Source organism: Nibrella viscosa, assembly GCF_039541875.1.
GTDB classification, from domain to species: Bacteria; Bacteroidota; Bacteroidia; order Cytophagales; family Spirosomataceae; genus Nibrella; species Nibrella viscosa.
This window is the reverse complement of sequence record NZ_BAABHB010000002.1, coordinates 894,315-951,985: the sequence shown is the minus strand read 5'-3', so window position 1 is coordinate 951,985 and position 57,671 is coordinate 894,315. Positions and strand designations below refer to the sequence as shown.

Below are 57,671 nucleotides of genomic sequence, written 5' to 3'. Positions count from 1 at the left end.
GGGACATTGCTGGTAGACAACCGGCAGGTTACCGGCTATTCGAACCTGGAGGAAAAACTCGTCCGGCTCGACGAAGAAGTGCCGTTTTTGCTGGAAGATGCCTTAAAACAGAAGAATGCCTTATATAGTAAGAGTCTGATTCCGTTTCTGCCGTATATTGAGGTAGATGAGCGACTGGTTACCGGGCAAAACCCGTTGTCGAGCCGGAAAGTAGGCCGGAAAGTACTGGAAGAAATCTTCGAAAAATGAGGGGTTCAGGGTTGGGCAGAAAACAAAGGCGACTGCATGGCATTCTGAATCAGCTCGATACGGGGAGGAGCCGCCCAGAAATCGACCATGCCCTGCTGCACCAGCCACTCGGCTAACCGACGGGTAGCGGGCGTAGCTTCAGAGGTCAGCGACCGCAAATTAACCTGAAAGCACACGCCGGCCTCGCGCAGGATCAGCACCCGCTCGGGCATTTGCTGCAAGAAAATATATTGCTCTGTGTGACTTAGCACCACTGAATAGCCCTGCTGTTTCAAGCTGTTCATAACAAGCGCAAAATTTTCCGGGCGGTACACCAGCGAGGTCTCTATCAGGACAAATTTTTTAGACGGATCGTCACTGGTGAAGCTGAGCAGGTTCTGGCCTGATGCCAACGTATTAAATAATCCGGCATCCCAATAATACTCCGCAGCCGGTTCCAGATTCATCTGAATTTTTTCCTGCCGCAAAAGTTGTTCCAGATGTTTTGTCTTTCGGACTATACTCTCCGGATTAGGAAAATAATACCCCTGCATCACAAACGGCGTTGCCACTACACTGTGCCAACCCATCTTGTGTAATCCCCGTAAAAAGCGCAGACTTTGTTCAATTTCACCAGGATCATTGTCTAAGTCGGGTAAAAAGTGGCAAAGCAGCGGTATCTGGCCGGCAGGCTTATGCTTTACTTTGGTAAGTTGGTGTCGTTTAAAGTATGCAAAAAGCATTCGTTATTCGTATACCTCCTTTGATTTGGCACAACCAGCCACTGAGGTATAGTACAATGTAGACACCAATTATGCCAGAAGTCGGACCATAGGATAAAAAATTTCAGAAAAAGCGTATATAGGTTAAAGCAGAAAACCGGCTTCGGGCAGCGTCAAGAAAAAAGCCGGTTGCAGGACCGGCTTTTCAGAAGCTTTTTTCTCGTCAAACAGCCATAATATCTTTTTCCTTGGCGTCAAAGATTTCGTCGATGCGGGCAATAAAATTGTCGGTTAGTTTCTGAACGCGTTCTTCTCCTTTCTTTACGTCGTCCTCCGAAACGCCTTCTTTGGTTAACTTCCGGATGCCGTCGTTGGTATCTTTGCGAATGTTGCGCACATTCACCTTGGCCGTTTCAATTTCCTGCTTCACCTTCTTCACCAGGTCGCGCCGGCGCTCTTCGGTCAGGGGCGGAATGTTGAGCCGGATAATTTCGCCGTCGTTGGTGGGCGATAATCCGAGGTTACTGTTGCGGATGGCCTTTTCAATCTCGCCGATGATCTTCTTCTCAAAAGGCTTGATGGCAATGGTCCGGGCGTCGGGGGTGGTGACCGATGCTACATTATTCAGGGGCGAGGGCACACCATAATACTCAACCTGAATACCGTCGAGCATATTGGTTGACGCCTTGCCGGCCCGGATTTTTGCCAGTTCGATGTTCAGATGCTTCAGCGCCTTTTCCATCGTATCTTTAGCATCATCGAGATATAGTTCAATCTCTTCCATTCGTTAGATCAAGAATTTAGCGGATACGTTATTAAGTAAACTTCTATAGCGAATCGGAGGGGGTGTTGACCGTAATAAGCGTACCTACGTCTTCGCCCTGCACCAGCCGCAGCAGATTCCCCGACTTGTTCATATCGAAAACGATGATCGGCAAGTTATTTTCCTGACAGAGCGTAAAAGCCGTCAGATCCATAACGCTCAGTTTTTTCTCGTAAACGTCGTTGAAGGTAATGGTGGTATAGCGGGTAGCGGTTTTGTCCTTCAGCGGATCGGCGGTATATACGCCATCCACGCGGGTTCCTTTCAGCACCACATCGGCTTCAATTTCAATGGCCCGCAGACTAGCCGTGGTATCTGTCGTAAAATAGGGGTTACCCGTACCGGCCCCGAAAATCACCACCCGGCCTTTTTCGAGGTGACGCACCGCCCGCCGGCGTACGTAGGGCTCGCACACCTGCTCCATCTTGATGGCCGACATCACGCGGGTAAACATACCGTGCTGCTCCAGCGAACTCTGAATAGCCATGGCGTTAATCACGGTAGCCAGCATTCCCATGTAATCGCCCTGCACCCGGTCCATACCCGACCGCTCGCCGGTTATCCCCCGGAAGATATTACCCCCGCCGATCACAATGGCGATCTCAACACCCAGGTCGTGAATCTCCTTTATTTCTTTGCTATACTGCTCCAGAATGGCCGGATCAATGCCATTTCCATTTTTACCGGCCAGGGCCTCACCGCTTAACTTGAGCAGTATGCGCTTGTACTTTAGTTGTTGAGCCATGTTTACGATTTTGCCCGCAAAGATAAGAAAAAAGGAGTAAAGGAATAGAGAACGGGAAGATGGTAAAGTCTATGCCCATTCTCCTTTCCTCTCTTATTCAAACTCGATTAATACCTGATTCTTCTCAACCCGGTCGCCTTTAACCACGCGAATGGTGCGGACAGTAGCGTCGCCGGGGGCCTTAATGGCGTTTTCCATCTTCATCGCTTCCAGGATCAGCACAATGTCGCCCTTCTGCACGGCGGTACCCGGTTCTACGCTAACGCCGACGATCAGGCCGGGCATAGGGGCTTTGATGTCGTTCACTTTGGCCCCGGCGGCATTGCTCATACCCATCTGTTCGAGCAGCAGGTCGAAGCGGTCTTTCAACTGCACCTGGTACAGCGCCTGGTTGATCTTGAGGGTTATTGATTTAGCCGCAGCATCCATATCGATCAGCTCGGCCGTGTACGACTGATTGTTGCGGAGAATATGAAATGTCCGGTCAGAGAGCCGGACCAGATCCCAGTCGAAGGGAGCATCGTTCAGGGTTGGCCCCTGTGGGGCGAAGTCAATCGTGACGGTGTCGCGGTCGTTAACGCTGGCTTGGAACATGATAAGGCATTGTCAGATGAAGGGTCATTTTTTTCGGTTGACCAAATATACGCCAAACAAACAAACAGCCATACCAATGTAATGCGGCAACCCAATCCGCTCATGGTCCAGCATTCCCCACATCAGCGCGACCATCGGCATGAGGTACGTCACCGACGAGGCAAAAATCCCCGACGACAACTGCACCACCCGGTTGAAAATGATGGAGGTTACGCCCGACGACATGACGCCCAGAAACAGCAGCGCCAACAGCGAAGCCGACGCCCCGGAAGCCGCTACCCGGCTGAAAAAATCGGTGGTGAGTAGGATACCCAACGCCGGCGGCCCCACGAACGCAAAGATCCAGGTGGTAGACATCAGCGCCGGCAGGTGGCTGAGGTACCGGGCAATGGTGTTGATGTTGATGCCGTACATCACGGTAGCGAGCACTACCAGCAGCGCGTAGCCGTTGACCGTGAGCGCTCCAGACGCCGAATAAAAGATCAGGAAGGCCGTACCGGTAAAGCCCAGCACTATACCCATCACCTGTAGCCACCGGACCCGCTGCCTGAAAAACAAGGCACCGATGATAAGGGTAAAAAGCGGACTGAGCGAATTTAAGGCCCCCGCCAGCGAGCTGTTGATGTGCGCACCCGCTTCGGCAAACAGGTAGGCCGGCCCCAGAAAACCCAGGGTACCACTTATGAGGAAAGCCCACCAGCGATTGCGGAGAGTTTGACGCACCTCTGCCCGCCGGATTTGCCGCAGCATCATCGGCAGAAAAAACAGAAACGCAAAAAAGATGCGACCGGCCGCTACCTGCCCGACCGGGAAAACAGCCAGGCTGCGCTTGATAAGAATAAAGGAACTTCCCCAGACCAGCGCCATCAGCACAAGCAATCCCCAGGCTAGTAACGGGCGCGGTCGCTGAACCACAATTGGCTCGGCCGTAGCAGTATTCATGTAGTTTGTGGTTTCTGTTTTAGACCAGAGCGCCTTCGTACTGCTCCGTAATCCGGTTCAGAATCTCGTTCAGATCGGCATAGGTGTCGGCCTGCACCAGTTCGGCCCGGTAAGGTTTAAAGTTTTCCAGCCCTTTGAAGTAATTGGCGTAGTGCCGGCGCATTTCAAAGATACCCACCTTCTCCCCTTTCCAGCGGATTGAGAAATCGAGGTGATTCCGGCACACCTCCACCCGATCGGAGATAGTCGGGGCCGGCAGGTGTTCGCCGGTTTTGAGGTAATGCTTAATTTCGTTGAATATCCAGGGATAGCCGATAGACGCCCGGCCGATCATGATGCCATCCACCCCGTAGCGGTTCCGGTACGCCAGCGCTTTTTCGGGGCTGTCAATGTCGCCGTTGCCGAAGATGGGGATCTTAATGCGGGGGTTCTCCCGGACTTTGGCAATGAGGGTCCAATCGGCTTCGCCCTTGTACATCTGGGCGCGGGTACGGCCGTGGATAGTCAGGGCCTGAATACCGATGTCCTGGAGCCGCTCGGCTACATCCTCGATGTTTTTGGTGTTGTCGTCCCAGCCCAGCCGGGTTTTCACGGTAACGGGCAGGTGCGTGGCTTTTACCACGGCCTCGGTCATCTGCACCATTTTGGGAATATCCTGGAGCAAAGCCGCCCCGGCACCCCGGCAGGCCACGTTTTTGACAGGGCAACCGTAGTTAATGTCAATCAGGTCGGGATTGACCCGGCCGGCGATTTCGGTGCAGGAGCGCATGGTCTCGATATCGCTCCCAAAAAGCTGAATGCCGATGGGTCGCTCATACTCAAAAATATCCAGTTTCTGCACGCTCTTGGCCGCATCGCGGATAAGCCCCTCCGACGAAATAAATTCCGTGTACATCAGGTCGGCCCCATTGGCCTTGCACACCGCCCGAAACGGCGGGTCGCTCACGTCCTCCATCGGAGCCAGCAGCAGCGGAAACTCCCCTAATTCTATAGTTCCAATCTTTACCATATCCTGTTATAAGCCCGGTACTCAGCTAACAACAACCGGAAGCCGTAAGTTTTATCATTATAAAAAGAAACAAACGGGGCTAATGCGCAAAAGCTCGCATTTAACCTGTAAATTTACGAGAATTATGCAACCTGTTCCTACTGATTTACGCACTACACCAGAACCTCATCCCCTGCGCACGTTGCTGCTGCTGACGGGTTTCGTTATTCTGGGCATGTCGCTGGGCAGCCTGATAGCGGCTCTGGTGGTGGTGGCGTTTTCGGCGTCCGGCGGGGAGAGTTCACTAACCAATCTGGCGGCCCTGCTGCAGAATCCGGCGGCTTATCCCAACGGCTGGTATATACTGATGACGGTACAGGGCATCAGCCATGCCTGTACGTTTCTGCTACCCTGCCTGGCCTACTGGTATCTGATTGATCGCCGGCGGTGGGCCGATTTCAACATCCGCCCGCTGGCTACGGTCTCGGCGCTCGGCCTGGTGGTGCTGCTGGTGATTGCTTTTATGCCGTTCAACGGCCTGATTATCGAATGGAACCAGCAACTGAAACTACCGCAAACCCTGGCCCCGGTAGAACAGTGGATGCGCCGGAAAGAAGATGAGCTGGCCAACCTGACTAAATACCTGACTTCGTTCCGGACCACCGGTCAGTTGATAATGGCGGTACTGGTTATAGCCGTGCTCCCCGCCATCGGTGAAGAACTGCTGTTCCGGGGCATTCTGCAGCGCAAGTTTGTGGCCTGGACCCGCAACGTACACGCCGGCATCTGGCTGGCGGCTTTTATCTTCAGTGCCATTCATGTGCAATTCTATGGCTTTATCCCCAGGGTGCTGCTGGGAGCCATGTTTGGTTATCTGTATGCCTGGTCGGGCAATTTGTGGGTACCCATTCTGGCACACTTCATCAATAATGGGTTCACGGTGCTGATGGTCTTCATGTATCAGCAGAAGTTAACATCCATCGATATTGAAAATACAAAAACGGTACCTATGCTGGGCGCGTTGGTATCGCTGGCATTTTCTGCCATAATATTGGTATATTTCCGAAGGGTAAATCAGCGGCCCGCCAATACACATCCGTATGTTTGAAAACTGGGAGAAGGTACTCACGACCCCGATGCCGTACCGGGCCGAACTGGCCAAAGCCATTTTAGCCGAAAACGAAATTGACGCCGTAGTGCTCAATAAGCAAAGCAGCAGTTATCCTCCTTTTGGCAATTGTGAAGTGTATGTACCGATAAAACACGCTATAATTGCCAAAATCATCTTAGAGCATGAAACAACGTTTGGCTGAAATGTCGAACCTCCAGCAGCGGGTAATTGCAGCCATTGTGGGGGTTTTCTTAATTCTGATAGCCATCTGGTATAGTGACTGGACCTGTGCGCTGCTGTTTCTGGTAATCAGCGCCTTAACCCAAATTGAATTTTACCGGCTGCTGGGTCTCGACGGTAATCAACCCCTCACTTACTATGGTACCCTGGTTGGCAGCCTGATCGTGGTGCTGACCTTTCTGGTCGAAAAAGGGTTTATCAACGAGCAGGCCTACTACCTGATCTGCCCGGCGGCCAACATGATCTTTCTGATTAAGTTATACAAGAAGAGAGACGCCAAACCCTTTACCAATATCGGCTTTACGTTTCTGGGTATAATCTATGTGGCGGTTCCTTTTGCCTTAATGAATGTGATTGCCCTGCGGGGGGGCAATTACCATCCCTGGCTTATTTTCGGCTGTTTACTGCTGCTATGGGCCAGCGACATTGGCGCCTACTTTGCGGGAACGAAGTTTGGCCGCCGGAAGTTATTTGCGCGGGTATCGCCCAAAAAATCCTGGGAAGGCAGCGTTGGCGGGGCCATCGCAGCTGGTATTATTGCCCTGTTGCTGGGCATTTTCTCGCCGGAACTAACGGCCTGGCAATGGTACTGTATCGGAGCCATCATTGTGGTAACCGGTACCTACGGTGACCTGGTCGAGTCGCTTTTCAAGCGGAGTATTGCCATTAAAGACTCCGGAAGCAGTATTCCGGGGCATGGTGGTTTCCTGGATCGGTTCGACGGGCTGCTGCTGGCGGCACCGTTTATTGTAACATTTCTTAAAATATTTACTTAACTAAAATAGGAGCCAATGCCCGGCGTTTTGATGAGATGAGACACTTGCTGAAAAAAGGGATATTGTTTGGATGCCTGTTTTGCCTGACGGGCCTGTTTTCTGCCGCATGGGCGCAGGGGCAGGAGCGGCAGATTACCTTTACAGGCTTTATCACCGACGGTAGAACCAACGAGCCTTTGCCCGGTGCCGCCATTTATATTCACAAAGCCGGCCGGGGTGTGTTATCTGCCTCAAACGGCTATTTTGTGCTGCCTGTGTATCCCGGCGATAGTATCGTCTTCAGTTACGTGGGTTTTAAGCCCCAATATCACATTATTCCGCGCCGGCTGTCGGATGTAACATACTCGGCCGTGGTTGCACTACAGGAAGACGTAAAAACGCTGGCAGAAGTAAAGGTGTACCCCTTTCCCACGGAGGAGCTGTTTAAGCAGGCTTTTGTCAACTTAAAACTGCCGGATGAAAAGCAGCGGGAAGCCCTGGCCAGAAATACCGACCCCGAATACCTGATGCGGCTGGCGGCCGTGACGCCAATGGGTGCCGTAGCCAACCACCAGTATTTTATGAATCAGCAGTATTTTGGTCGGGAAGCTATTACCAACCGGGGGCAAGCTACTACCCTGCCCTTCCTGAACCCCTTTGCCTGGGCTAATTTTATCAAATCGGTCAAGAACGGCGACCTCAGCAAAAAAGACTGGCGCAAAGAGCTGAACCAGGCCCCCAGAGAGAACATGACCCGCGATGATATGCTGAAGAACTAACCAGCCGAAACGCCACTCATTTACCGAGTCCTATTTGGGTCCAAGTGTCATCCTAAACCGGTTTTTATACCTGCTTCGTTAGGTACGTTGCTGTCTGAACGTAGTTTCGCTCTGCCTCTTAACAGGAAGGGTGAGACATTCGGTCAAACCCGTACACCCCACCCTGATCGGCATTACATTTGTTACTTGACCGGTTTTTTGAAAACTTTGTCATCGATGGGTTCATTAACTTTCACCTTATCGGTGGTAAATGTAAGCGTTCCCATCTGCCCACCGGCCATTTCCATCGATCTGGCAAACTTAATGCCATCGAAATCTTTGTAGTCTGAGATTGTAATTTCAGCAGGCTGTCCGTCTATACCACCTCGTTTCATTTTGCTGACGAGGTAGGTATCGGCATTGAGGTATTCCTCCATCACATTTCCTTCTTTAGTCGTTATTTTCAGGTGATAGGCGTCTTTGCCGTCCAGCTTTTCCTTACCAAGCAATTCAACCTGGTTGCCTTTTTCCTTATAACCCACCAGTGGACCAAATGGGTCTAGTTGGTCGGTCTGTTGTTTCAGCACCTCGGCGGGCATATCCTCAGGATCACCTGAGCCGCCCATCATAGCCGGACGAATCATCCAGCCTGTTGACCCATCTACCACCTGCACCATAATATTGCCCATCACGGACGACTCAGACCGGAGTGCTTTGCCAACTACCAGCGTCGATTTGCTGGGAATGTCCATGCCTTGAACAGAAATTGTGCGTTCCAGCACCAGCGTCTTTACGCTACTTAGTTTATCCTGCCCGCCTAAGGCCGCAATATGTTTGTTGACCAGTTCGTCTACCGTTTGGGCAAAAGCACCGAAAGTTAGAATAGTGGCCAGCGTCGTGACCAGACATTTGTTTGTTTTCATCTGTGTAGTTATCGGAATTACTTTTGGGCTAAATCTACTAAATCTATTCCGGTTATCAGCGGGGTTGCCTAAGCCGCCACCGAACCCACATAACTGGGTTTGGCTGTCGTCATTGCCTTTTCCTTAAGAAGCCCATGTGTTCAGTTGCAGGTCAATACCGTCGAACACCGCATACGTTCGGGCCGATACCCATTCGCCGAGATTAATATACCGGCTGGTATCGGAAACGGCCAGGTCCAGGGGCAGGTGGCGGTGGCCAAAAATGTAGTAGTCGTGGTGCCGGTGCTGCTCTACCTCCCGGCAGTACTGAAACAGCCACTCCAGGTCTTCGTTTACAAACCGGTTTTCTGCCCTTGTCTGATTGCGGATGCGGCTCCGGCGCGACCAGCTATGCGCCAGACCGATGCCCACGTCGGGGTGCAGCCAGCGAAACAGTCGCCGGGCCAGATCGTTCTCAAACACATGCTTCAGGCGCTTATAGACAAAATCGCCCGGCCCTAAGCCGTCGCCGTGGCCGATGTACAGGCGTTTGCCGGCTATTTCGTAGACACGGGGCTGCCGGTAAACGGGAATGCCCATCTCCTGGGTGAAGTAATCCTGCATCCACATATCATGGTTGCCGGTAAAAAGGATGATTCGCTTGCCGGCATCGGTCAGTGCGGCCAGTTTGCCCTGGAACCGGATAAAGCCTTTCGGAATACTGCGCTTGTACTCAAACCAGAAGTCGAATATATCGCCGACCAGGAAAATCACTTCGGCATCCCCTTCGATGGCATCCAGCCAGTTAACAATAACGCGCTCACGGTCACGGCTTTGGGGAAGTGACGGGGTGCCCAGGTGAAAGTCGGAGGCAAAATAAACCTTCTGCCCTGCCGGCAGGGGAATCTGTTCAACTACGGACATCTACAAACAATTTCTGCTGCAAAGGTAGGCAATAGCCTTCGTTTATCCGATGTGGAGTAAACGGCCGCGCCAAACGAACAGTAAACCGGGCGAAATCAAACAACGCAGGGGCAAAAATAGTATTACCGTTGTTACAATACCTGAATCAACGATATATGAAAAATCAACTGTTTTTGCTGATGCTATCCGGGGCTATGATGTCCTGTGGGGAATATGGACACTACACTGATACCGCCAATGACGCAGCCGGTACAGGGGGTAATTACATAGCCAAAGATGTATCCGGCCTTTACATACTTAGCCCGGATCATGAGTACGAACGCCCTTGTAACTACATGTCCGCTGCGTTTATAAAGGACATGTTCAACATACCCCTTACAACCGAGCTAACAACCATTGATGTCCCGAACGGGTGCGAATTTCAATGGGGAAACAGCCGGGTAGGGGTAGCCTTTGCCAAGCCGAATCCGTACGAATCTATGTACCATGCAGAGTATATTTTTAACATGCTGTTTCAGCCGGGCGACCCACAGGTGCTGGGGCAGCTAAGCCGAAAGTATACTCTGGGAGAGGATTATAAAGCACGCTCTATATTTGGGCCAAAGCCGTCGGGACTAGCTGCCGAGTGGCCAACATCCAGACAGGTCAGGTTAGGCATTACCCAGGAGTCTACGCTGCCGAACGATACTGCCACCACAACGGCCGGCCCCACTACCTCACCGGCAGCCACGCAGTTTGTCTTACCTGTTGAAACGACACAAAAGTATATTGGCCTGATAGGTGTAGGCGATAAAGCTGTTTGGGAGCCTGGTACGCAAATCCTGCGCGTGCTGTATTTAAATCATATTATCAGCCTAAAGGTACAAACGCCTGCTACTGAAAAGGTGAGACAGCAGCAAGCGGTGAATCTGGCTAATTTTATAATGGATGAGCTTATTACTAAGCGGTGAAACTACCAAAAAAGCCCCCTGAGAACTCAGGGGGCTTTTTGGAATTATTCGCTGGTCAGATGCGGTAGCGGCTCAATCTCCGTTGGCTTGCTCTCCGAGCCGATGCCTTCTTTAACTTCTTCACCCCGCTTCTTGTAGGCCTGGTAAGCCGTATCCCGCTCAAACGGACGCTTACCAATCAGGCGCTCCAGATCATTCTGGTACAGAATTTCCTTTTTAAGCAATTCCTGAGCAATGATTTCTAATTGCTCACGCTTGTGCGAAAGCATTTCTCTGGTACGCTGGTAGGCTTCGTCTACAATCTTGCGCACTTCATCGTCGATATGCTTGGCCGTCTCTTCTGAATACGGTTTGTTGAACGAGTACTCAGATTGCTTGGAATCGTAGAACGACACATTACCGATTTTATCGTTCATGCCGTATACGGTCACCATGCTGTAAGCCAGTTTGGTAATCCGCTCCAGGTCACTGAGGGCACCGGTTGAGACTTTACCAAAAACAATGTCTTCGGCCGCACGACCACCCAGTGCCATGCACATTTCGTCCATTAACTGCTCGGTACGGTACAGGTACTGCTCGCGGGGCAGATATTGAGCATACCCCAAAGCGGCAACCCCACGCGGCACAATGGTTACCTTCACAAGCGGATCGGCATGCTCCAGGTACCAGCCCGCTACGGCATGACCGGCTTCGTGATAGGCCACAATTTCTTTCTCTTCCGGCGAAATCAGCTTGTTCTTTTTCTCCAGACCACCAATCACCCGGTCCATCGCATCCTGGAAATCCTGCATATCAATGGAATCCTTATTACGACGGGCGGCAATCAGAGCAGCCTCGTTACAGACGTTGGCAATTTCGGCCCCGGCAAAACCCGGCGTCTGAGCCGCCAGATCTTTCGGATCGACATCGATCGACAGCTTCAGCGGCTTCAGGTGAACCTTGAAGATAGCCTCACGGCCCACAATATCCGGTTTATCGATGCTGATCTGCCGGTCGAAACGACCCGGACGCAGCAGGGCCGGGTCTAATACATCCGGCCGGTTGGTAGCGGCCAGAATAATGATTCCTGAGTCGGTGGCAAAGCCGTCCATCTCCACCAGTAGCGAGTTCAGTGTGTTTTCGCGCTCGTCATTGGCACCCGGCATAGAGCCCCGGCCCCGCGAACGACCTACGGCGTCGATCTCATCGATAAAGATGATACAGGGCGCTTTCTCCTTCGCCTGCTTAAAGAGGTCACGCACGCGGGCGGCACCTACCCCGACAAACATCTCGACGAAATCGGAACCCGACAGCGAGAAGAACGGCACGCCGGCCTCACCAGCCACGGCTTTCGCCAGCAGGGTCTTACCCGTACCCGGAGGGCCTACCAGCAATGCACCTTTGGGAATCTTGGCACCGAGTTTGGTAAACTTGGTTGGGCTCTTCAGGTAATCAACAATCTCCTTGATTTCTTCCTTTGCTTCCTCCAGACCCGCTACTTCACTAAACGTGATTTTAACGCGATTTTCGGCATCAAACAGGGCCGCTTTAGACTTCCCGATGTTAAAAATCTGCCCGCCGGGACCACCAGCTCCCGACATCCGGCCCAGGAGAAAATACATCGCCAGAATCATGACGATAAATATGCCCCAGGTTCCGATGAAGTTTCCCCAGTCGTTTCGCTGTTCAAGGCGGTACTCAATTTTTTCGTTGTCTGCCAGTCCTTCCTGCATTCGCCCGAGATCCTTCAGAAAGGTTTCGGCCGAGGCAACCTGAAACATAAAATGCGGACCAGAATCCTGGTTGAAGTACGGCTTATCGGAAAACAAGCCACGGTATTTGTTACTCTGTAGTGCCTGCTGAGTCAGCGTAACTTCCACAATTTTGTCGTTGACAATGACAACTTCTGCCACCTCCCGATCTTTTACCATGCGCTCAAAACGCTTTTGGGAGGTTTCGCGGACAGCACTGCTCTTGTTGAAGAAGGTAATGCCCAGAATGGCGGCAATCAGTAATGCAACAATCCACCCCTGAAAACTAGGCTTACGTGGCCCTCCACGGGGTGTTAACGGATTTCTATTATTATTTTCTGACATTTCTGCAGGTTGTACATAGGGGTTTCACAGGAAAACACCATTTCAAACGCTAATGTTTCACACCCGAAATGGTTTTGACAGGTGGTAAACAACGGGTATAAACGGTTGTTTACCACCCAGACCGGCAGCCGCCGATCCTTAAACGGCTGACGAGGCAACAGATTCCTCATCAATATACTGAATCTCGGCATCACCCCACAACTGTTCCAGGTCATAGAAGGTCCGGCGATCCTTTTTAAAGACATGCGCCACTACATCTACGTAATCGAGCAAAATCCATTCGCGGTTGAGTTTACCTTCTTTATGCCAGGGGTCAATGTGGCTGGCTTTAAATACTTCTTCCTCAATAGAGGAGGAAATAGCATCTATTTGGGTGTCGGAAGTTCCAGAGCAGATGACAAAGAAATCGGTAATGGCATTTTTAACTCCACGGAGGTCCATCACTACTATATCCTGCGCTTTCTTTTCCAGCATCCCCTTAACAACCAGATCGCGCAGTCCCTCTGCGGTTACTTCTTGGCGAGCCGTTTCTACGGCATTGTTTATTCTCATGCTAACGTGTTAAAATTGCAATTTGGTAGCGAAAGCGGGGGCGTTGCCAAAACGGACATATAGTCACGACGCACCATAACCTACCTTGTTCTCTCTAAATTAACAATTAATTGCACAAAATTTATCCCAAAACGCTATTTGTTGGCCAAAATTTTGAATACCTGCCAACGTGTCAGTCTACTAATGACGTAGCCGCCGATTCTATCAGCCGGTCGGAGCCGGAGGAGGGCCTGGTTATTCTGACCGATCACCAGACTGCCGGCCGGGGGCAACGCGGTAACCACTGGGAGGCTCAGGCTGGTCAGAACCTGACCTTTTCGCTGATTCTGCGTCCGTTTTTCCTGAACGCCACCGAACAGTTCTGGCTGAATATGGCCATTTCACTCGGAATTGCCGATGCGCTGGAACCACTCACGGGCGCTATGCTGCGCATCAAATGGCCCAACGACATCTACCTCGATAATCAGAAGTTAGGCGGTATATTAATCGAAAACACCCTTCAGGGGTATTCAATTGCCTGGTCGGTGATCGGTATAGGTCTCAACATTAATCAGACCCAGTTTCGCTTTCCGACCGCCACTTCGCTGCTGCAGCGCTTTCCGGTCGAGGAGGAGTATAACCGGCCTGCCTTGCTGACTACGGTACTGGAGCGGCTGGAACAACGCTACCTGCAACTCCGAACCGGTCAGCTGGCCCTGCTTAAAGCTTCGTATCTGCAGCGGCTGTTCCGTTATCAGGAAGAACACGACTTTGTAGCCCATAACGAACGGTTCCGGGGCAGTATTGTCGGTGTAGACGCTACCGGTCGCCTGGCCGTCCAGACCGGTGACACGCTGCGCTACTTCGGCTTCAAAGAAGTGGAATTTGTGATTGGTTAACTAATTCACCACTTCCTCAATCGGATTACCGATTGTCCCGCTCGGCTCCAGAATACCCAGCAGGGCGGCCAAGGTGGGCGCAATGTCGGCAATTTTGGTCCGGCGCACCGTTTGCCCGTGCTTAATACCCCAGCCGTAGAAGAGTAGCGGTACATGCGTGTCATAGGCGTAGGTAGTACCGTGGGTAGTGCCTTTGTTGCGCCCCTCGAACCAACCCGACTGAAACATGACATAGAAATCGCCACTCCGGTTCGGATGGAATACGTTCCGCATCATTTCCATCTGTACTTCCGGCAGGGCCTGAGCGGTCACCTGGTGAAAATTGATGACGTTGATTACCCCCGGCTGGTTGAGCAATGCCCGCTTGACGGTCTCGTAGGCATCGCCCATGGCTATTTTCTTTTCAGCCAGCAGCGAGTGGTTCAGGTACACCTGCTGATTCATGTACGCTAATATCCAGTTACCTGAGCCAAAAGCTTTCTCCAGAGCCGCTTTCGCCACTTCGCCAACCACTCCATAAGGCTTTACATTGGCGGGTATCCGGTACACCTGAGAAAAGCCGGGCACATCGGCAACTCCGTGGTCGGCCGACAGAAACGCCAGGTAGTTTCCTTTGCCAATGGTAGCATCCAGTTGCGCAAATAAATCGGCGAGTTGCCGGTCGAGCCGCAGGTAGTTGTCTTCCGTTTCGATGGCATGCGTGCCAAAAGCATGGCCGATGTAGTCGGGCGACGAAAAGCTGAGGGCCAGAAAATCGGTCACATTGTCGGCTCCGAGTTGTTCGCCTTTAATGGCCGCCAGGGCAAACTCTTTGGACAGCACATCGCCGTACGGGGTGGCCCGCAACACTTCGTACCGAAGACCGCCGGTAGTTGCAATGAACTCATGCGGAAATACCGCTTTCGACTCGCCCGGCAGGGGGGCTTCATAGGGTTGGTCGTCGGTCGTGCTGGCGGTGTACTGGTTCAGCGGCCGGGAGAACTCCCACTTCTGCGCCATGAACTGTTCCGGTAACCGGCGCTTATTGAAATCGTTTACCCACTTGGGCAACTCCTGCATATAAAAGGTACTGGTTATCCAGTTACCGTCTTTCGAATCGAACCAGTACGCCCCGTTGGCCGCATGACCGGCGGGCAAAATAGCACCCCGGTCTTTCAGCGCCACCCCGACTACTTTTGCCCGGCCTTCTGTTGCCAGTTTCAGTTGGTCGGTAATAGTAGTTACCAGCATAGTCCGGGGCGACATTTTGCCCGCCGGACCGGTCCCGCCAACGGTACTGACCGTTGTATCTTCGGTGCAGTACAGCAGCCGTCCCAGGTTCCGGTCGTAAAAATCATTGCCCACAATTCCGCTGAGGGCTGGTGCCGAACCGGTATAAATATGCGTATGGCCCGGACCCGTATACGTAGCCGCGTAATGATAATGATTGTTGCGGCAGTTAAAGCCCTCGTCCATCATGCGCCGGAAGCCGCCGGTGGTAAATTTGTCGTAATACCGATACAGATAATCGTAGCGCATCTGGTCAACCACAATGCCGACAACCAGTTTCGGACGGTTCGGGAAACGAGCGTTGCTGGTGGAAGGCTGGGGCTGAGCCGACAACTGACCAGAGCGTATAAAAAGAAGAAAGAGTGCAGCGAAAAGTCCTCGCATATTGGCAGACATGATAGTTAGAACAAGAGATCAGGTAAACCCACTGAATCCGGGCTAAAGATAACGAACATTTTTTCGGCACATACCGTTTGTCTCATAACGAAATACATAATCGAATATGTCTTTAGCCACCGCCATTAAGCCAACTCCTATCGGCTGGAAAGGTCTCTGGATTGCCACCACCGTCCTGATAAGCTGGTTTGTGGTGCTGGCTTTTTTGCTTCACTACCCTATTAACTTCACCAACCCGCTGGTTTATCTGTTTGTGCTGGTCCAGATGCACCTGTACACCGGCGTTTTTATCACCGCCCACGACGCCATTCACGGCGTGGTAGCCCCCAACAACAAGCGACTCAACTACTGGATCGGCTTTCTGTCGGCTACCCTGTTTGCCTTTAATAACTACAACAAACTGTCGCGCAAGCACCACCTGCACCATAAGCACTCAGCCACCGGAGATGATCCTGATTACCACGCAGGCAACCCGAACTTTTTTGCCTGGTACTTCAGCTTTCTGACCCAATACATTTCCATCGGCCAGGTTGTGCTCATGGCCGTCACCTACAACGTTCTGAAGCTGTGGTTCCCGATGGAGAATCTGATCGTGTTCTGGATGGTACCGGCCATACTCAGCACGTTTCAGTTGTTTTATTTCGGCACCTATCTGCCGCACCGGGGCGAACACCACAATCCGCCCCACAACGCCCGCAGCCAGCCGCTGAACCATACCGTCGCGTTCCTGACATGCTACTTCTTCGGCTACCACCACGAACACCACGCCTACCCCTACCTGCCCTGGTGGCGGCTGGCGAAGGCGAGGGAGATCAACGAAGTGTTAAGAATTAAGACGGGGTCGGCCGGCGGTTAAGTGTTGGGTTTAATGATCATTTCTCCAGTAGCACGAGTTGTTTCAGTTCGTCGGTGGAGAGGTCGCCGAGCCAGGTTTCGCCGGTAGAGACGCTGAGGTCGGCCAGTTCGCGCTTGCTGCGGATCATGGCGTCGATCTTTTCTTCCATCGTCCCCTGATTAATGAGCCGGTAAACCATCACGTTGCGGGTCTGCCCGATCCGGAACGCCCGGTCGGTGGCCTGATTTTCGACCGCCGGGTTCCACCACAGATCATAATGCACCACGTGGTTGGCAGCCGTCAGGTTCAGCCCGGTACCGCCCGCCTTCAGCGACAGAATAAAAGTATTGGTCTGGCGATCGTGCTGAAAACGCTCGACCATGGCGTCGCGGTGGGTGCGGTTGGTACCGCCGTGCAGAAAGAGCGGCTCCCGGCCGGTATGCGCTTTGATGAACCCAGCCAGCAAATCGCCCATTTCCCGGTACTGGGTAAAGATCAGCACCTTCTCCTGACTTTCGTAGATATTGCCCAGCAGGTCGAGGAGTTGCTGGGCTTTGCCGGAGAGGTCGGGGGTCGTGTCGCCCTGCCGGGTGTACTGGTACGGGTGGTTGCCGATCTGCTTCAGGGCCGTCATCAGCTTCAGCACCAGCCCCTTGCGCTCGATACCGTCCTGGCCGGCGATGGCGTTCAGGCTTTCGCCGACTACGCCTTCGTACAGGGCTGCCTGCTGTTTGGTCAGGGTGCAGTACCGGTTGTTCTCGACCTTGTCGGGCAGGTCGGTGATGATGCTCTTGTCGGTCTTAAGCCGGCGCAGCATAAACGGAGCCGTTATCTTCCGGAAGGTGTCCAGTTTATCGTGGTTCAGCTCCAGTTGAATGGGTTTGGCAAACTCATCGGTGAACTTGGGCAGGTTGCCCAGGTAGCCTTTATTGGCAAAATCCAGCACCGACCAGAACTCCGAGAGCCGGTTCTCCACGGGCGTACCGCTCATGGCAATGCGCACATCAGCTTTCAGCGCCTTTACCGCTTTGGTCTGGTCGGAATGGGGGTTTTTGATGTTCTGCGCTTCGTCGATCACCAGCACATACCAGGGTTGCTTTTTCAGGACTTCCTGATCGCTGCGGACCAGCCCGTAGGTGGTGAGCAGGATATCGCAGTCAGCCAGCTCCAGTTTGCGTTTGGCACCGTGGTAAACGGTGGCCTGAAGCGTTGGCGCAAACCGGGCAATTTCTTTCTGCCAGTTGGTCAGCAGCGTGGTAGGCACCACCACCAGCCCGCGCTTTTTCGCCAATTGCCCTTCTTCTTTAAACTTCAGCAGCAGCGAAATGACCTGGAGCGTTTTACCCAGCCCCATATCGTCGGCAATGAGGCTACCGAAGCCCAGGCGGGTGTTCTTCACCATCCACTCGTAGCCGCGCTGCTGGTACGGCCGAAGCTGAGCCGTCAGCCCCTGCGGCAGCGGAACGGCCGCCGGCTGGGTCAGATTGCGGAGCAGCTCCAATACCTCCGGCGAAAGGCCGATGCGGGCTCCCTGGTACTCTTCGGCCAGAGCAGCTTTCAGCATGTCGTTGCCGGTGAGTTTGGGCGGATTTTCGAGCCGCTTGTAGAGTTTATCGAGGTCTTCCTGCTGAAGCAGGACGTACCGGTCTTTGATCCTGACCAGCCCGGAGGCTCCTTTCACCAGCTTTTTGAACGCCTGGAGGTCCATCAGCGCATCGCCCACGGCCACCTGCCAGTCGAACGATAGCATTTCGTCGAGGTTCAGGAAGGAGCCGATCTGGTCTTTGTTCTTGCCCTTTAGTCGGGCCGACGCCTGGGGTTTCACCCACTCCCGCAGCGACTTCGGCAGCAGAATGCGGATTCCGAACAACTGCATTACGGGCAGGGTCTCCAGCAGCACGCTCACGAAGGCTTCCGCGTCGAAAACGGCTTTCTGGCTGCCGTTGGACTTCAGGACCGTCTGGAGTTGCGGAAAATGGGTGGCCAGCAGCATTAAATCCTGCAAAAAGTCAAAACGGACCGGCTCGTACTGTTTCTCGTTCAGGATCTTACGCAACGCAATGGGCGGCTGTAGCGGCTGGTTGCGGTCTTCGGCCAGCACATCTACGGTAAAAGGCTCTCCGGCATCCTCTTCTTCGACCCGGATCAGCGGCACCAGCGTTTTGTGCGACACGTAGAAGTTGTTCAGCCAGAGCTGGATGGCCGCCGGCAACTCGCGCATACCCCGCCCCTCAAAGCTTAGCGGTTGCCGGCGAAAGAAAAGATCCTCCACCCATTCATACTCCAGAACATGTTTACGGCTTCCCCAGGGAGAGGCTGGTTTGCCCAGCGGTATCGTGAACAGGCGGATATAATCGTCCAGAAAAACGGAACAGAGCGAATACAACTGCTCTGCCGGAGCCTGGTAGCTGACAGCTTTCCGGTCGATGCTGACCTGCACCAGATTCGCCGGAGTGACAGCCAGCAATCGCTCAAACAACGTTTTTACCGTCGGGTTATTGGTAGCCGGCAGCCAGCGAATGAGGAACTGGTCATGGCTGCCCAGATCGAGCAGTTGCGGGATCACCGCGCCGTTTTCGAGAAGCTGAAGGCAAAACTGCTGAATCCAGTAGATGGCCCGCACCGAGTCGGATGCCTGCTCCACGGTGCGTAGTTCGGCCGTCAGCAGCGTATTCCGCAGGCGCTCAACCAGGTGGTCCGGCGCGTCGACCGGCTGGGCCTTTCCGTCGGCATCGGTAGCGCTGAGGTGGGCGGGCTGGAGCGTCTGATCCAGATGCAGCGTGATTCGATGATCCCACGTAAAAGTGTCGATCAATAGTTTCCCCGGCTCGTATTTGGCGGCTCCTTTGGCAAAGAGGCCATACGCTTTTTTCAGCGTTTCCCTGAAATCCTTCTCGTAAAAGATAGGATTGGGTGCCAGTAGCTTCAGGAGTTTGTCTTTCAGGGGTTCCAGGCGGCTGAAGTCGAGCTGCGCCCAGGCCGACTCGTCCAGGGGCGTTTCCGCAGGCGGTTCGGGCAGGCATAGGGCGACCGGGGTAAGTACCTGCACCGCCGAGCCTTTCTGAATGGTCACGTTGCGTTCTTTGAGCGCCTGGATCAGGTCCAGCCCGTGCAGTTGCAGCACCAGAAACGGGTTGTGGTCAATTTCGGCGGCAATCATGTAAATGACCGCTGCCAGGTGCTTGCAAGGCACGGCAAAATCAGGGCAGGAGCAGCGCATCGGAAAGTCCTTCCACGAGCGCGGGAACAGATCCATGCCCTGCTGCCGGGCAAACTCGTACAATTCGGCGGGCAGTTCGCGGTTCAGCAACTGAGCCAGCAGGGCCGGGTTCGACTGGATCTCGCTGAGCAGGACATCCATCTGGCGGGGCGTAAACGCCGATACCGATACAGATACTTTGTACGGCCGGGGCTGCGAACCTTGTACCTTCGCATCGATGGCACCGCCCTTTATCTGAATATCCTTCACGGCCCCCTTGTTAGCGTAGGTTCTCCCACGAGGGAGCCGGTTGGAAAAATCGATGCTGGTGAGCGCGTTCAGCCATTGCTGCCCCCACCATGTTTTGCCGTACATTGTTGCGGCCATACTACATCAGACAGACATGGAACGGATAGGGCTAAACGCATCTGTCACGCTCCGGAATCAGGAATAGCCAAAGATACCAAATTTTACGGGCAGGCTTACCGCTAACCGACCTTTTTCCCGGCAAAATGCCAATCGGCACCTCTGTCTCAGGACGTATTCACTAAGATTTTCGGCTATTTGGATCAGATACGGAGTTAGGGTAGTACAACTTGAATCGACGTTCATTTTACGCAACGACCGCAACGCTATGACGTACCACAGCGCTCTTGTGACAATTGCTGTTCTTGTCGGCCTGGTTCTCCCCTACCCGGCTTACCCTGCCGGGCCTATTACCGTTATCGGTTATTACGCCGGCTCACCCGAGAAAGTATCCACCATTGATGCGGGTAAGCTGACCCACGTTATTTACAGCTTCGGCCACCTGAGCGGTAATCGCTTTTACATTGGCAAAGGCAAACCAGCCGAGACGGTCAGAAATCTGGTCGCGTTGAAGAAAAAACACCCAAAGCTAAAGGTAATGCTCTCGCTGGGTGGCTGGGGCGGCTGCGCTACCTGTTCAAAAGTCTTTGCCTCGGCCGACAACCGCAAAGCGTTTGCCCGCTCAGTACGTGAGGTTCTGGATGCCTTTAAAGCAGACGGTATTGACCTGGATTGGGAATATCCGGTGGTCAAAGGGTTTCCGGGCCATCCGTACGGCCCCGAAGACAAGCCGAATTTTACCGAACTGATTCGGGAACTGCGCCGGGAACTAGGGCCAAATCGGGAGTTGAGTTTTGCCGCCGGCGCTTTCCAGAAATACCTGGATGAAGCCGTAGACTGGCGGGCCGTGATGCCGCTGGTGAACCGGGTTAATCTGATGACGTACGACCTGGTCCACGGCAACTCCCCTACTACCGGTCATCATGCAGCACTCTATTCAACACCCTGGCAACCCGAATCGACTGACAATGCGGTGCAGACACTGCTGCGGCTGGGCATCCCCGCCGACAAACTGGTAATTGGAGCCGCTTTTTATACGCGTATCTGGGAGAATGTACCCGCTGGATATAATGGTCGCTACCAACCAGGCAAGTTTAAGGGCAGTACGGCCTACCGGAATGTGCAGCGGGATTTTGGTCCGCAGACGGGCTACAAAGCGTACTGGGATGATACGGCCAAAGCCCCGTATTTCTACCATGCTTCCCGCAAACGGTATGTCTCCTACGATAACCCACGCTCGGTCGAGATGAAAACGCGCTATGCGGTGGAAAAGGGCTTGAACGGCATTATGTTCTGGGCGTTGCTGCACGACAAGCCAAACGGGCTGCTGGCGGTAATTGACCGGGTGAAGCAATCTGTAAAGAAATAACCCCTCATAAACCCACCTCCGCAAGCGCAAGCACTGGTTTACGAACTTCAGAGCCAATAGTCATCAGGTTCAACATCTTCTGCGTTGCCTGAATAGCCGATACGGTCTGGTCGGAGTCGAGGCCGCGGGTCTTCACTTCTTTGTGGTTAATATCCCAGGTGATGATAGTTTCGCAAAGGGCGTCGGTTTTACCACCGGGCGGAATGCGTACGGTATAGTCTGTCAGCATCGGCAGAACGATCTGCTTGCGGGCGTAGATCTTTTTCAGGGCGTTCATGAACGCATCGTACTGCCCATCGCCCTGCGCGTTCTCCTCAAACACCTCATCGCCTAGTTTCACCTGTAGCGTGGCCGACGGCCGTAGCCCTTTTGAGTGAGTCAGCACATAATTCAGCACCACCACATTTTCGTCAATGGAGCTGCTGTCGAGCACATCGGAGATGATATACGGCAGGTCTTCCCGCGTCACCATCTCTTTCCGGTCGCCAAGTTCAATAATGCGCTGGGTTACTTTCTTCAGGTCCTCAGCGGAGAGTTTGATGCCCAGGTCCTGCAGGTTTTTTTCAATATTAGCCTTGCCGGAGGTTTTACCCAGCGCATACCGGCGCTTCCGCCCGAAGCGCTCCGGCATCAGGTCATTAAAGTACAGGTTGTTTTTGTTATCGCCGTCGGCGTGGATACCCGCCGTTTGCGTAAAGACATTCTCCCCCACCACCGGCTTATTGGCGGGTATCCGGAAACCGGAAAACGTCTCCACCAGTTTACTGACCGAGTAAAGCGATTTTTCAACCACCGACGTTCTGACTTCCGGCATAAAATCGTTCAGCGTCGCAATAGCCGATGCGAGTGGCGCGTTGCCGGCCCGTTCGCCCATACCGTTTACGGTAAGGTGCAGGCCCTGCGCCCCCGCCCGAACGGCCTCCAGTACATTGGCGATGCCCAAGTCGTAATCGTTATGGGCGTGGAAATCAAAATGGGTATTGGGGTAGCGCTTGACAATGGAGCTAATGTACTCGTATGTCTCGCGGGGTGTCAGCACACCGAGGGTATCGGGGAGCAGAACGCGCTCAATGGGCTGCAGGACCAGAAAGTCCAGAAACTGGAACACGTAGTCGCGGGAGTTGCGCATGCCGTTGCTCCAGTCTTCCAGATAGATGTTACATTGAATCCCTTTGGAGCGGGCCAACGAGATGACCTGTTCAATGTCCTCGAAGTGCTCTTCAGGTGTTTTCTTAAGCTGGTGGGTGAGGTGATTCAGGGAGCCTTTGGTAAGGAGGTTCATTACCCGCGCACCGGCCGCCAGCATCCAGTCGACCGAGGTATGACCATCTACAAAGGTCAGCACCTCAATTTTTTCCAGACAACCGTGTTCTTCGGCCCATTCGGTGATTTTCTTCACCGCCTGAAACTCGCCATCCGACACCCTGGCCGAAGCTACCTCCAGCCGGTCTACCCGAACCTCCCGAAGCAGTAACTGCGCGATGGTCAGCTTCTCGGCAGCCGAGAAAGACACACCGGAGGTTTGCTCCCCATCCCGGAGTGTCGTATCCATAATCTCAATGTAGCGTCTCATCATAGAAAGAGCGAAAGAGCGAATGAGCAACAGAGTGAAAGAGCGAGAAACAGCGATGCCACTCCACTTCGGCGGTTTGATTTCGCTCTTTCACTCTGTCGCTCTTTTTAATACGGCCTTGCGGCTTCAAACTCACTGATTTCGTTTTTAATGGCCTGGAGGAAATCAATATCATCAAAGCCATTCATCAGGTTATGCTTTTTGTAGCCGTTCAGGCTGAAGGACTCCTGTTCGCCGGTTGCCAGGATGGTAATCGTCTGCTCCGGCAGATTGACTTCCAGTTCTGTTTTGGAGTCTGCCTCAATGGCCCGGAAGATTTTGTCCAGAAACTCGGGGCTGACCGTTACCGGCAGGATACCGACGTTGATGGCGTTGTTCTTGAAAATATCGGCAAAAAAGCTTGATACCACACAGCGGAAACCGTAGTCATAAATGGCCCAGGCAGCGTGTTCGCGGCTCGACCCACTGCCGAAGTTTTTGCCACCCACCAGGATCTTACCGCTGTAGATGGGGTTGTTGAGAATAAAATCCTGCTTTGGCGTTCCATCGGCGCTATAGCGCCAGTCGCGGAACAGGTTATCGCCGAAGCCAGTGCGCTCGGTCGCTTTCAGGAACCGTGCCGGTATAATCTGATCCGTATCGACGTTTTCAATAGGCATCGGCACGGCTGTGCTTTTAAGTACGGTGAATTTATCGTAAGCCATTGGTGAGTTAGAATTATGAGTTAAGAATTACTACGGACCGGGCAATTAAACAATCGGCGGAGTTCAATTCATTCTTCTTAATTAGTCATTTATCAGTTCACGGGGATCCGTAACAACGCCGGTTACGGCTGCGGCTGCGGCTACCAGCGGACTGGCCAGCAACGTGCGGGCACCGGGTCCCTGACGTCCTTCGAAGTTACGGTTTGACGTACTGACGGCGTATTTACCGGCTGGAATCTTGTCGTCGTTCATGGCCAGACAGGCGGAACAACCCGGCTGACGCAGTTCAAAACCGGCTTCGTTCAGAATGTCCAGAATGCCTTCTTCTTTAATCTGACTCTCCACCACATGCGACCCCGGTACCAGCCACGCCGTCACGTTATCGGCTTTTTTACGGCCTTTTACGATGGAGGCAAAGGCCCGGAAGTCTTCAATCCGGCCATTCGTACAGCTACCCAGGAATACGTAATCGATGGGTTTGCCCAGAATGGAGTCGTTTTCAGAGAAGCCCATGTAGTTGAGCGCCTTGGCGTACGAAGCGGCTCCGTCCAGCACCTGGTCGGCGGTGGGGATATGGCGACTGATGCCGGTACCCAGTCCGGGGTTGGTTCCGTAGGTAATCTGGGGTTCAATGTCGGCTGCGTCGTAGGTATATTCGAGGTCGAAGGTAGCGCCTTCGTCGGTCTTGAGGGTCTTCCAGTAGGCCACGGCCTTGTCCCAGGCTTCGCCTTTGGGAGCCATCTCGCGGCCATTCAGGTAAGCGAAGGTTTTATCGTCGGGCGCAATCATCCCCCCACGGGCCCCCATTTCGATGCTCATATTGCAAACGGTCATGCGGCCTTCCATGCTCATGTTCTCGAACACCTCACCGGCATACTCCACAAAATAGCCTGTAGCGCCACTGGCTGAGATTTTAGCGATGATGTACAGCACCACGTCTTTCGGCAGTACGCCACGTTGCAGTTTACCATTGATGGTAATCCGCATCTTTTTCGGCTTGCTCTGCATGATGCACTGCGACGACAGCACCATCTCCACCTCCGATGTACCGATACCGAACGCAATGGCCCCGAACGCTCCATGTGTAGACGTATGCGAGTCACCGCAAACGATAGACATTCCCGGCAGGGTAATGCCATTCTCCGGGCCTACTACGTGTACAATACCATTTTTCTGGTGTCCTAATCCCCAGTGCGAGATGCCATATTTAGTGGTATTTCGTTCCAGCGCAGCCAGTTGGTTAGCAGAAAGCGGGTCCTCAACCGGTAAATGCTGGTTGATGGTCGGCGTGTTATGGTCGGCGGTAGCAAAGGTGCGCTCCGGGAACATTACCTGCAAACCTCGGGTTTCCAGTCCCAGAAAAGCGACCGGGCTGGTTACTTCATGAATAAAATGACGGTCGATGAATACTACATCCGGACCGTCATCAATTTTGCGAACCACGTGGGCATCCCAAACTTTGTCAAATAAAGTGGAGGACTGAGACATATAAACTTTGGTTATCAACAAGAACTGGAAAATTTTACAAATTTTGTACTAAAAAGCCGGAAAACATACGAATATACCCCCAATTCTTTCCGGGTTACGGTATTTATTCGTAAAGTTTAGCTGATTTAGCGGATGAAGTGAAGAAGGACAGCGCCCCAAGACTACCCTAGAAAAAGAGTAGACTGCAAAGGTAACTTAATGAATTGACTTTTCGGAAAGTTTGCGTTCCGAAAGTTGCAGGTAAGCCAGCAGGGGTTCTAAAAACGGGATGATGCCTTTATAATCCAGCATGGCCGGTGGCGTGGTACTCAACACCTGCCGTATACGCAGTGCCCGTTCCGGGTCGATAATTTCATGGGCCAACCGGTTCTGGTACGTGTGAATACCAAACAAAACGGCACCGGAATGCGGCAAGCGGGTCAGTGTCTGCCGCTCAATCCGGACGAACAGGTGCTGTCCGATATTGTCTGGGTTGAGTTCGGGTAGCAGGTGGGCCAACTGCTGATTGAGGGCGGCCGTGTGGCGGCTGGTCAGGTCTGGTTGGTCCGTGATTTTAATACTCCAGTTTAATCGACAGACCGGCCGACCAGCGGGCAGGCGTTCCATCAGTTTCTGAGCTGCCTGCATCATAGGCTGTACCACCGACGTTACCGGCCCGTGAAGTTGCCAGAACGATAGGCCAAGCTTTTCATTCAGGCTCCAGCCGTTGCCAAAGCATAGTTGTCCTGCAACCAGGTTGGGGGCATCGCCGGCCAGCAGCAGCAGATCTTCCTGCACCTGCCGCCCCACCCAGTCGAGTGGTTCGAGCGGCAAGGTAGCGGCATCACCAAAGGTAAAAACGGCCTCTTCGTTAAGCAGGTGATTCTGCCAATGCCAGTGGTCAACCGTTTGGGTCAGGCAAAAGTGTTCAGGGTAATTCTGCACCAGACTTTCCAGTACCAGCGCCAGCACCTCCCATTGGGCGGTATGGTAGCCGGGCAGTGCCTGAAAATAGTAGTCGGGTAATTCGGTTAACAACCGGCGTTTCAGGGCAAGTTCGGAAACATAGTGTTCGTCTGCTTCCACCAGCGGGTCGGCCGGAAGCAGCGGCATGGTGCCCATTTTATCGTTGAACTGCTGCTGAAAGGGGAAATACCGGAGCATGACGCAAATTTAACCCAACAGACTTAGCAAAAAAGCAGGAAGCCGTGTGATTCTGTGGGTAATTATGTTATAGGTAGCAGGATTAAAGGACAGATCCAGTGATATGCTTTCTTGACATGGTTTAGTGCCATTGACCAGTACGGAGAGCCGACAACGTAGCAAGTATTTCTGCAGTAGCGGAAGTCTGTGTTCCGTCAGCTTAAATTTATTAGTAAAGTTCAATATTGTTCAATTGTTGAGCATTTTTTCTTCAGCCGCTATTGAAGAAATACCATGTTACCTGCAGTCATTTGTTTTCGAGCCTCACATCACTCCTTTTTTGCCTATTTATATAATCCCCTTAGTTAGTTCCTTACGATATATTGTTGTATTATGTTCAAACAAACCTAGATAACCTGAATACCCATTCCCTCAAAGAAAAAATCACAGGTCAGTTGATCTGTGATTTTCGATAATTGCGATTTTATACAAGACTTTGTCCTATCTGTAGGTGGGTGCTTAGTACAACCCTATTCCACAGATTGATGGTAATAATGGCAGTTATCATATCTGCAATCTGGGTTTCGCTGAAAAATTGTAACGCTGTTGTGTACGTATCGTCTGATAAACCACTTCGATGGATTAATGTGATCTCTTCCGTGATCGCCAACACTACTTTTTCCTCTTCGGTAAAAATACCTTCGGCTTCTCTCCAGGCATTTAGCAAGAAAATACGTTGGGGCGTTTCGCCATTTTTAATGGCATCCCCTGAATGAATGTTGATACAATAGGCACACCCGTTGATTTGTGAAGCACGAATTTTAATAAGTTCCTTGGTTGTTTTGGAGACAGAACACTGCGAAAGATAAGTTTCTAAACCAATCATTGCTTTCAGTGCACCCGGAGCAGCTGCTTTCATGTTGAATCGTTTTTGCATTGCTTAATTCTTTTAAAATTGTTCAATGCAAAGCTGGCAAATGAGAAAACGAAAAATCTTAAACTGGTTTAAGAAATACGCTTCTTACGGATTTCGCTTAAATATTCGGGTGTGAATCCCAAGTAGGACGCGAGTAAGTACTGCGGAATCCGTTGTGCAAATTCGGGATACCTTTCGATCGATTGGTAATAGAAATCTTCTTTGGATAGGGAGTAAAGATATTTAATACGCATTTGGGCTGCGGCATAGGCCCGCTGGTAAACGAAACGGAAGTAGCGTTCCATTACCGGAAATGCTTTTACAAGTTTTTCCTGACCCTCTTGTGTGATACAAAGTATCTTAGATTTTTCTACCGCTTGGATATAAAATTCGGAAGCAATCTTGCGTTCGTAAGCGATGTTATCGGTCATCCACCAGGTTTCTATAGCAAACTCAGTGGTTTGCTCAATGCCTTTTTCGTTGATGTAAAACTTTCGTAGCAGTCCGCTCAATACAAAATAATGGTGTCTCGGAATTTGTCCTTCCTCTAGTAAGTTTCCTTTTTTAGCTACATTTTTGATCTCAAAGAATTTTTGAATTTCCTCAAATTCATCGTTAGAAACTTCTGCAAACTTGTCAATATTTTTTTTAAAAGTATCCAACATTTGAGCTTTAGGAGTGCTGGTTGTAAGATTGCAGGTAACTCGTAAATAGACGCATGTTTATCGCTTATTTACAATAGTATGCAAAAAATTCTAAATACCAAAATTACTTTGCATATTTCTTATAAACTGCTTATTATCTGCACTTTATCTGGTTTAGTAATGCTATATTGACCTACTAACAATACAAAATACGCACTTCGCTAATCTATTCTTATTCGTGTGTGGACAATACAAAATACGCATTGCGTCAATGAGCACAACATACTCGTTAACAATACCAAATGCGAAGTTTGATTATTAGGTCAGATTGTCGAGTGGACTTTTTATTTTTCTGATGCTTTTTTCACTCACCTGCGTATAGCGTAAGGTAGTGTGGATATTGTTATGTCCTGGTAGCTCCTGTATGCCTGCGTAGACAAAAAAACGGGGTTTCAGCAAAAAAACAAAAAGCTGTAGGACTCTTTCGAAATGACTTATTAATGCAAAAGGGATTGACGACTTGTTGTCGCCAATCCCTTTTGCTAATAACCTGATTCCGCTTATTCAGCTTCCTTTTGTAGCATCAACGCGCCAACCGTTACGTTGGATGTTTCGTCGATCAGAATGGCTCCCCCGTTGACGCGGTTCTGGTGATACGGGTCAAAGCTGACCGGCTGGGCCGTTTTCAGCACTACGCGGGCAATGTCGTTCAATTTCAGGCTCTCTACCCCTTCCGTTTCTTCGTAGGTATTGACGTTGAGCTGGTACACAATGTCGCGAACAACACAGCGGGTGCGGAACGTGCCGTGTTGTAGCGTATACTTGCTGCCGATCTTCAGTTCTTTGGTATCCATCCAGCACAGCAGAGCCTCAATGTTTTGCGACACTACCGGCCGGCTGTCGGAGCGGACAATCAGGTTACCCCGGCTGATATCGACATCATCGGCCAGGTGCAGCACCACCGACATGGGCGCAAAGGCTTCTTCCAGATGGGTCTGGTATAGCTCAATGGCATCTATGGTCGACGTTTCACCGGACGGCAGCACCGTTACGGCATCGCCCTTGCGGAAAATACCGCTGGTGATTTTACCGGCATACCCCCGGTAGTCGTGCAATTCTGCCGTCTGGGGGCGAATGACATACTGAACGGGGAATCGGGCATCGGTCAGGTTCTCGTCGTGGTCCAGTTCAACGGTTTCGAGAAACTCCAGCAAAGCCGGCCCTTCGTACCACGGCATGTGGGTGGACTTATCAACCACGTTATCACCATTCAGCGCACTGATAGGAATGTACGTTACGTTATCAACGTTCAGCTTCCGGGCCAGTTCGTTGTACTGAATGCAGATGTTGGAGAAAACATCCTGCGAGTAGCCGACCAGGTCCATTTTGTTGATAGCCACCACCAGGTGCGGAATACCCAGCATCGACGCGATCAGCGAATGCCGGCGGGTCTGCTCCACCACCCCGTTGCGGGCGTCGATGAGGACGATGGCCAACTGGCAATTGGAGGCTCCCGTTACCATGTTGCGGGTGTACTGGATATGCCCCGGCGCATCAACAATGATAAACTTGCGTTTCGGCGTCTGAAAATACCGGTAGGCTACGTCGATGGTAATTCCCTGCTCCCGTTCCGAACGCAGGCCGTCGGTCAGCAGCGCCAGATCCACTTCGCCGGCGTTGCGGCTTTTGCTGGCCCGTTCGATCGCTTCCAGCTGGTCGGCCAGAATTGATTTTGAATCAAACAAAAGGCGACCGATCAATGTGCTTTTGCCATCGTCTACCGAGCCGCAGGTAATAAATCTGAGTAGGTCCATTGTCAATGATTGACTAAGCGTCAATTTGGTTGTAATCTATGTGCTTGTAGTAGTCGCTCTGCCGGGATATGTTGTATTCGGTTCTGTCAAATGTTTCTGTTCGCAGTTCCTGTCTGACTATATCCTGTATTTGCTGCCGAAGCAGTGGCAGTTGAACCTTTATGACATCGTACGTGATAAACTTATCAACTCCGGTATAATCGTGGGCAGCTACATTTCTGAACTGCTTTATCTTTTGCCAGAGTACCTGTGGATACTTTTCCCTCGTAGCGGCACTGATACGCGCCGATTGTTCTCCGATATTAATGAGTAGCAGCAACGAAGCATTGAAATCTTTCTGGTCGTTGGCGAAGAAGAAGTCAAGCGGATTATCGAAAACCCGTGTGTACAGCGTTATTTTACCAATCGATTCCAGGATGCGCAGGCAATAAACCAGGTCGTTTTTACTGCTTTGTTGCATACTTTACATCTTTCATGGCCCTGTATAATATAATTGGCTCAGCAAACGGCTTAAGCATTATATCAATCCGAACCTGTAGGTCTCGCTGCAATTTCTCCCGTAACTCAATCAACTGTTGGTAGGGAACATCCTCGTCAATCAACAGATCAATATCCTGGTACACTTCTCCACGGGCAAACGACCCAAAAACGCCAACCCGGTTTAATCCGAACTGGTCAAAAACCTGCTTCTCGCGCAGGTATCGCTGAAACGTTTGAAAGTCGTGTACCTTTACCATCCACTCAATTAAAAATATCCGCCCTTTTTCCGGTCTTCCATGGCCGCTTCCGACATCTGATCGTCGATGCGGGTTTCGCCACGCTCACTGATGCGGGTGGCCTGAATTTCGGTGATAACCGCTTCCAGCGTGTCCGCTTCCGACTCAACGGCGGCCGTGCAGGAAATATCACCAACGGTCCGGAACCGGACTTTTCGGGTTACAATCTGGTCACCATCTTCGGGCTGAATCACATTACCGGCCGTAGCCAGGAAGCGGCCATCGCGCAGGATCAGCTCGCGCTGGTGGGCAAAATAGATGCCGGGTAAGGCTATATTCTCCCGGCGGATGTAATTCCAGACATCAAGTTCCGTCCAGTTCGAAATGGGGAATACCCGCACGTTCTCGCCTTTATGGATTTTGCCGTTATAAATGTTCCAGAGTTCCGGCCGCTGGCGTTTGGGATCCCAGGAGCCAAACTCGTCGCGCACGGAGAACACCCGCTCTTTGGCACGGGCTTTCTCCTCATCCCGGCGGGCCCCACCAATGCAGGCGTCAAATTCAAACTCTTCAATGGTATCCAGCAGCGTAAAGGTCTGCAGGGCGTTCCGGCTGGCGTTACGCCCCGTCGGTTCCTTTAGCTTCTTCTCCCGAATGGTGTCGGCTACGTAGCGAACGATCAGTTTTTCGCCGATACTTTCGGCGAGCCAGTCGCGGAAGTCGAGCGCTTCCTGGAAATTGTGCCCAGTGTCGATATGCACCAGCGGGAACGGAAATTTGCCCGGCCGGAAGGCTTTCAGCGCCAGGTGGACCAGGGTAATGGAATCTTTCCCGCCCGAAAACAACAGGGCCGGGCGCTCAAACTGACCCGCCACTTCCCGCATAATGTGGATGGCTTCCGATTCGAGCTGATCTAGATAATCAAGTTTCATGGTAATTAGGTGAATGAGTGATTGAGTGATTGAGTGACTAGGCCTCTTCGCTCAATCACTCATTCACTCATTCGCTCAATTATTTTGAATGTAATCCACACTCCTTTTTCGAATTATCTTCCCACCACCAGCGGCCGGCGCGGAAGTCTTCGCCTTCGCGGATGGCGCGGGTGCAGGGGCCGCAGCCGATGCTCACAAAGCCCCGGTCGTGGAGCGGGTTGTAGGGCACGTGGTTTACCTTTACGTACGTGGTCACCTGCTCAAGGGTCCAGTCCATCAGCGGGTGGAATTTGAAGAGGTTATGGCCGGCATCCCACTCCAGCCGGGGCATCGACTGCCGGTTGTTGGACTGCTCCGCCCGGATACCCGTAATCCAGATCTTATTGCCGGCCAGCGCCCGGTTCAGCGGCTCTACCTTGCGGATTCCGCAGCACTCTTTCCGGTTTTCGACCGACTCATAAAAGCTGAACGGACCTTTTTCTGTCACCATGCTCTCCACTGCTTCCTGCTTCGGGAAGTACGTCTCAATCTTGATGCCGTAGTGGTTATTGGTCTTTTGCCAGACGGAATAGGTCTCGTTGAACAGCCGGCCGGTATCCAGCGTAAAAATGCGAATGGGTATGTTGTTCTTCGCGATCAGGTCGGTAATAACCTGGTCTTCGTAACCCAGGCTGGTCGAGAAAACCACCTGGCCGGGGAACAGCTCAGCCAGCGTGCGCAGGCTCTCCACTTCATTTTTACCGGCCAGCATTTCCGACAAGGATTCGAGCGTGTATGCGGGTTCTGCTATCATATTGTGTACAACGGTCCGGGTCGCCGGTGCGATTGTAATCCGTTTTTTACCTTATTTTCTACCATTATTGGCGGTCTATACAACGGTCCGGGTCGCCGGTGCAACTCCAATCCGTTTCAGCCAGCGCCTAAACGGTTTATAAAACCGTTTTACTTGAGCGCGATAGGTTTCTTTTCTTTGGCCGATTGCCGGGCCGCATCCAGAATCTCCATCACAATCATATTCACTTTCAGGGAAGACAGTTCGTCTTCTTTTTTAGTTTCGTTGCGCACTACGCTGGCCAGATACGCAAACGGGTCGGCGGCCGGTATATCCGTTTTAGCCGCTTCCATAGGCTGTTCGGCTTTGTCATCTTTCAGCCGGACCCGCATCCGGGTGCCATCTACGGTAAAGACGTAGCCGGTCTGCCCGTACACTTCCATATCCTTCCGGGCAAACGGCCAGTTCCAGGAGCCCTGGATAATCGCCTGTGCTTTCGGATAGGTCAGGATGATAACTGACTCATCGTCGACTTTCGGATAAATGTCCGGTTTGATCTGCTGCGTTACGGCCGTTACCGTCAGCGGGCGTTCGCCTTTCATCAGCCAGGTGGCCAGGTTAGCCCCGTAGCAGCCGAAGTCGAATAACGCACCGGCACCATTAGCAACCGGGTCGGTCAGCCACTCCAGAAACTCCGGGTTTACGTTAATTTCTTTAGGCCCCTGATGCCCATCGTGTACCACCATTTTGCGTATATCCCCGATGGCTTTGTCACCGTGAATCATGGCGTATGCCTTGTGGTTGCTGCCGTACCAGGTGGTTTCGTAGTTGGTGAGCAGGTGGATGTTGTGTTTTTTGGCCAAAGCCTCCATCTGCTTAGCGTGATTAAGGCTAACGGCCAGGGGTTTTTCAACCATGACGTGAATGCCACGGGGGGCGCAGACCTGCACCGTTTTCAGGTGGTCGATGATCCTGCCAAAGTCGGTGACCGCTTCCGGTTTGGTTTTGTCCAGCATCTCTTCGACGGTCGGGTACACCAGGCTCATGGGCAGGTTATGCCGCTTCAGAAAACGCTCGGCCAGGTCGCGGTTCGGCTCGGCAATGCCTACGATTTCAATATCACCCATTTTGGCCCGGCCCAAAATCCCATGCACGTGCGAATGCACCAGCCCAACTACGCCCACGCGGACAGGTTTCCTGGGTGATTGAGCGTTTGCGATGATGCTTGCAAACTGAACAAATAGTAAAGCAATCCAAGGGATGACATTCATGTTATTCACCAGCTTCGTTTATGACCAATTGATAGAGATCTTCGCTCGCCCTAAAATCTGTTTCTCTTACTTTCTCCAGTAGCGGACGAACAGAGTGGATCACTCCTGACCGTTTTGCCCGAAGGATTAACCCAAATGTGCCTAAATATTTCTGACCTACTGCTTCAGCATAGCGCCTGGCTCTGTTGTCATCAATGAGTACGTAACCGTTACCAAGCTCTGCGGCTAAAGTTAATACACTCGCTTCACCCGCATCCATTAATGCGTTTATTTGCTCCTGTTTCAATAAATCGGTTGGTGCCTGTACAGTAATCCAGTCCGGTAATGGAAAACCATATTCCCGGACAACAACCGGAGTGGTAAGTACCCGATCAAAACACCGGCTGAGCAGGTCAATTTCTTTTATTTTGTCTAATAAAATTAGCGATGATGTATCCGAAATGACTAGCATATTCAGATATTGTCAAGCTCGCGTTGCAAGTCTTCTACTGAGTAGTTGAATAAGCTAAACCCAAACTGCCCCATTGTTTCCATAAACGTCCGCTTACTGACACCGACAATGTCAGCAGCCTGGCCTAATGATACCTTACCTTTCTCGTACAATTGTCCCGCCAGCAGCATTTTAGCTTCAAACTCTTCAACGTCTAAATTATCCGGCAAATTAATCGTCAGCGTTTTCATAGCCTTTCCGTTTATGGGCTAAACACGAACCGAGCGTACTAACGTTCAGTTGTTTGCAGCACCTCCGCCGATTTGGCAATAGCCTGCGTAAAGTTTTTAACTAAGTGGGCAATGTTTTTCAAATTCACCACTCGTTTGGCATCACTAGCGATGCGGGTCTAGCCGAACAACAGGCAAATAATTATCGTGCAAATGGTCAAAATCCTTATCAGTGGTCAGCAAAGTGGCACCTAAAACGGATGCAGTTGCGGCAATCCAGATGTCATTCTTACCCATGTTGCGGGCTGAGCCCTGAAGCGGTTGCCCATGAAGTTTGCCCTGACTGAAAGCATCAATCTCAGCATACCGTAAGACAATTTCTCTACGATTTATATCAGCCAGTAAAAACCTGCTTAGGAATTGCTGAATTTCATTAATCCGGCGGAATCCCCAGTTATTTTGCCGCGCCAATGATTCAAGTTCCGCCCAGGTGACCACTGAAACTACCGGGTAATTTTCTGGTGCCAGGGCGGCATACTGTTGGTCAATGAACTCGCATAAAGGATGTTGTCGCAAATAAGCTAACACAATATTGGTGTCCAACAGATAAATCATTTGGTCAGCATGGCTACCAACTCCTCATAAGATTCCTGAATATCCATTTCATGGGCAATCCGGTCAAGCTCCTGACGGTTGATACCCTTGTAATTCTGCCGCTGAATCATTTCCTCTACCGTTAACGTGGCTTGCATGGGTTTTGTAATCTCCTGTAAAAGCTTTTGGGTATGCTCCGGGAGGGTACCGAAATAATTTTCGGCATATTCGGTTAAATCAGCAGCCTGCTCAACAGTTAATAAACCATTATGGTACAGTTGCTGGGCAACCTCTCCCAAAACAGCTTTCGTATCCTCTGTATCCGGTATTGTAATCGTCAGCGTTTTCATAGCCTTTCCGTTTATGGGCTAAACACGAACCGAGCGTACTAACGTTCAGTCGTTTGCAGCACCTCCGCCGATTTGGCAATGGCCTGCGTAAAGTCTTCGATCAGATCGTCGATGTCTTCCAGGCCTACCGATACCCGAATCAGTCCTTCGGTAATACCCAGCGACTCTTTTTCATCCGGCTTCAGCTTGGAGTGGGTGGTGGTGAAGGGGTTGGTAACAATGGTCCGGGTATCGCCCAGGTTCGACGACAACGATGCTATCGAAAGGTTATTGTACAGCTCTTTTACCCGCTCGAATCCGCCTTCCACCTCAAAGGTCACAATAGCCCCACCCGCCAACATCTGGCGTTTGGCCAGCTCGTACTGCGGGTGCGACGGCAGGAATGGATAGTGTACCGCTTTTACGTCCGGGTGCTGCTCCAGCGCTTCGGCCAGTTGCAGGGCGTTGCGGCAGTGACGCTCCATCCGCAGGTCCAGCGTCTCCAGACTCTTGGACAGCACCCAGGCATTGAACGGCGACAGCGACGGCCCCGTATGCCGGGCAAAGAAGCGGATTTGCGCCATCAGGTCGGCGCGGCCAACGATGATACCGCCCAACACACGGCCCTGCCCATCCATGTATTTGGTGGCTGAGTGAATGGATAAATCGGCACCGAGGTCGATCGGCGTTTGAAGGATGGGCGTTGCAAAACAGTTATCAACCGACAGAATAAAGCCGTACTTCTGCTTCAGCCGGGCCAGCATCTCCAGATCTACCAGTTCCAGGCCGGGGTTCGACGGGGTTTCCAGATACACCATTCTGGCGGCCGGCGCTCCGGCGGCCGCCGGAGCGCCGGTATTAGGCTGAATGGCCGCTTCCCACTCGGCTTCCGTTGCGTCGGCATCCACGTAGGTATGGGTAATGCCCCATTTGGGCAGAATCTGCGAAATGATCTGGTGGGCCGAGCCGAACAGGGCCCGGCAGGAAACAATATGGTCGCCGGATTTCAGCAGCGCCCCCATACTCGCGAAAACGGCCGCCATACCCGTTGCCGTAGCAATGCCGTCTTCGGCGTTTTCGAGCATGCAGACTTTCTCGACAAACTCCGTAACGTTGGGGTTTGAGAAACGGGAATAGATGTTTCCCTCTTCTTCTTCGGCAAACAGGGCGCGGCCCTGCTCAGCGCTGTCAAACGTAAAACTCGACGTCAGGTACAACGGCGTCGAATGTTCCCGGTATTGCGACTTCTCGGTCTGGGTACGTATGGCTTTGGTTTGTTTTTTCATGCTACTCGTAGAGGCCGGCATCCCTGCCGGCTTTATAGTCATTGGGAGCCGACAGGGATGCCGGCCGCGACAATTAAAGAATAAACATCAATATCTTCCGCAAACTTACGATGATAACGACAATGCCGACCAGCACCATCATCGTTTTTACCGGCAACCGGCGCGACAGGTGGGCCGCAATGGGAGCCGCGATCATGCCGCCCAGAATCAGGCCCAGAATTACCAGGCCGTAATTGCCTAATCCCACATAAAAGGCAAAGACCACGGAACTGGCAAACGACACAAAGAATTCCGCCAGGTTGACCGAGCCGATGGTATAACGCGGATGCCGACCGGCCGCAATCAGCGTGGAGTTCACAATGGGCCCCCAGCCACCCCCACCAATGGCATCGACAAAGCCGCCGAACCAGGCCAGCGGAGCAATCCGGCGTACCGGTTTCTTTTTGGTCCGCTTAGTGAGCGCCTTCTTTAGGATCAGAATACCCAGAATAGCGGTGTAGACAGAAATAACAGGCTGTAGGTATTTGGCTACTATTTCCAGTTCGGCCAGAGAGGAAATGAGAAAAGCCCCCAGTGCGGCCCCGATAACGCCCGGAATCAACACCGCTTTGAAAAGCTTGCTGTTGATATTCCCGAACTTCAGGTGCATATAGCCGGATACCCCACTGGTGAAGATTTCTGAACTATGTACGCTGGCAGTGGCAAACACCGGACTGATGCCCACGTTCATGAGAAACGTAGTGGCCGTTACGCCATAGGCCATACCCAGCGCCCCATCGATCATCTGCGCCAGAAAGCCCGCCATCAGGAAGTAGAAAATATCCGGGTTTACTTCCACTGAGGTAACCAGCAGCGTCATCTGATCCCAGGTCAGGTAGCTGAAGATCAGATGGCCGACGACCATCAGCGCCAGGCCGGCAAACACATAGACCGCAACCTCGGTGCGGGTTCGGCGACGCAGGAGTGCTGCGAACTTTGAGTGCGTTTTAACCGGGGTAACCTGCACCTCAACATCAGGCAGCACAGCCTGAATTAGTTGTAGCTGCGCCGGCGTCACCTCCCCTTCTACCTTAATTGTCAAGCCCTTTAGCCGGGTAGCCACAGCCGATGTTTCCGCTGGTGTGGACTCTTCGTCAAGGCCAATGTCCGATGATGGCATCATTAGTGAATAAAGTATATATACTTTGTAGACTATTCTTTTTATGAAAAACGGCACAGTGAAGTGCCGCCTGCTGATGGAGTGAACGCAAATATGGCTAATGATTCGCACTTGCGCAAACAATTACCTGTTGAACATCCGCTATTTTACTAAACTCTTTTTTCACTTTTCTTATTTAAAGAACAAATAGACTTTTGGCAAGAAAGATACCAAAAGCTGTCAGGAACCTGTTTGTCAGCCCTTTTACAACCTGAAGAAAACTCAAAGCATCCGAAATTTTTTTGCAAATTATTTGGTTGATATATCAACAGATATTTACTTTGCACCATGAGCGTTAACGAAGCACAACAACGGGTACAGCAGCTTGTCAGCTTTAATCTGGCTCAGGTTAACCATAAACTGTTCCGGCATACCAACCGGGAACTGGCCAAGTTACCAACGCCGGTCCTGATGGAACAGTTGCCGATCCTGTTCATGCTATACCTGTTTGGTGATGAATGCAAATCGCAGCAGGAAATTGCTAATGCCCTCGATAAAGACAAATCGGGTATTCTGCGGTCAATCCGGACGCTGGAAAAAAATAAGTACGTCCGGGTAGTACAGGACGCCGACGACCGTCGGAAAAACTCGGTTTGTCTGACAGAAGCGGGAAAGGCAGTTTGTGAACTAGCCATTGATACGGCTCAGTCGCTGGATAAGGAAATCACCGAACACCTGACTGCCGAAGAAACCGAGTCGCTGTTGCGCATTCTCAACAAGATTAACACCGCCATTTCGAACTAACACCTATTTTTTTGGGCACTGGGTTGATATATCAACCGTTGACATGTCCACTTTTAACTTGCCTAAAGACAATAATGAAAAAGCTAATCACTTTAAGTATTCTCTTAATCGTGGCCCTTCCCTTTCAGAGTTCGGCGCAGCAGCCGCTGAGCCTGAAGCAGGCCATCGACTATGGGCTACAGCACTTCGGAACCGTGCGGATTGCCCAGAATCAGACGGAGATTGCCCGCCAGCAGGGCCGGGAGGCTCTGGCCGGCTATCTGCCGCAGGTGACGGGTTCGGGAACGGTCGACGATAACATCAAACTTCAGAGCACCCTACTGCCGGCCGGTATCTTTGGTCCCGAACCCAAGCGGGTGGCCTTCGGCTCCAAATACCAGACAACCGCATCGGCGCAGGCCGACCAGGTGATCTACGACAAATCGCTGCTGATTGGCATTAAAGCCAACAAGCCTAACCAGCAGCGAGCCGAATTGAACGAGCTTCAGACGAAAGAGGACGTTATTTATTCTATTGCCAGCAATTACTACCAGGTGTTTGTGGTCCAGCAGCAAATCGGGCTTCTGCGCGATAACCTGAACCGGACGCAGCAGGTCCTTAACATCCTGAAGTTGCAGCGCGACAACGGCGTGATTCAGCAGGTCGACTACGACCGGACGGAGGTGAACATCAACAACACCCGTTCGCAACTGACGCTGGCCGAAAACAACCTGAACCTGGCGCTGAACCGGCTGAAGTTCCAGATGGGTATGCCGCTGGAGCAGGCGGTTACGCTCTCGGACTCTACGGTGCTGACCAAACTACCCAATATAGGCCCGGCCCAGTTTGACCCGAAAAATCTCACAAGCGTCCGGCTTTCAGATACAGATTTAGCCTTGCAGCGGTTGAACCTGGAAAGCATCAAAGCCGGCTATCTGCCGCGCCTGAGCGCCTACGCCCGCTATGGTACGCTGACACTGGGTAACGAGTTTATCCCCTCCCTGAGCAAGTTTACCGGCTTCGGCTCGGTGGGTCTGCGTCTGACGGTACCCATCTTCGACGGTTTCCGGCGCGATGCCCAGATCCGGCGTACGCAACTGAACGTGCAGTCGCTGGAGGAGCAGCAGAAACTGAATGTGTCGTCGTACCAGCTTCAGTTCTACAACGCCCAGTCGCAGATACAGCGGGCGCAGTTGAGCGTGCAGAACGACGAGCGTACCGTAAATCTGGCGCGTAAAGTGTACGATGTAACCACGTTGCAGTACCGGCAGGGTACCAGGCCGCTGACGGATCTGATCAATGCCGAGAACTCGTACCGCGAAGCCCAGACGAATTATGTGAACTCACTCATTAACTATTACCAGGCCCGGCTGGACCTCGAACGGTCGCAGGGCACGCTATCAACTTTCTTTAACCAACTGTAAGCACACAACCATCCAGAGAGTATGAAAAAGACAACCCTTATTGTGATCGTGTCCATGCTGGCCATTGTCTCTCTAATCGGTTTCCGACTGGCTTCGAACAAGAAAAAGATTGACGAGAAGAACCAGTTGCCAACCAGCACGAACGTTGCCATTCCGGTAACGGTGGCACAGGTTGAGGCCGGTACCGTTACGCAGCAGTTGGTGAAGACCGGCAACCTGATCCCATTCAAAGAAGCCGATATTATGGCGACGGCTCCCGGCAAAGTAACCCGCGTCAATTTTGAACTGGGCTCGCACGTCGGCCAGGGTGCCGCCCTGGTGCAGGTCGACAACCGGCTGAAGGAACTGTCGCTGGAAGCCACCAATCTCAGTATCAATAAGCTGAAGAAAGACGTTGACCGGTACAACAACCTGCTGGCCGGCAATGCGGCTACGGAGGTGCAGGTGAACGACGTGACGTATAATTATCAGAATGCCCAGAACCAGGCCGAGCAGATCAAAAAGCAGATTCAGGACGCTACCGTGAAGGCCCCCATCAGCGGCCAGGTTGTCAAGCGTACCATCGAAGTAGGCGAGTTTGTCAATATAGGAACCGTGGTCGGCTCCATCGTTGATATTTCCCGGCTGAAAGTAGAAGTCCTGGTCAACGAGAAAGACGTGTATGCACTGCGGAAAGGCCAATCTGTGAAGGTGACAGCCGATGTATTTCCGGGTAAGGTATTCAACGGCCAGATTTCGTTTATTTCTCCGCAGGGTAACGCCGAGCATAACTACCCGGTTGAGATCACGCTCAGCAACGGCAACCTGCTGAAAGCCGGTACGTTCGTGAATGTCGACTTCTCGAAGTCGTCCAACGAAAAGGCCCTGCAAATCCCGCGTTCGGCGCTGGTCGAGAGTGTGAAAAACCCATATGTGTACGTGGTGGAAGGTAACGTAGCCCGGCAGCGCCCCATTAAAGTTGGCCGTGAGTTCGGCGACTCCATCGAAGTCGTCAGCGGCCTGACCGCCGGCGAGCAGGTCATCACCACCGGCCAGATCAATTTGAGCGACGGCGCTCCGGTGCAGATAACGAAATAAAAGACTTTGGATAGTAGACGTTAGACATTAGACTTTTCCATATAGGTCTAAAGTCTAAAATCTAACGTCCAGCATCAACAATAGAAATGTCAATTACCGAATTATCCATAAAACGACCGCTGCTGGTGACGACGATCTTCACCGTGCTGGTCCTGTTTGGGGTTGTTAGTTACAAGCAGTTGTCGTATAACCTGCTCCCCAAGTTCGAAGCCAACGTCATCAGCATCGCTACCATCTACCGGGGGGCGTCGGCTGCTGAAGTTGAGACGAACGTTACCAAGCGCATTGAAGATGCCGTATCGGCGCTGGAAGGGCTGGACCGTATCCAGTCTACCTCGCAGGAAAGTGCGTCGATCATTATCATCCAGCTGAAAAACGGGGTGGATGTAACCAAGGCGCAGCAGGATGCGCAGCGTAAAATCGACCAGATCGCCAACCTGCTGCCCGATGCTGCCGACCGCCCGATTCTGAACAAATTCTCGACCGATGAATTGCCGGTACTGCGGATGGGAGTTACGGCCAACCTGCCGCCGACGCAACTGTACGATCTGCTGAATGATAAGCTGAAGCCACAACTGTCTAACGTGGCGGGTGTGGGTCAGGTAAACATCATTGGGGGTACCGTACGGCAGATTCAGGTGAACGTCGATCAGGAGAAGCTGCGGGCCTACGGCCTGTCTATCGGTCAGGTATCGCAGGCGATCAACAGCGCCAACACCAGTTTTCCGGCCGGTCAGCTCGAAACGCGGGAATCGCAGTACTCCATTCGGTTCGATGCCTCGGTGGAGACCTTGAACCGGATGCGGCAGTTAATCGTTGCCCGGAAAGCCAGCGGTGCCCAGATCCTGCTGAGCGACGTTGCCGAGGTGGTCGATGCGACCGCTAAGCCGACCGCCATTAACCACATCAACGGCAAGCCGTCGGTGGGTGTGCAGATTCAGAAGCAGTCGGATGCCAACGCCGTCGACGTAAGTAAGCTGGTGCGGGAGCGGATTGCTACACTGGAGAAACAATACGCGTCGACCGGCCTGAGCTTTAACATTGCCGCCGACCAATCGACCTATACGCTGGCTTCGGCCAATGCGGTAGTCGATGACCTCTTTTTGGCCGTGCTGATTGTATCGGTAGTGATGCTGTTGTTCCTGCACAGCTTCCGCTCGTCGCTGTTCGTGCTGGTGGCCTTGCCGTCGTCCATGTTGCCGACGTTCGTGCTGATGAACCTGGCGGGTTTCTCGCTCAACCTGATGACCCTGATGGCGCTCTCGCTGGTGGTCGGTATCCTGGTCGATGACTCCATTGTGGTGCTGGAAAACATCAACCGGCACCTCGAAATGGGCAAAGACAAGCGAACGGCGGCTCTGGAAGGCCGGAACGAGATCGGCTTTACGGCCCTTGCCATTACGCTGGTCGACGTGGTGGTGTTTGTACCGCTGGCTCTCACGGGTGGTCTGATCGGAAATATCCTGCGGGAATTCTCGCTGGTGGTGGTATTCTCGACCCTGATGAGCTTGCTGGTGTCGTTTACGCTCACGCCATTGCTGGTATCGCGCTTCGGTAAGCGGGAAGTACTGAACCCGAAATCGCTCTGGGGTAAACTAAATATCGGTTTCGAACATATGCTGACCCGGTTGAGCGAAGCCTACGGCCGTAGCCTGCATGTCATCTTACGCCGGAAGCGGTGGGTATTTCTGGGTATTTTTGCGCTGCTGGTGGGTTCCATTGCGCTGGTGCCGGCCGGTTTCATCGGGGCCGCCTTTATGCCGCAGAGTGATCAGGGCGAAATGAACGTGCAACTGGAGCTGGCCCCAACGGCTTCCATCAACCAGACGAACGGAATCGCCCAACGAGCTGAGCAACTGATCCTGAAGCACCCGGAAGTAACCAATGTGTTTACGAATGTGGGCTATACCAGCAGTGGTATCGCTACCTCATCCAACAGCAACATTGCCGACCTCAACGTAAAACTGGTCGACAAGAAGCAGCGAAACATCTCGACCGAAGAGTTTGGTCAGTTGCTCAAGAAAGAAGTGGCGCAGATACCGGGCGTAAAGGTCAGCGTTTCGCCGGTAGGTATTGTGGGCGCTCAGCAGTCGCCGATCATGATTGCCGTGAAAGGTACTGATCTGGCCAGCATCCGCAAGGCAGCCGCGCAGGTGATGGCCGTTACCAAAGCTACGCCCGGTACGCAGGATGTGAAGTATTCGGTAAAAGATCCGAAGCCGGAGGTTACCGTCAACCTTGATCGTGAACGTATGGCACAACTGGGTATCAGTGCCTCCGACGTAGGGATGGCGCTGCAGAACGCCTTCCGGGGCAACGACCGCTCAAAATTCAAGCAGAACGGCAACGAGTACGATATTCTGATCAGCCTCGACCGCTTTGATCGCACTAGCCCCGGCGACATCAGCCGCCTGACGTTTGTCAACAATCAGAGCCGGATGTTCGAACTGTCGCAGTTTGCCACGGTGGAAGTGAAAGTTGGCGAAAGTGTGCTGGAGCGTATCGACCGGTTATCGTCCATCACCGTTAACTCGCAGGTGGTTGGCCGTCCGGTGGGTACCGTAGGTGCCGATATTCAGGCCAAGATGGCGAAGGTGCAACTGCCGGAAGGCGTTACCGTTCAGTACCTGGGTCAGTTGCAGCAGCAGTCCGACGCCTTTGGCAGCCTGGGTCTGGCCCTGATTACGGCCATTCTGCTGGTGTACTTCATCATGGTGGCCCTGTACGAGAGCGTGGTGTATCCGTTTGTGGTACTGTTCTCCATCCCGGTAGCCCTGATTGGTGCCCTGCTGGCCCTGGCGCTGTCGATGGAAAGCCTGACCGTATTCGCTATCGTGGGTATGATTATGCTGCTGGGTCTGGTGGCCAAGAACGCCATCCTGATCGTCGACTTCACCAACCACCTGAAAGCCGAAGGCATGGGGGTAGTCGAAGCCCTGATTGAAGCGGGTAAGGAGCGTCTCCGCCCGATCCTGATGACCACTCTGGCGATGGTGTTCGGTATGCTGCCGATTGCCCTGGCGAGCGGGGCCGGTGCCGAAACCAAGAACGGTATGGCGTGGGTGATCATCGGTGGTCTGACCAGTTCCTTGCTGCTGACCCTGCTGATTGTGCCCTCTATGTACCTGGTAGTTGATACCATCAAGGCGAAGTTCAGCCGGAAGAAGAAAACGGCTAAAGCGGAACTGGTCGAAGCGTGATCCGTGTACGGCGGATTTGTAATCCGCTACAGCCAGGAACAATAAAAAAGCCGTTGCACCACCCGTGTGCAACGGCTTTTTTGCGGCTGATCTCTACTTGCTCCGCTCAATCGTATACTGCACCAGTTGCTCCAGCGAGGTGCGGTAGGCAGATTCCGGAAAGCTGTAGAGGATGGTTTGCGCTTCGGTAACGTATTGCTCCATCGCCGTGGTGGCGTATTCAATGCCGCCCGACTGCTTCACAAAAGCAATTACCTCGTTTACCTTCTTCGGATTCTCACTTTCGTTTTTGACGATGTTAATCATCCGGCGCTTTTCCCAATAGCCGGCCTTCCGAAGGGCATAAATAAGCGGCAGGGTCATCTTCTTTTCTTTAATATCGATGCCCAGCGGCTTACCCACCTCAGCCGTACCATAGTCAAATAAATCGTCTTTAATCTGAAAGGCAATACCCACCTTCTCGCCAAACAGCCGGGCTTTTTCTACAATATCGGAAGCGGCATCGGCCGAGCGGGCTCCTGCGGCACAACAGGCCGAGATCAGCGAGGCCGTTTTCTGGCGGATGATTTCGTAATACACATCTTCGGTAATGTCGAGCCGACGGGCTTTTTCGATCTGGAGCAGTTCGCCCTCGCTGATTTCACGCACCGCCCGCGACACGATCTGCAGCAGGTCGTAGTCGCCGTTATCGACGGACAGCAGCAGGCCCCGCGACAATAAATAATCGCCGACGAGTACCGCAATTTTGTTCTTCCACAGGGCGTTAATGGAGAAAAATCCCCGGCGGTAGTTGGAATCATCCACCACATCGTCGTGGACGAGCGTAGCCGTATGCAGCAATTCTATTAAGGCAGCCCCCCGGTAGGTCGATTCGGTGATGGGGCCGCAGACTCCCGCAGTCAGAAAGACAAACATGGGTCGGAGCTGCTTGCCTTTCCGCTTCACAATGTAGTTCATGATCTGATCCAGCAGCATCACGTCACTTTTCATCAGATCCCGAAATTTCTGCTCAAAAAGCGTCATTTCGACGGCAATGGGAGCTTGTATATCCGCGACGGTCAGAGCCATTCAATGGGGGTTGTTCCAAAATTACGGCAAGTATAGCAAGGAAAAGCCGGAGGGCCAAAGCAAGATTGTTTGTTAAGCCTCCGGCATATAGAGACTGAAACAGGAAAAGGCAGCTTTGGGCTGACCGGCCTGCTGCACGGCATCGCGTACCCCCTGCATCTGCTGGGCCAGTTCTTTCGGCTATTCCAGACCCTTGGCCCATTGGATCTTAACCTTCTGGGCTTAGTCGTTCACCTGGATCAGGTCAATTTAAACATCGATCTCAGTCCGGATCAGGTAACTTGCTGGGGAATCTGTTATGTGCCGTTGCCGGCTTACTGGATCCGATTAATTTCTTAGCGAATCTAGCCCAGATTGTAGACCTGCTTAACCAGATAGTAGGCATTATTCAGGGCTTGTAAGCCTAATACAAACAGTTTGATAATAAACACAAAGGCAGCTTTTACCGGCTGCCTTTGTGTTTATTGAGGCCTTACAACCTGAGTCCGGCCGACAGGGTAAAACTGCGCCCATCGGAGGGCCAGATACCGGGACCAGGGTAAAAGGTCGGCCGTTTGGTGAAATACTGGCGGTTGGTCAGGTTGCTGATGCTACCCCGGATGGTCAGACGTTTCCTGAACCACCACGTAGCGTTTAAATCCCATAAGCTATAGGCCGGTACCAGCCCTCTGGCTCCATTACCAGTGGGAATTTCCGTGTTCAGCGCATCAGAAAACGTTTTGCCGACATAGCTGTATTGGGTGGTCAGACTTACCTGGCGGTAGCGGAGTGTCACCCCGTTCCGGCTGGTCCAGGCCGGCGCAGCTTCAACCCGATTTCCGGAGACAGACCGGTTTTCAGTGCCGGTGGATACCTGTACGTTCAGATAGCGGGCATCCAGATACGCCGTTGACGTAAAACCACTCACCAGCAGTTTTCCCGAACGAAATAAGTCTGCTTCCAGTAAAGCCTCTACGCCCCGGCTGCGGCTATCCCCGATGTTGGTCCGTAAAACGGTTGAACTGCCATCGGCGCTGGTAGTAACAATGCTGCCCAGCCGGTTGCGATAGAGCAGGTCAAAAACCCCGACATTAACGTGTATCGACCGCCAAAGACCGGCCACTCCGGCTTCCAGCGTGTAGCCGTGGGCATCTTTCAGGTTAGTGTCTACCCGCTCATACACCGAAACCGGAATGATGTCTTTGAAGATCACCGGCCGGTAGGCCTGGGAGTAGCCCGCATAGAATCGTATCTGCGGAGTGATCCGGTACTGACTGCTTACACCCAGCAGCGTAAACTGATGGGCTATATCATTGGGTACAGCGTCGGGACTATAATAGCTGATGGTACCCCGCATCCTGGTCAGGCCATTTTCCCGGCGAATACCCGGCGAGAGGGTTAGTTTAGGGGTCAGTTCAACCTGGCTTTCGGCAAATACCGCTACATTCCGGGTGTAATAATGCAGGTCCCGGCCCCAGCCTGTCGCTGTCAGGCTCAGGTCAAAGGCAGATCCGGTTGTACCCCGGCCTACTTGCCGGCGGTGCAGATCATTATTCATGCCTTGTACGCCAATTACCAGCGTGGCCGGCAACGGCCCGATCTGGTAGCGATGCAGCAGCCGGATTTCGGCGGTATAGCTGTTGAAATGGTCGATGTCTACCTGCCGGGGCTTGTACTGACCGGTCTGCGGGTCGGGCGCATCAGGTACGTCGGCAAAGGCATCGAACAGCACACTATTCCGCATCCCCAGCACCGCCGACAATGTGGCGGTAAGCTGCGTGCGGTCACTTGGCTGCCAGACTGCCCGTAGCGAAGGCACGTAAATATCCGGGTTAAAATAATTGCGGCTCCGCGTGGCCTGCCGGGGATTCCGGGCAAACTGGGCGTCGGTCAGCGGACCGGGTTGTTGGGCCAGGTAAGTAGACCGGCCTAACTCGGCACGCAGCCGCAGCCTGTTTGTGGCCTGAAACTGTAAACTGACAAACTGGGCCTGTGCATGGGAACGCGCGTTTTCGCGGTAGCCGGCAAAAACCCGCCGGTAGTCATAGGCATAATAGGTAAGCCGCCCTACCTTGCCGCCGATGGCATTGTACGTACTCAGCAAGCCGTACGAGCCAACCGCGTTGATGCTCTCAAAACCAAACCGCCGGGTGGTATCGGCGGCTTTGGTGATGTAGTTGATCATGCCGCCGAACTGGGCGCCATATTGCAGGGAACCGGTACCCCGAACCAGCTCGACCCGCTCCAGGCTTTCGGTGGGTGGGGAGTAGTGAGACGCCGGATAGCCGTACATATCCGAATTGGTGATGATCCCGTTCTGCCGGATGTTCAACTCCCAGGAGCGGTGCGGATCAAGCCCCCGCGTAGCAATATTCAATTGGTTGCCCGTGCCGTCCATGTCATAAACAAACAGGCCGGGAATGCGGGCCAAAAGCTGCCTGCCGGTTTTACTGGCTATATTGGCATCGAGGTTGGTAAGCCGGATTAGTTCGCTGCGCTTGCCGGCCAGCAGGTAAGTGCCATGCACATCGGGTAGCGATTCGGTCCGAATCTGACGGATACCTTCAACCGTAAGGGTATCAAGCGTGTTAACCTTGAGCGTATCGGCCTGTTGCTGTGCCTGGACAAATCCTGGCCAACAGCCTGCAAAAAAAACAGAAATGACTAAGTAAAATCGACCCATTAGCATCAGCATGTAGCTGCGTAAACCTGCTGGTTTAACGCTTTTAGGGCAAAGTTGGTTACAGTTCTAGCAATAGTCCTACACTTCCGCTACAGAAATCACGTCTTGCGTTACAAACAACCGGTTTTGGGCTACCGGCTGAATGAGTACCGATATTCCTTTCGGCAGACCGAAAACAGACCAGGGGTATCAGGAGCCTCTACCCGGCATAAGCCCCCTCGCCGGTCTGCCGCAGCAGCGATAGCGCCGTAAGGGTGTCCAGCAGCGGCTGTACTTTTTCGGGCCGGGTGCGGTGGAACCCGTCGGCCACCTGTCTGGACGTCAGCGGCCGACCGGCCTGCTGTAACGCGCCAGTCGGTCTAATGCTGCGAAACCTATGACCGTTCGTTAACTTTTTGCTAAAGAGTAACCTATCAAAAAAAGAAATACCTAGTTTAAGCTTCAGAAACCCAGCGTACTACCAAATCACACTTCCGCTATGGACGGTTTTAACCTCAACTTGCGCTCGTTTGCCTTAGCCAAAGCCTTCAACCAGGAATACAAAACCGGCGATGCCTTAATCGTTCATAGCCTACACGGTCGCATGCTATGGGGCAGACTACAACGCCCGGCAATGGCGCTGGGAGATCAGGTTATTATCAATCTGGAGGGATATACCCTGTGTTTTCACCTGGATCAGGTAATCGGAAAAGCCTGAAAAGCGGATGCGGTTCACGCCCTGGCCGGCATACGCCGGCAGCAGACATAAAATCATATAAGCCTGTATAAATTTTCGAACGTATTCCTATGATAAAATAATTAAACAATCGTTATAATGCTTAGGTAATTTTAAGATAAAATACCAATCTGAAAATAGAAATAATATGAAAGCCCTTGTACTCGGTGGAGGATCGTTGAAAGGTGCGTTTCAGGCCGGTGCTGTCATGGCGGTACTCGAAGCGGGGTATGAGCCCGATGCGGTGTACGGAATTTCCGTCGGCAGCCTTAATGCAACGTTTTTAGCCTACGAAGCAGCAAAGCAATACAAAGAGACCCGATACGTCAACTGGCCCAAAGCAGGCCGCCATTTGCTGGAATTCTGGATTCGTAACATTACCCGCCCGCAGGATGTAGCAACCATCCGCTCCCGCTTCCGGACGGGGTTCAACACGCTCATGAGCCGCTTCGACGGCTTTCTGGACAACACGCCCATCCGCTCCCTGATCACCAATCACGTCGATATGGATGTGCTGCGGAATGGTCCAATCCGGATAAAAGTGGGTGCCGTCGACGTTGTTGGGGGCGATATTATTTACGCTGATGCGATGGACCCGCACTTTATGGAGTTCGTATATGCCAGCAGTTCGCTGCCTTTTCTGATGCCGGGCGTACACATTGGCGGAGACACCAAAAAACTGTTTATGGACGGTGGTCTTCGGGAGGTAGCCCCCCTGCGCGTGGCCATTGAAGATAACGCCGGCGAAATTGTTTGCATCGCCTGTCAGTCGCGCCGGATCTTTAACGAAAAGTTTAATTGCCGGAATCTACTGAACCTGATGGACCGGGTAAAAGACATTACGGTCAACCAGATCGTAAACAACGATATCTCCTGGGCCGAGCGTTTTGCCGAACGGGAGCGGATGCACGGACGCGATATGCGCCTGACAGTGGTCCGGCCTACCGAACCACTTTCCCTGAATCTGTTGCGCTTCACCTCCGAAGACATCGGCGACCTGATCGTGAAAGGCTACCAGGCGGCTACCGATGTGCTGCGGGCCGAGGAGTTGAAGCTGCGGGCGTAGGCCATAGAGCCGGCCAACCTATACCTGCTCCGAATGGGCAAAAACAAACAGCCCTGCCAGATTCCTCCGGCAGGGCTGTTTATTGATAATTTACTCAACCAATTAGTTGAAGATGTAGCGCACACCGATTTGTGCCTGCCACACGTTATCCAGCGTAATGCTCTTCGTGAATGAGTCACGCAGCAGGATCGTCTTACCGTCGACCACCTGCGTTGCCAGGCGATAGGTAGGCTTGCCATCCGCAGCAACGCTGGCTACCGTCAGCGGGTTAGCGGTACCAAAGTTACCAGTCGTCAGTACGTTACCAACACCCCACTTATTGTTCAGCATATTGCCGAAGTTCAAAACGTCGGCGCGTAATTGAATGGTGTTACGTACACCTTTCGGGCCAACTTTCACGAAAAACTCCTGAGTAACCGTCAGGTCAACGCGAGTCAGCCAGGGTAAAGCACCACCGTTACGCTCAGCATACAGGCCCCGACGCGACTGCAGATACGGGTTGTTCTCGATAAAGCTATCGAATGCCTGCTGCTGCTGCTCCGGCGTAAAGACCTGCGCTGTGGCTCCTGAACCTACAGTAAATGAAGTAAAGGTGGTTTCAGATGCGTTTTTCGGCACATAAATCAGGTCATTGATCTGACCGTCGCCGTTCAGGTCATTACCATAGGAGTACGAAACCTTAGTACCACTGTTAGATACCAGACCCAGCGTAAACATAGTAGACCCACCAAACTTACCACCGTAGTTCAGGCGGTAATTCGCGTAACCGATGATCCGGTGACGGAGGTCGTTATCACCGAACGACTCGCGCAGGTAGTTCTGACCACCCACGCTCGGCGTGTTGGCCTGTACCGTACTCCCCACCGACTGCAGATCCCGTGCATAGCCATAGGTGTAGGCCAGCATACCACCCAGCCCGCGCACGGCCGGTTTCTCCAGCTTGGCCGTTAAGGTGTAGGCATATCCCACGTTGGTATTCTTAAGCACGAATACGTTAGTAACGGCCGTATTGTAGAAACGGGCCGCGTTGAGGGCAGCCCCCGATACGCCGGAGCCGGGGAAGCGGTCGCGGTCATCCGCACCACTCAGTTTACGATCCGGAGCTTTCAGGTTGGCATCAACATACCGTACGCCATTGATTACTTTATTGTAGATAAACTCGACCGTACCGATCAGTCCATAAGGCAGACGCTGATCAACCGCAATATTGGTTTTCCAGATCGACGGGTACTTCAGATCGGGATCGGTTGCGTTCACTACATACGGAGCCAGTTTGGTAATATCTACCTTGGTCGGGTCCGGACGCAGGGCCGCCGGTAATTGACTTGGATCAGTTACAAACGGTACCGTTGTGGTGTTCTGCAGGTTGATAACGGCCGTATTTACACCGTTGTTACCCAGCTGGTTAGACACCAGTACCTGCGGAATCCGCGATACGAAGATACCCGTACCACCACGCACCTGCGTCGACCGGTCACCCTTTACATCCCAGTTGAAACCCAGCCGTGGGGACAGCAGCAGCCGGTTTTTCGGGAATGCACCGGTATTTACGTTATAGTTGGCATTGTTTTCGTCCCTGAACGTCAGACCCGCCACCACCGGGTTATTAAAGTCGGTCGCCAGCGATTGGTCGTAGGCGAAAATATCACCGCGCAGACCCAGGGTTACCTTAAAGTTCGGATTAGCCTGGAATTCGTCCTGCAGATACGCGCTGTACGTATTTGACTCCAGTCGCTGCCACGGTTCAGCACCGCCCGGCAGCAATGAATACCGCAGGTTGTAGCGGTTTACCGGTACTGGCGAGGTAGTAGCCGTCGGGTTATTCTTGGATGCTAAGGCCGCCGTTTTGAAATCGGCCAGTGAGTTGTAGACATACACTCCGTTCGAGGCCGGGAAGAACAGGTTGTTCGACGTAAAGTGCTCGTAGGCCAGCCCCAGCGTCAGCGTATGCTTACCGGCAAAATAGCTCAGGTTGTTGGTCACGTTCAGCGTCGAATAGTTCAGTTTGTTGCTGGGCGTAAACGGGTCGAAACCAACCGACATGTACGTAGTTCCGTCTTTCAGAATGTCAATGGTTGGGAACAGACCTGTCTTGTACTGGCGGTCTTCGATCTGCTTGTTGTACGTAGCGATCAACTGATTGGCAAACCGGCCCTGGAAGTTCGAGTTCAACTCGGCAGCGATCGAGCGCGTGTTATCCGCAATCAGGTAACCTGATGACTCAGGCGACAACGCCAGTGCGGAGTTAGTGCGGTTACCGTTACCGGCCGTGTTGCTACTGTTACTATTGCTGATAATAACACCCGATTGCGAATCGTGGTGCGAGTACCGTACGGTCAGCTTGTGGTTATCGTTGATGTTGTAATCCAGACGCAGCAGACCCTTAATACTTTTTACTTCGTTGTTGAAGTTGTCGAACGCCCCCAGCGAACGCCCGAAGTTGGTCTGCATAAAGCTGGTAATATCGTCCACATCAGCCTGCGATACGCGGGAAATGTTACCTGAAGTTTGCCCCCGGTTTACCTGCCAGTCGAGCGCAGGGTTGCTGCTCCTGAACTGCTCCAGGTTGGCGAAGAAGAACAGCTTATTCTTGATGATCGGACCACCAACGCGGAAGCCGTAGGTTTTCTCGTCGATGTTTACCGGCGGCAGCGGCTTGCCGTCGGCTTCTTTACCGATCAGGCGGGGACTTTTGCTGCTACGGAACAGGTGATAAGCTGAACCCGAGAAATCATTGGTACCGGAGCGCGTTACGGCGTTGATACCGGCACCGGCAAAGCCGGACTGACGCACATCGAAAGGCGCAACGTTCAACTGAACTTCATCCAGCGCGTCGATCGACACGGCGGTGGTACCCGTACGACCACCGGCCTGCGCCGATGAACCCAGACCGAAACCGTTGTTGAACACCGAACCGTCGATGGTAAAGTTATTGAAGCGGCTATCCTGGCCACCAAACGAGCGGCCGTTACCATAAGCGTTATATTTGGTAATATCGTTTACCGTACGGCCAATTGTCGGGAGGCTGTTAATGGCTTCCCGGCCGAAGGTAGCAGCGGCACCGGTACGGTCGGAGCTGAAAATATCGCTCCGGCTACCCGATACAACTACTTCCGCCAATTGCGTGCTTTCATCGGCCAGGGCAAAGTCTACGTTCACGGCAGTACCCAGGTTGGCCGTGAACCCTTCTTTTACCACTTCCTTATACCCAACAAACGTGGCCGTAATCCGGTACGGACCACCCACCCGCACATTTGGCAGGTTAAAACGACCTTCATTGTTTGTAACCGTTCCGTACCGTGTACCGGAGGGTACGTGTACGGCAACCACCGTAGCGCCGGGGAGAACCTCCCCTTTCTGATCCCGGACCTGACCGGTAATCGCTGATGAAGTCACCTGTGCCAGGGCTGCGCTCCCGCCGAGAACAGCCACCAGCATACTGCCAAGCAGCAGAAATGCCGCTCTGAAATGCAGTAGTTTTTTAGACATAAATGTGATTGGTTTGTTTGTGTTTATTGTGCAGTAACCCATTTGTAGGATTCAAGTACGGATTTGGCTGCAAAGGAAAGTGAAATTATAACCGTATGCAAGCAGCCTAATCTTAGGAAAGTACTATGAATACCAACAAATTCCTGAATTATTCATTTCTTTATAATATAAAGCCTATTTCTCGATATTAAAAAATTATTAACTCCAGTCAGACGTGTCCCAACCTTAAAACTGCACTTAATCTATATACAAAAACTATTGTAATAAAAAAACGTCGCTCCTGTGAGCGACGTTTTCGACTGAAAATCAAAGGAAAAGAGATTCCTTTTAATTATTAATGACCTGCCCCAGCGCCAGTGCGTTGGCTCCGGTTCCCCTTACCAATCCACGGGCAAACAGCGTATAGAGCTTACCGGCCTCCAGCGTTATGGTCTGGCTCAGCACCGGATTGCCGGTTGCCGGTATGGTGGCTCCGGTAAATACCTGCACCGTGTATGCCCCCGCCGGCACCGACGTAAAGTTGGCAAAGTTTACGGCCGTGGCACCCGTACCCGTCGATGTAGTCCGGTAGGTACGGTTCAGAAACGTTGGTGCCGTTTGACCAGTCGTTTGCGGTTGTAACCGGACCGAAACGGCCGGGGCGTCGGGAGCCAGGTGAAAGAACCGGACACCGGCGTTGCCCGCCGTCGGAGCTGTCAGGTTATCGGTCACCACCAGAAACTGCGGCCCACCCTGGTTAGTAGCTCCTGAGGTTGTTGGCCGGGGGCGGTTCAGCGTGTCCGTTACAAACACAGTATAACTGGTGTTGGCCGAAGCTGCAAAATTAGTCTGGTTGGTCGCCCCCGCCCGGAATACAATATCGTTGTTGCCTAATACACCACCAATAGTACCCGATGCCGCCCGCGCCCGCAGTTGAATGGTACCCGCCTGAGCGGCTGTGTAGCCGGTCGAACTCTGGCCGTAGGCTACCGACTGCGCAGCCTGGTTATTCTCAACCAGAAAATTGAGGGCCGGCGCACCCGGCGCGGCATTCACAAACAGGAACCGGGCCTGGTTGGTCGACGGGCCGGTGGCCGGCTGCGGATCAGGATACTCGGTAGACTGACAGCCGATCAGCAAAGCCGTTGCCAGTACACCGGTTACGGCAATTGTTCCTGTATAATTCAGATATGTTCTCATACGGTCAATCTCTATCGGTTTAGCGTTGCCCTGTTTAGTTGAAAATATACCGAAGACCCAACTGCAGCTGCCAGCGCGAAGCCAATGTCAGGTTATTGATAAACGATTCGGTCAGGGCAATTCCCTGCGACTGCTCGGCAAAGGAGTAGATTGGCCGGCCGGTCGTGGCTGCGGTGTTTGTGTTCGGTGTTTCGTAGCCCACAAAGTTCAGCAGGTTGGTGCGGGATGCACTCCGCGCCAGGCCCCAGTTGGAGTTCAGCAGGTTCAGCAGGTTCTGCACATCCACCGACAACTGAATGGCATTGCGCTTGCCTCCGACATTGGTAAACACATCCTGCAGCAGTCGGAAATTGACCAGGTGCTGCCAGGGCAGGTAAGCCCCGTTCCGCTCGGCATACTGCCCCCGGCGGGTACGCAGATACGGGTCCTGCTCAATAAACGCATTCAACTGCTCCCAAATCTGCTGGGTAGTCCGGGTATCGGCGGCATTGGTCGTTACCAGGATGACCTCGTTCTGATTGCGCGGCACATAAATCAGGTCATTGTTGCTGATACCTTCGTTGTTCGGGTTACCGCCGTACACATAGGAGTAGTTACCCCGGGTTTGTCCCTGATAGGTCAGCGAAACCGTGGTAGCCAGGAAGCCGAGGTACTCCAGCCGGTACTGCAGGAAGCCTACGACCCGGTGCGGAACCAGGTTGTTGGAATACGAGAGGTTAGGCAGGTTCGGACTGGTTACAATGGCCTGACCGGTATACAAACTACCCGCCGTAGAAGCCGATTGCGCGTTTACGTCTTTCGAGTCGGTGAAGGTGTAGGCCAGTGAACCTTCCAAACCACGGGAAAACCGCTTCTGAATCTGGGCCGTCATACTCAGGGAGTACCCCCGGTTGATGTTGTCCAGCACCAGCGCCTGCACAATCCGATCGTTGATCCGGCGGTCAAACGGCGGATTGACCCCCGCCACCCCGGCGGCATTACCCCAGATGGGCCGTCCGTCGCCGGCCAGCGTACCCACCGGATCGGCCAGGTTGGCGTCGCGGATGAAAACCGCGTTGACGTCTTTTGAATAAATAGCGTCGAAAGTGGCAATCCAGCCGCCCGGCAAGGTTTTATCGATACCAAAGCTCGTACGCCACACCTGCGGGAACTTGAAGTTCGGGGTTGTAGCATTGATGGTAAAAGTAGGTGCCAGCGGTACGCCCGGCTCACCCGTCAATGGGGGTACATACGCATTGGGGTCCGGATTGAACGGGAAGCTGGCATTGGCTGCCTGTCCCTGACGAAGTACCGTCCCGAAAAACACTCCGTTGTTGCTGACCTGATTCGACAGCCAGACAAACGGTACCCGGCCAGTGAAAATACCTGTTCCACCCCTTAACTGCAACGACCGGTTGCCCAGCACATCCCAGTTGAAACCAATACGGGGTGACCACAGAAAATTGGTTTTGGGTAATTCATTGACCCGAATCTGCTCACCGCCGGCAAACCGCATAGTATCGGTTACTACGTTACGGAGCAGTTTACTGTCGTTATACGTTGGTACGTCGAGCCGGATACCAGCCGTCAGGCGGAAGTTCCGGGTAAGGTTAATGTTATCCTGCGCATAAAATCCGACCTGCGCTGCGCTGAATTCGGCCGTCGGTACCGGCGTACCCGGTACGGCCGAGTACTGCAGTGCGTACTGCGTAGGAGCATTAGCCGCCGACGGGTTCGTCACGTTATTGATAAAGTCATCGACGCTGTTATACTGATAAACCCCCCGGATTTGTGGCGTAAACGCGTTGTAGAACCGGTAGAACTCATTGGCCGTCCCTAAGGAGACGGTGTGCTTACCCAGGAAAATATCGAACCGGTCGTTCACCTGGATCACATCCTGGTCCAGCCGGTTATTCGGCGTAAAGGCTTCGGCACCGAACGAGGTAAGTGTATTGCCATTAGGGCCGACAATATCGACCAACGGGAAATTTGGCGTTTCGGCCCCACCGCCGGCCTGGCGGAAATCCCGGAAAGCCGTATAACCGACCTGTAGGTTGTTGGCAAATTTGTTACTGAAAGTTGAGTTTAACTCGGCAATAACAGACTGCAGGTTATTGTTCTGCCGGTACCAGGAATACTGGAACGGAATGGCGTTGTTGTTGTTCTGACGACCACCCGGAGGAGCCGACGTAAAACCACCGGAGTTGCTGGGCGGTGTATCGCGGAACGCGTTCAACTGGTTGTAGCGAACCACCAGTTTATGCTGGTCGCTGATGTTCCAGTTGATCTTGGCCAAAAACTTAAAGTTTTGCGTGAGCTGGTCAAACGTACCCAGCGAACCCGGATCGAACGTCCAGGGTTTATTGGTGCCGGTATTGCGCAGAAAGTCTGACAGGCGTTCCAGATCGGCCCGAGCCGCAGTTTGCTGGAAAGGCTGCCCCTGCGAGTTGGTGCCGCCAACGGGGAACAACACCGCCGGGTCGGCCTGACGCTCCTGCTCCACGTTCACGAAGAAGAAAAGCTTGTTTTTGATGATCGGACCACCCAGCCGGGCACCAGCATTATAATACCGGAAGTCCAACTGCTGCTGCTCCTGCCCTTCGACCTTGCGTCCTACGAAACTCTGGTTTCGGTAAAAGCCGTATGCCGACCCCTGGAACTCGTTGGTGCCGGAGCGGGTCACCGCATTTACGCCCGCACCGGTAAAAGAACCCTGGCTAACATCAAAAGGAGAAATAGATACGTTCAACTGGTCAATGGCATCAAGGCTGATAGGCGTTCCGGCCGCGCCACCCGGCAGGGCCGACAGACCAAATACGTTGTTGGAGGTAGAGCCGTCGATAGAGAAGTTATTGTACAGGCTGCTGCGACCACCGAACGAAAAGCCGGGGCCGGCCTGCGGTGTCAGCGTACTTAAATCGGTAAAACTCCGGTTTAAGCTCGGTAGCCGTTCAAAGTTTTCGCGACGGAAGTTGGTAGCTACACCCGTTCGTTCGGAATCAATAACACCACCCCGCTGCGAAGTAACCACCACTTCGGTGAGTTGACGACCCTCTTCGGCCAGTCGGAAATCGGCCGCAACGGGCGTATTCAGTTCAGCGGAAGCGATCTCCCGAACCTGCTCCTGGTACCCAACATAAGAGACCGTAATCCGGTACGGTCCGCCAATGCGCACAGCCGGCAGATTGAACCGACCTGAGGTGTTGGTGGTAGTTCCGTAACGTGTTCCCGACGGCAAGTGTACGGCAATTACGGTAGCACCCGGTAAGGCTTCACCACTGGCGTCGGTGACAAGCCCGCTGATCGACGACGTAGTAACACCCTGCGCTAAGGCCCCGCTGCTACCCAGCATGGCCCATAGCATACTGCCAAGCAGCAGGATAGCTGCCCGAAAGCGCAGTAATTTTTTAGACATAACGTAGTTGATTTAGTTGTATGAAAAAGAGAAC

Annotated in this window: 50 protein-coding genes (1 of these 50 only partly in view); 15 read left to right on the top strand and 35 right to left on the bottom strand. The window is 52.7% G+C overall.

Annotation, left to right across the window (positions count from 1 at the left end; all coding sequences use genetic code 11):
- A protein-coding gene (locus tag ABD931_RS08450; protein WP_345265913.1) for a type 1 glutamine amidotransferase domain-containing protein crosses the window boundary here: on the top strand, nt 1-249 show its 3' end. Its footprint begins 444 nt before the window's first position; only the last 249 of its 693 coding nucleotides appear in the window; its start codon lies beyond the left edge, outside the window; its stop codon occupies nt 247-249.
- Between the two features lie 5 nt (nt 250-254).
- Here the strand turns inward: ABD931_RS08450 and ABD931_RS08445 are convergent, their stop codons facing one another.
- The 6 genes from ABD931_RS08445 to dusB form a co-directional block, all read right to left on the bottom strand.
- Nucleotides 255-971, bottom strand: coding sequence for a CpsB/CapC family capsule biosynthesis tyrosine phosphatase (locus ABD931_RS08445; protein ID WP_345265911.1), 717 nt, complete (start codon nt 969-971; stop codon nt 255-257).
- Between the two features lie 202 nt (nt 972-1,173).
- Nucleotides 1,174-1,734: a ribosome recycling factor gene (frr, locus tag ABD931_RS08440; RefSeq protein ID WP_345265909.1), complete on the bottom strand. Its 561-nt coding sequence runs from the start codon at nt 1,732-1,734 to the stop codon at nt 1,174-1,176.
- 43 nt (nt 1,735-1,777) lie between these two features.
- Complete coding sequence (gene pyrH / locus ABD931_RS08435) at nt 1,778-2,518, bottom strand: UMP kinase (RefSeq protein ID WP_345265908.1); 741 nt, start codon at nt 2,516-2,518, stop codon at nt 1,778-1,780.
- Between the two features lie 93 nt (nt 2,519-2,611).
- Nucleotides 2,612-3,112 (bottom strand): acyl-CoA carboxylase biotin carboxyl carrier protein subunit, encoded by a 501-nt coding sequence (locus ABD931_RS08430; protein ID WP_345265906.1) that lies wholly within the window; start codon nt 3,110-3,112, stop codon nt 2,612-2,614.
- 24 nt (nt 3,113-3,136) lie between these two features.
- On the bottom strand, nt 3,137-4,054 hold the full coding sequence (locus tag ABD931_RS08425; RefSeq protein ID WP_345265904.1) for a DMT family transporter: 918 nt from the start codon (nt 4,052-4,054) through the stop codon (nt 3,137-3,139).
- 19 nt (nt 4,055-4,073) lie between these two features.
- A complete protein-coding gene (gene dusB / locus ABD931_RS08420) occupies nt 4,074-5,063 on the bottom strand; it encodes a tRNA dihydrouridine synthase DusB (protein WP_345265902.1) in 990 nt (329 codons plus the stop codon).
- Between the two features lie 124 nt (nt 5,064-5,187).
- On the opposite strand from dusB, the gene ABD931_RS08415 reads away from it, so the two are divergent.
- The 4 genes from ABD931_RS08415 to ABD931_RS08400 are packed head-to-tail and all read left to right on the top strand — an operon-like array spanning nt 5,188 to nt 7,927.
- Nucleotides 5,188-6,150: a CPBP family intramembrane glutamic endopeptidase gene (locus ABD931_RS08415; protein ID WP_345265900.1), complete on the top strand. Its 963-nt coding sequence runs from the start codon at nt 5,188-5,190 to the stop codon at nt 6,148-6,150.
- Nucleotides 6,143-6,355 carry a putative signal transducing protein gene (locus ABD931_RS08410; protein WP_345265898.1) on the top strand — a complete coding sequence of 71 codons (213 nt, stop codon included), beginning with the start codon at nt 6,143-6,145 and terminating at the stop codon, nt 6,353-6,355. Before ABD931_RS08415 ends, ABD931_RS08410 begins: the two co-directional genes overlap by 8 nt.
- Entirely contained in the window at nt 6,336-7,169 is an 834-nt protein-coding gene (locus ABD931_RS08405) for a phosphatidate cytidylyltransferase (RefSeq protein WP_345265896.1), read from the top strand. The genes ABD931_RS08410 and ABD931_RS08405 overlap by 20 nt, the downstream gene beginning before the upstream one ends.
- Before the next feature lie 35 nt (nt 7,170-7,204).
- The gene (locus tag ABD931_RS08400; RefSeq protein ID WP_345265894.1) at nt 7,205-7,927 is read left to right on the top strand and encodes a carboxypeptidase-like regulatory domain-containing protein; all 723 of its coding nucleotides are present in this window, start codon (nt 7,205-7,207) and stop codon (nt 7,925-7,927) included.
- Between the two features lie 182 nt (nt 7,928-8,109).
- Here ABD931_RS08400 and ABD931_RS08395 read toward each other — a convergent pair whose 3' ends face one another.
- Nucleotides 8,110-8,829, bottom strand: a complete 720-nt coding sequence (locus ABD931_RS08395; protein WP_345265892.1) for an outer membrane lipoprotein-sorting protein — start codon at nt 8,827-8,829, stop codon at nt 8,110-8,112.
- Nucleotides 8,830-8,952: 123 nt separating this feature from the next.
- A complete protein-coding gene (locus ABD931_RS08390; protein ID WP_345265890.1) occupies nt 8,953-9,732 on the bottom strand; it encodes a UDP-2,3-diacylglucosamine diphosphatase in 780 nt (259 codons plus the stop codon).
- A 155-nt stretch (nt 9,733-9,887) separates the two neighbouring features.
- Here ABD931_RS08390 and ABD931_RS08385 point away from each other — a divergent pair, with 155 nt between their 5' ends.
- Nucleotides 9,888-10,682, top strand: a complete 795-nt coding sequence (locus tag ABD931_RS08385; RefSeq protein ID WP_345265888.1) for a hypothetical protein — start codon at nt 9,888-9,890, stop codon at nt 10,680-10,682.
- A gap of 44 nt (nt 10,683-10,726) precedes the next feature.
- On the opposite strand, the gene ftsH is transcribed toward ABD931_RS08385, so the two are convergent.
- Both ftsH and rsfS read right to left on the bottom strand, forming a co-directional pair.
- Complete coding sequence (gene ftsH, locus ABD931_RS08380; RefSeq protein ID WP_345265886.1) at nt 10,727-12,757, bottom strand: ATP-dependent zinc metalloprotease FtsH; 2,031 nt, start codon at nt 12,755-12,757, stop codon at nt 10,727-10,729.
- 138 nt (nt 12,758-12,895) lie between these two features.
- Nucleotides 12,896-13,309, bottom strand: coding sequence for a ribosome silencing factor (gene rsfS, locus ABD931_RS08375; RefSeq protein WP_345265884.1), 414 nt, complete (start codon nt 13,307-13,309; stop codon nt 12,896-12,898).
- A gap of 110 nt (nt 13,310-13,419) precedes the next feature.
- On the opposite strand from rsfS, the gene ABD931_RS08370 reads away from it, so the two are divergent.
- Complete coding sequence (locus ABD931_RS08370) at nt 13,420-14,187, top strand: biotin--[acetyl-CoA-carboxylase] ligase (protein WP_345265882.1); 768 nt, start codon at nt 13,420-13,422, stop codon at nt 14,185-14,187.
- Here the strand turns inward: ABD931_RS08370 and pafA are convergent, their stop codons facing one another.
- The gene (pafA, locus tag ABD931_RS08365) at nt 14,188-15,840 is read right to left on the bottom strand and encodes an alkaline phosphatase PafA (RefSeq protein ID WP_345265880.1); all 1,653 of its coding nucleotides are present in this window, start codon (nt 15,838-15,840) and stop codon (nt 14,188-14,190) included. It lies immediately after the preceding gene.
- A gap of 118 nt (nt 15,841-15,958) precedes the next feature.
- On the opposite strand from pafA, the gene ABD931_RS08360 reads away from it, so the two are divergent.
- On the top strand, nt 15,959-16,708 hold the full coding sequence (locus tag ABD931_RS08360; protein WP_345265878.1) for a fatty acid desaturase: 750 nt from the start codon (nt 15,959-15,961) through the stop codon (nt 16,706-16,708).
- Between the two features lie 16 nt (nt 16,709-16,724).
- On the opposite strand, the gene ABD931_RS08355 is transcribed toward ABD931_RS08360, so the two are convergent.
- The gene (locus tag ABD931_RS08355) at nt 16,725-20,273 is read right to left on the bottom strand and encodes an SNF2-related protein (protein ID WP_345265876.1); all 3,549 of its coding nucleotides are present in this window, start codon (nt 20,271-20,273) and stop codon (nt 16,725-16,727) included.
- A 247-nt stretch (nt 20,274-20,520) separates the two neighbouring features.
- Between ABD931_RS08355 and ABD931_RS08350 the strand changes: the two genes are divergently transcribed.
- Nucleotides 20,521-21,621, top strand: coding sequence for a glycoside hydrolase family 18 protein (locus ABD931_RS08350; RefSeq protein ID WP_345265874.1), 1,101 nt, complete (start codon nt 20,521-20,523; stop codon nt 21,619-21,621).
- A 4-nt stretch (nt 21,622-21,625) separates the two neighbouring features.
- Here the strand turns inward: ABD931_RS08350 and ABD931_RS08345 are convergent, their stop codons facing one another.
- From ABD931_RS08345 to ABD931_RS08260, 18 genes are all read right to left on the bottom strand, one after another.
- Nucleotides 21,626-23,197: a hydroxymethylglutaryl-CoA lyase-like TIM-barrel protein gene (locus tag ABD931_RS08345; RefSeq protein WP_345265872.1), complete on the bottom strand. Its 1,572-nt coding sequence runs from the start codon at nt 23,195-23,197 to the stop codon at nt 21,626-21,628.
- A 104-nt stretch (nt 23,198-23,301) separates the two neighbouring features.
- On the bottom strand, nt 23,302-23,898 hold the full coding sequence (gene leuD, locus ABD931_RS08340; RefSeq protein ID WP_345265870.1) for a 3-isopropylmalate dehydratase small subunit: 597 nt from the start codon (nt 23,896-23,898) through the stop codon (nt 23,302-23,304).
- Nucleotides 23,899-23,979: 81 nt separating this feature from the next.
- Complete coding sequence (gene leuC / locus ABD931_RS08335) at nt 23,980-25,386, bottom strand: 3-isopropylmalate dehydratase large subunit (protein ID WP_345265868.1); 1,407 nt, start codon at nt 25,384-25,386, stop codon at nt 23,980-23,982.
- Between the two features lie 195 nt (nt 25,387-25,581).
- Entirely contained in the window at nt 25,582-26,529 is a 948-nt protein-coding gene (locus tag ABD931_RS08330; protein WP_345265866.1) for a heme-dependent oxidative N-demethylase family protein, read from the bottom strand.
- A 463-nt stretch (nt 26,530-26,992) separates the two neighbouring features.
- Entirely contained in the window at nt 26,993-27,445 is a 453-nt protein-coding gene (locus tag ABD931_RS08325; RefSeq protein WP_345265864.1) for a carboxymuconolactone decarboxylase family protein, read from the bottom strand.
- A gap of 68 nt (nt 27,446-27,513) precedes the next feature.
- The gene (locus ABD931_RS08320; protein ID WP_345265862.1) at nt 27,514-28,089 is read right to left on the bottom strand and encodes a Crp/Fnr family transcriptional regulator; all 576 of its coding nucleotides are present in this window, start codon (nt 28,087-28,089) and stop codon (nt 27,514-27,516) included.
- 539 nt (nt 28,090-28,628) lie between these two features.
- Nucleotides 28,629-29,882 carry a sulfate adenylyltransferase subunit 1 gene (locus ABD931_RS08315; protein ID WP_345265860.1) on the bottom strand — a complete coding sequence of 418 codons (1,254 nt, stop codon included), beginning with the start codon at nt 29,880-29,882 and terminating at the stop codon, nt 28,629-28,631.
- Nucleotides 29,883-29,895: 13 nt separating this feature from the next.
- Nucleotides 29,896-30,342: a HepT-like ribonuclease domain-containing protein gene (locus ABD931_RS08310; RefSeq protein WP_345265858.1), complete on the bottom strand. Its 447-nt coding sequence runs from the start codon at nt 30,340-30,342 to the stop codon at nt 29,896-29,898.
- On the bottom strand, nt 30,326-30,619 hold the full coding sequence (locus tag ABD931_RS08305; protein ID WP_345265856.1) for a nucleotidyltransferase family protein: 294 nt from the start codon (nt 30,617-30,619) through the stop codon (nt 30,326-30,328). The genes ABD931_RS08310 and ABD931_RS08305 overlap by 17 nt, the downstream gene beginning before the upstream one ends.
- A gap of 8 nt (nt 30,620-30,627) precedes the next feature.
- A complete protein-coding gene (cysD, locus tag ABD931_RS08300) occupies nt 30,628-31,530 on the bottom strand; it encodes a sulfate adenylyltransferase subunit CysD (protein ID WP_345265854.1) in 903 nt (300 codons plus the stop codon).
- A gap of 79 nt (nt 31,531-31,609) precedes the next feature.
- Nucleotides 31,610-32,323, bottom strand: a complete 714-nt coding sequence (locus ABD931_RS08295; protein ID WP_345265852.1) for a phosphoadenylyl-sulfate reductase — start codon at nt 32,321-32,323, stop codon at nt 31,610-31,612.
- Between the two features lie 149 nt (nt 32,324-32,472).
- Nucleotides 32,473-33,573, bottom strand: coding sequence for a Gfo/Idh/MocA family protein (locus ABD931_RS08290; protein WP_345265850.1), 1,101 nt, complete (start codon nt 33,571-33,573; stop codon nt 32,473-32,475).
- Nucleotide 33,574: 1 nt separating this feature from the next.
- Complete coding sequence (locus tag ABD931_RS08285) at nt 33,575-34,024, bottom strand: PIN domain-containing protein (RefSeq protein WP_345265849.1); 450 nt, start codon at nt 34,022-34,024, stop codon at nt 33,575-33,577.
- Nucleotides 34,025-34,026: 2 nt separating this feature from the next.
- Nucleotides 34,027-34,254: a UPF0175 family protein gene (locus tag ABD931_RS08280; protein WP_345265847.1), complete on the bottom strand. Its 228-nt coding sequence runs from the start codon at nt 34,252-34,254 to the stop codon at nt 34,027-34,029.
- Between the two features lie 144 nt (nt 34,255-34,398).
- Nucleotides 34,399-34,848 (bottom strand): type II toxin-antitoxin system VapC family toxin, encoded by a 450-nt coding sequence (locus tag ABD931_RS08275; RefSeq protein WP_345265845.1) that lies wholly within the window; start codon nt 34,846-34,848, stop codon nt 34,399-34,401.
- On the bottom strand, nt 34,845-35,177 hold the full coding sequence (locus tag ABD931_RS08270; RefSeq protein ID WP_345265843.1) for a hypothetical protein: 333 nt from the start codon (nt 35,175-35,177) through the stop codon (nt 34,845-34,847). The genes ABD931_RS08275 and ABD931_RS08270 overlap by 4 nt, the downstream gene beginning before the upstream one ends.
- Nucleotides 35,178-35,215: 38 nt before the next feature.
- Nucleotides 35,216-36,442, bottom strand: coding sequence for a trans-sulfuration enzyme family protein (locus ABD931_RS08265; RefSeq protein ID WP_345265841.1), 1,227 nt, complete (start codon nt 36,440-36,442; stop codon nt 35,216-35,218).
- A gap of 73 nt (nt 36,443-36,515) precedes the next feature.
- The gene (locus ABD931_RS08260; protein ID WP_345265839.1) at nt 36,516-37,604 is read right to left on the bottom strand and encodes a sulfite exporter TauE/SafE family protein; all 1,089 of its coding nucleotides are present in this window, start codon (nt 37,602-37,604) and stop codon (nt 36,516-36,518) included.
- 324 nt (nt 37,605-37,928) lie between these two features.
- Here ABD931_RS08260 and ABD931_RS08255 point away from each other — a divergent pair, with 324 nt between their 5' ends.
- The 4 genes from ABD931_RS08255 to ABD931_RS08240 all read left to right on the top strand — a co-directional run bounded on the left by ABD931_RS08255 (nt 37,929) and on the right by ABD931_RS08240 (nt 44,064).
- A complete protein-coding gene (locus ABD931_RS08255) occupies nt 37,929-38,384 on the top strand; it encodes a MarR family winged helix-turn-helix transcriptional regulator (RefSeq protein WP_345265836.1) in 456 nt (151 codons plus the stop codon).
- Between the two features lie 74 nt (nt 38,385-38,458).
- On the top strand, nt 38,459-39,787 hold the full coding sequence (locus ABD931_RS08250) for a TolC family protein (protein WP_345265834.1): 1,329 nt from the start codon (nt 38,459-38,461) through the stop codon (nt 39,785-39,787).
- A gap of 21 nt (nt 39,788-39,808) precedes the next feature.
- Nucleotides 39,809-40,864 carry an efflux RND transporter periplasmic adaptor subunit gene (locus tag ABD931_RS08245; protein ID WP_345265832.1) on the top strand — a complete coding sequence of 352 codons (1,056 nt, stop codon included), beginning with the start codon at nt 39,809-39,811 and terminating at the stop codon, nt 40,862-40,864.
- 86 nt (nt 40,865-40,950) lie between these two features.
- The gene (locus ABD931_RS08240; RefSeq protein ID WP_345265830.1) at nt 40,951-44,064 is read left to right on the top strand and encodes an efflux RND transporter permease subunit; all 3,114 of its coding nucleotides are present in this window, start codon (nt 40,951-40,953) and stop codon (nt 44,062-44,064) included.
- Nucleotides 44,065-44,157: 93 nt separating this feature from the next.
- Here the strand turns inward: ABD931_RS08240 and ABD931_RS08235 are convergent, their stop codons facing one another.
- Both ABD931_RS08235 and ABD931_RS08230 read right to left on the bottom strand, forming a co-directional pair.
- Nucleotides 44,158-45,132, bottom strand: a complete 975-nt coding sequence (locus tag ABD931_RS08235; RefSeq protein WP_345265828.1) for a polyprenyl synthetase family protein — start codon at nt 45,130-45,132, stop codon at nt 44,158-44,160.
- A 472-nt stretch (nt 45,133-45,604) separates the two neighbouring features.
- Nucleotides 45,605-47,794, bottom strand: coding sequence for a TonB-dependent receptor family protein (locus ABD931_RS08230; protein ID WP_345265826.1), 2,190 nt, complete (start codon nt 47,792-47,794; stop codon nt 45,605-45,607).
- A gap of 478 nt (nt 47,795-48,272) precedes the next feature.
- On the opposite strand from ABD931_RS08230, the gene ABD931_RS08225 reads away from it, so the two are divergent.
- Together ABD931_RS08225 and ABD931_RS08220 are read left to right on the top strand one after the other, a co-directional pair.
- Complete coding sequence (locus ABD931_RS08225; RefSeq protein ID WP_345265824.1) at nt 48,273-48,491, top strand: hypothetical protein; 219 nt, start codon at nt 48,273-48,275, stop codon at nt 48,489-48,491.
- Between the two features lie 166 nt (nt 48,492-48,657).
- Nucleotides 48,658-49,575, top strand: coding sequence for a patatin-like phospholipase family protein (locus tag ABD931_RS08220; protein ID WP_345265822.1), 918 nt, complete (start codon nt 48,658-48,660; stop codon nt 49,573-49,575).
- A gap of 102 nt (nt 49,576-49,677) precedes the next feature.
- Here the strand turns inward: ABD931_RS08220 and ABD931_RS08215 are convergent, their stop codons facing one another.
- The 3 genes from ABD931_RS08215 to ABD931_RS08205 form a co-directional block, all read right to left on the bottom strand.
- Entirely contained in the window at nt 49,678-53,064 is a 3,387-nt protein-coding gene (locus tag ABD931_RS08215; RefSeq protein ID WP_345265820.1) for a TonB-dependent receptor, read from the bottom strand.
- A 327-nt stretch (nt 53,065-53,391) separates the two neighbouring features.
- Entirely contained in the window at nt 53,392-54,243 is an 852-nt protein-coding gene (locus ABD931_RS08210; RefSeq protein ID WP_345265818.1) for a DUF4397 domain-containing protein, read from the bottom strand.
- A 34-nt stretch (nt 54,244-54,277) separates the two neighbouring features.
- On the bottom strand, nt 54,278-57,637 hold the full coding sequence (locus ABD931_RS08205) for a TonB-dependent receptor (protein ID WP_345265816.1): 3,360 nt from the start codon (nt 57,635-57,637) through the stop codon (nt 54,278-54,280).
- Nucleotides 57,638-57,671 lie beyond the last annotated feature (34 nt).

Coding starts and splice junctions, on each gene's coding strand:
- ftsH (WP_345265886.1), bottom strand. CDS start 12,757: ATGTCAGAAAATAATAATAGAAATCCGTTAACACCCCGTGGAGGGCCA.
- ABD931_RS08280 (WP_345265847.1), bottom strand. CDS start 34,254: ATGAAAACGCTGACGATTAATTTGCCGGATAATTTAGACGTTGAAGAG.
- ABD931_RS08215 (WP_345265820.1), bottom strand. CDS start 53,064: ATGTCTAAAAAACTACTGCATTTCAGAGCGGCATTTCTGCTGCTTGGC.
- ABD931_RS08445 (WP_345265911.1), bottom strand. CDS start 971: ATGCTTTTTGCATACTTTAAACGACACCAACTTACCAAAGTAAAGCAT.
- ABD931_RS08240 (WP_345265830.1), top strand. CDS start 40,951: ATGTCAATTACCGAATTATCCATAAAACGACCGCTGCTGGTGACGACG.
- ABD931_RS08265 (WP_345265841.1), bottom strand. CDS start 36,442: ATGAAAAAACAAACCAAAGCCATACGTACCCAGACCGAGAAGTCGCAA.
- ABD931_RS08330 (WP_345265866.1), bottom strand. CDS start 26,529: ATGCTCCGGTATTTCCCCTTTCAGCAGCAGTTCAACGATAAAATGGGC.
- ABD931_RS08430 (WP_345265906.1), bottom strand. CDS start 3,112: ATGTTCCAAGCCAGCGTTAACGACCGCGACACCGTCACGATTGACTTC.
- ABD931_RS08400 (WP_345265894.1), top strand. CDS start 7,205: ATGAGACACTTGCTGAAAAAAGGGATATTGTTTGGATGCCTGTTTTGC.
- ABD931_RS08385 (WP_345265888.1), top strand. CDS start 9,888: ATGAAAAATCAACTGTTTTTGCTGATGCTATCCGGGGCTATGATGTCC.
- ABD931_RS08325 (WP_345265864.1), bottom strand. CDS start 27,445: ATGCAAAAACGATTCAACATGAAAGCAGCTGCTCCGGGTGCACTGAAA.
- ABD931_RS08315 (WP_345265860.1), bottom strand. CDS start 29,882: ATGGACCTACTCAGATTTATTACCTGCGGCTCGGTAGACGATGGCAAA.
- ABD931_RS08295 (WP_345265852.1), bottom strand. CDS start 32,323: ATGATAGCAGAACCCGCATACACGCTCGAATCCTTGTCGGAAATGCTG.
- ABD931_RS08350 (WP_345265874.1), top strand. CDS start 20,521: ATGACGTACCACAGCGCTCTTGTGACAATTGCTGTTCTTGTCGGCCTG.
- ABD931_RS08270 (WP_345265843.1), bottom strand. CDS start 35,177: ATGAAAACGCTGACGATTACAATACCGGATACAGAGGATACGAAAGCT.
- ABD931_RS08390 (WP_345265890.1), bottom strand. CDS start 9,732: ATGTCCGTAGTTGAACAGATTCCCCTGCCGGCAGGGCAGAAGGTTTAT.
- ABD931_RS08255 (WP_345265836.1), top strand. CDS start 37,929: ATGAGCGTTAACGAAGCACAACAACGGGTACAGCAGCTTGTCAGCTTT.
- ABD931_RS08360 (WP_345265878.1), top strand. CDS start 15,959: ATGTCTTTAGCCACCGCCATTAAGCCAACTCCTATCGGCTGGAAAGGT.
- dusB (WP_345265902.1), bottom strand. CDS start 5,063: ATGGTAAAGATTGGAACTATAGAATTAGGGGAGTTTCCGCTGCTGCTG.
- ABD931_RS08305 (WP_345265856.1), bottom strand. CDS start 30,619: ATGGTAAAGGTACACGACTTTCAAACGTTTCAGCGATACCTGCGCGAG.
- frr (WP_345265909.1), bottom strand. CDS start 1,734: ATGGAAGAGATTGAACTATATCTCGATGATGCTAAAGATACGATGGAA.
- ABD931_RS08410 (WP_345265898.1), top strand. CDS start 6,143: ATGTTTGAAAACTGGGAGAAGGTACTCACGACCCCGATGCCGTACCGG.
- ABD931_RS08245 (WP_345265832.1), top strand. CDS start 39,809: ATGAAAAAGACAACCCTTATTGTGATCGTGTCCATGCTGGCCATTGTC.
- ABD931_RS08415 (WP_345265900.1), top strand. CDS start 5,188: ATGCAACCTGTTCCTACTGATTTACGCACTACACCAGAACCTCATCCC.
- ABD931_RS08290 (WP_345265850.1), bottom strand. CDS start 33,573: ATGAATGTCATCCCTTGGATTGCTTTACTATTTGTTCAGTTTGCAAGC.
- pafA (WP_345265880.1), bottom strand. CDS start 15,840: ATGCGAGGACTTTTCGCTGCACTCTTTCTTCTTTTTATACGCTCTGGT.
- leuD (WP_345265870.1), bottom strand. CDS start 23,898: ATGGCTTACGATAAATTCACCGTACTTAAAAGCACAGCCGTGCCGATG.
- ABD931_RS08285 (WP_345265849.1), bottom strand. CDS start 34,024: ATGCTAGTCATTTCGGATACATCATCGCTAATTTTATTAGACAAAATA.
- ABD931_RS08225 (WP_345265824.1), top strand. CDS start 48,273: ATGGACGGTTTTAACCTCAACTTGCGCTCGTTTGCCTTAGCCAAAGCC.
- ABD931_RS08320 (WP_345265862.1), bottom strand. CDS start 28,089: ATGTTGGATACTTTTAAAAAAAATATTGACAAGTTTGCAGAAGTTTCT.
- ABD931_RS08220 (WP_345265822.1), top strand. CDS start 48,658: ATGAAAGCCCTTGTACTCGGTGGAGGATCGTTGAAAGGTGCGTTTCAG.
- ABD931_RS08260 (WP_345265839.1), bottom strand. CDS start 37,604: ATGATGCCATCATCGGACATTGGCCTTGACGAAGAGTCCACACCAGCG.
- ABD931_RS08230 (WP_345265826.1), bottom strand. CDS start 47,794: ATGGGTCGATTTTACTTAGTCATTTCTGTTTTTTTTGCAGGCTGTTGG.
- ABD931_RS08355 (WP_345265876.1), bottom strand. CDS start 20,273: ATGGCCGCAACAATGTACGGCAAAACATGGTGGGGGCAGCAATGGCTG.
- ABD931_RS08425 (WP_345265904.1), bottom strand. CDS start 4,054: ATGAATACTGCTACGGCCGAGCCAATTGTGGTTCAGCGACCGCGCCCG.
- pyrH (WP_345265908.1), bottom strand. CDS start 2,518: ATGGCTCAACAACTAAAGTACAAGCGCATACTGCTCAAGTTAAGCGGT.
- cysD (WP_345265854.1), bottom strand. CDS start 31,530: ATGAAACTTGATTATCTAGATCAGCTCGAATCGGAAGCCATCCACATT.
- ABD931_RS08250 (WP_345265834.1), top strand. CDS start 38,459: ATGAAAAAGCTAATCACTTTAAGTATTCTCTTAATCGTGGCCCTTCCC.
- ABD931_RS08405 (WP_345265896.1), top strand. CDS start 6,336: ATGAAACAACGTTTGGCTGAAATGTCGAACCTCCAGCAGCGGGTAATT.
- leuC (WP_345265868.1), bottom strand. CDS start 25,386: ATGTCTCAGTCCTCCACTTTATTTGACAAAGTTTGGGATGCCCACGTG.
- rsfS (WP_345265884.1), bottom strand. CDS start 13,309: ATGAGAATAAACAATGCCGTAGAAACGGCTCGCCAAGAAGTAACCGCA.
- ABD931_RS08275 (WP_345265845.1), bottom strand. CDS start 34,848: ATGATTTATCTGTTGGACACCAATATTGTGTTAGCTTATTTGCGACAA.
- ABD931_RS08310 (WP_345265858.1), bottom strand. CDS start 30,342: ATGCAACAAAGCAGTAAAAACGACCTGGTTTATTGCCTGCGCATCCTG.
- ABD931_RS08345 (WP_345265872.1), bottom strand. CDS start 23,197: ATGATGAGACGCTACATTGAGATTATGGATACGACACTCCGGGATGGG.
- ABD931_RS08235 (WP_345265828.1), bottom strand. CDS start 45,132: ATGGCTCTGACCGTCGCGGATATACAAGCTCCCATTGCCGTCGAAATG.
- ABD931_RS08210 (WP_345265818.1), bottom strand. CDS start 54,243: ATGAGAACATATCTGAATTATACAGGAACAATTGCCGTAACCGGTGTA.
- ABD931_RS08395 (WP_345265892.1), bottom strand. CDS start 8,829: ATGAAAACAAACAAATGTCTGGTCACGACGCTGGCCACTATTCTAACT.
- ABD931_RS08205 (WP_345265816.1), bottom strand. CDS start 57,637: ATGTCTAAAAAATTACTGCGCTTTCGGGCAGCTATCCTGCTGCTTGGC.